This window comes from Mycobacterium sp. BMJ-28, from assembly GCF_054404835.1.
This window is the reverse complement of sequence record NZ_CM136783.1, coordinates 2384408-2441160: the sequence shown is the minus strand read 5'-3', so window position 1 is coordinate 2441160 and position 56753 is coordinate 2384408. Positions and strand designations below refer to the sequence as shown.

Below are 56753 nucleotides of genomic sequence, written 5' to 3'. Positions count from 1 at the left end.
AAGCGCATTCCAGGGAATTCAGCGAGGACGCCTACCAGTTGGCCGCCGAACCCAAGGAGCTGATGGTGGTGCCCGGCGCCGGACACGTCGACCTCTACGACCGGGTCAACCTCATCCCCTTCGACACCTTGACCACGTTCTTCCAGAACAACTTGGCCGGATCCTAGTCGGCCGCTCGCCGGCTGCAGCGACCGTGCGGCGGCCCACATCCGGGGCGCCGCACGGCCAACCCGGGGTCTCATACGCAAATACCAGCCCAGCTGAACCTGAGTTTCCAGTCAGTCAGCGATATCGCGCACCCCCGGCCGGGTGAGATGTCGATGGCTGCTATCGCGACTGCACGCATGCGCCGCGTGTCTGGCTACGTACGAGCCGGACGCCGCAGGAAGTCCACCTGCGGGTCAGCCGACGTGCCAGTAGCCCCCGAGGCTATTGGTCGGGAGTCCGCTCCGCACGTTGTGGACGCCTTTGAGGAAGATCGGCTTCGGTGTTGTTCGGAGTAACCCGGTCGGCGGTCTAGCGTTCTCGACTAAGAAGTGTCGTCAATAGTTGCGTCAGCCAGTTCCGCGCGGCACTGAGGTCACCGTCGAGCAGGAATTGGGCGGCGACGCCGTCGTAGGCGGCGATGACCGCTCGGGCGGCGTCAGGCACGTCGCCGATGCTCGTTGGCAGGTTCAGCTGATCGTTGACGGCTTCAAGCCGTTGCTCTACCGCCTCGCGCAGGCGAGCGCGGTGGGCGGCGAGTCGCTCGGCGGTGTCCGGGTGGCGGGCGGCGTAGAGCAAGAAATCAGTCTTGATCAAGAGCCAGTCGCGGTCGAGAAGCAGTGTCGCAGAGACTCGTTCGATCGCCGACTCAATGTTGGCAGTGGTGTCGAGGAGTACATCGGATACTTGTTCGGCGATGACCTGAGCCCGTTCGTCGTACAACGTGAAGAACAGCTCATCGAGGCTCTGGAACTGGGAGTAGAACGCACCACGGGTGTAGCCCGCGGCTTTGCATACGTCGTCGATGCGTACCATGCCGAATCCCTTGTCGGCGAACACCCGGAACGCGGCATCCATCAACTTGGTGCGAGTCTCCGCACGGCGTTTCGTCACCCGAGGTTGCTTGCCCTCAGCCTGGGTAGGCGTCGCCGACGCCGATGTTGTCATCTTCACCACAATCCGATACCTTTCAGAATCAGATTCATTAGCGTATCGGATGCACGCTAGACCTATTCGTTAAAAGGAGTATCTCCGATGGATGCAGACGTCATCGTCATAGGCGCGGGCCTGGCCGGTCTGGTCGCCACCCATGAACTCACCAAGCGGGGCAAGAAGGTGCTGGTCATCGACCAGGAGAACCGCGCCAACCTGGGTGGTCAGGCGTTTTGGTCCTTCGGCGGCATCTTCCTGGTCGACAGCCCCGAACAGCGCCGCTCCGGGGTGAAGGACTCCTTCGAGCTGGCGTGGAACGACTGGCAGGGCAGCGCAGCCTTCGACCGGCTCGATGACGAGGACTTCTGGGCCGCCAAGTGGGCGAGGGCCTACGTGGAGTTCGCCGCCGGTGACAAACGGGACTACCTGACCAGTCACGGCGTGAAGTTCCTGCCCACCGTCGGCTGGGCTGAGCGCGGGGACCTGCGCGCCGATGGCCACGGCAACTCGGTGCCCCGCTTCCATGTGGCCTGGGGCACGGGGACCGGAGTCGTAGAACCGTTCGTCAACTCCGCCCTTGACGCTGAAAAACGTGGCCTGGTGAAGTTCTGCCACCGCCATCAGGTCGACGATCTCGTCATCACCGACGGCACCGCGTCCGGTGTGCGCGGCACTGTGCTCGCACCAGATGACGCGGTGCGCGGTGCCTCGTCCAACCGTGACGCGGTGGGAGACTTCGAGTTCAGCGCCCAAGCGGTCATCATTGCCACCGGCGGGATCGGCGGCAATCACGATATTGTGCGCCGCAACTGGCCCGCGGCGATGGGAACCGCACCGAAGTCGATGATTACTGGAGTGCCCGCTCACGTCGACGGGCGCATGCTGGGCATCGCCGCGGACTCTGGTGTGCGGCTGGTTAACAGCGATCGCATGTGGCATTACACCGAAGGTATCCAGAATTGGAATCCGATCTGGCCCAAGCACGCGATCCGCGTGTTGCCCGGACCGTCGTCGATGTGGTTCGACGCGCTCGGACGACGGCTACCGGCCCCGTTCCTGCCCGGTTACGACACTCGCGGCACCCTCAAGTATCTGCGCACCACACCCGACATCGAACAATACGACCACTCCTGGTTCATCCTCACCCAGAAGATGATCGGCAAAGAATTCGCCCTTTCGGGCTCCGAACAAAACCCCGACATCACCAACAGGGACAAGAAGGCGCTCCTCAAAGAACGCGTCTTGGGCGGCGGCGCGCCCGCTCCGGTAGAGGCCTTCAAGGAACACGGCGCCGACTTCGTCGTCTCGACCAACCTCGAAGACCTCGTCGCCCGGATGAATATGCTCACCCACGAGCCTCTGTTGGACCCAGCCCGCATTCGCGCTCAGATCGAATCCCGCGACCTGCAGATAGCCAACCCGTTCTCCAAGGATGCCCAAATCCAGGGCATCCGCAATTCCCGACGGTTCATCGGTGACCGGATCGCGCGCTGCGCTGCCCCGCACCGCATCCTCGACCCCGACGCCGGCCCGCTGATCGGCGTCAAGATGCACATCTTGACACGTAAGACGTTGGGTGGCATCCAGACCGACCTGTCCTCGCGGGCTCTCGACCGTCAGGGCAGAGCCCTCGACGGCCTCTACGCCGCCGGTGAAGTCGCCGGATTTGGCGGTGGCGGTGTTCACGGCTACAACGCGCTGGAGGGCACATTCCTAGGCGGTTGCATCTTCAGTGGCCTCACCGCAGGCCGCGCCGTCGCAGCCACGCTCTGACCGTCGGTCCCACCGCCGAGGAGGCCCTAACATGTCCTGGCAGATGAAGGCCGTCAGAATCTATGCCCGCGCCCGTCGCCGACCACGCTTCACGAGCCAGAAGGCAACCACGGCCCTCCTGGCGCTGCCCAAGACGTCCTCGACGCCACCGAAGTGGCTACCCCGCCGCCACGACGTCGACCGACGAAGCGTCGACGGGTTCGACGTCTACACTGTACGGCCAAAAGCACTGGCATCAACGGCTTCTCGACCGACGGGCGGAATCATCTACGTCCACGGCGGCGCATACGTTAGTCAAATCCAGGAGGAACACTGGCGGCTGATCGCCGACCTCGCCGACGCCGCCTCGACGACCGTGACCGTGCCGATCTACGGCCTGGCCCCCGACCACTACGCCGCCGAAGCAATCGCACTGATGCAGTCCGTTCTTGCCGAGGTCAGCACCGACGGGCCTGCCTACCTGATCGGCGACTCCTCTGGCGGCGGCATTGCGTTGGCCTCAGCCATCACCTGGTTGGCCAGCGGCGGACGCACTCCTAGCGGCCTGACGCTGATCTCACCGTGGCTCGACATTGCGCTGCGTAACGCCGACATCGAAACCGTCGCACCCCGCGACCCGTGGCTGGCCCGCGACGGTCTTCGACTCTGCGGCGAGCGTTGGGCCGCGGCGCTGTCCCTCGACGATCCCAAAGTGAGTCCGCTCTTCGGTGACGTCACGGGACTGCCGGTGATCAACCTCTACGTCGGCACCGACGACATCCTCATGCCGGACTGCCGACAATTGCGCGACGCGATGCCTCACGGCCGCATCAGCTATCACGAAGAACCCGGAGCAATCCATGTCTACCCACTGCTACCCGGGCCAGAAGGACGCGCCGCCCGCCGCCGGATCATCGCCGAGATAGCCGCAGTCACGAATTTGGGGGCGAGTGGCCTCCCGGCGGTACCGCTGGACCCTCCGTTCCCGGTCCTGCGGTCGGGGTCGGGGTCCATCACGGGCGCCCAGTCAATCGGGCCGAGGCGAATTCTGCGGCGGCGTCGGTCATTCCGTTGACGAGGTAGGCACTATGCGCGGCGCGATCGCCTCCACCCACCGCGCAGACGGGGTCCCCCGCCGCGCAGAGGTCGATTGTTTTGTCCCCGAACGCCGCGCCGATGGCGATCGGCGGCGCATCCCGGTAGATGACGTTGAGAAACGCCCGGGAGGGTTTTCCGATCAGTGCAACGGCGTCAATATGGGCAGCGGCCTCGGGTGGCAGCGTGTCCGTGATGCCCTGCGGCAGTGCGTAACCGACGGGAAGGGTGTCGGCGGTGAGATACGCGGCGACCGCAGCCCCCTGGGAGTAGCCTCCCACGACGATCTTAGTACGCGGGCACCAGGCGGCGATATCGCGGACGCGGTTGCCGGCGTCGATCACACCGTCAGCCGCTCGCGCAAAATCAAGAGACGCTGGATAGTTCACGGCGTACACCTCGACGCTCTGGGTGCCGCTGCGCGCCTGCAGGGCTTCGGCGAACGCCTGACCGACCGCATCGACGCCTGCCGGCTCGAAGGTTCCCCGCGCGAAGATCACCTCGATGTCGGCACAGCTGGTCGTCGGCTCCGCGGATGGCGATGCGTGCCCAAGACCGGGAGACACCGACGCCATGATCGCGGCGCCGATCGTACCGATGATTGTGGCGCGCACTGCGGAGCGTGCCCGCCGTGGGCTGGGGGCGGGTGCGGTACCGGCAGGCGGTGCGTCCGGAGGCAGGCTCCCCCAAGCTGACGCGGCCACTAGAGGTTCCCGTTCCCGGGTTTGTGGATGTCGATACCGGTGATCTCCGAGATCGCGGTCGCTTCCACGTCCGGATTGTCCAGTGCAACAAATGTTTTCGCGCCGGATACTTCGACGAGGGTCGCGTGGGAGAAGATGGCCGCGACGCGCCGGCCCAGCTCGGGTGTGAAGCTCCGGTCCGCTTGGCCCCACACCACGGTGACCGGCTTGGCGAATCGGGCCAACCGGGCCGCTACCGCGGAGCCATCTGTCCTGCGCAGATGCCCTACCAGCGTGGCCAGGTCACGGCGGATCCGTGGGTCGGTGCGGCACGGCGTGAGCCAGGCCGCAGTCTGCTCGGGGTCGGGGTGGTTCATGGTCAGCGCGAGGGCGGTTTGCCTGAGCGGTCGAAACTTCGTAGGCCACATCAACGCGCCGATGAGCGCGGGGCCGCGCATCAGCGCCAGCGCTGCATTGTAGGGAAAGGGCGGGAATTCATCGAGTGCATCGCAATTGGTCAATACCAGGCGTCCGATCCGTTCGGGATGGGCATCTGCGACGAACTGCACCAATCCCCCGCCCATATCGTTACCCACGAGCGTCACGTCGCGCAGATCGAGGATGGTTCATGAACTCGTCGACCATCGCGGCGAGTCCCGGAACGCTCAGGTCAGCGCCGGCATCGACGGGGATAATGTGTGACCCCAGCGGCCATGTGGGCACGATGCACCGAATCCCCTGTTGTGCAAGGCGTTGCGCAACGCCGGTCCACAGCTGTTCGTTGTTGAGCATCCCGTGGACGAACAAGACGGGAGGAAGCGGCGAATCTAGCGGGCCGCACTGCTGATAACTGATGGTGGCGTGTTCGAGCTTGACGGTGGGCATATACGTAAGCCTTTCCTAGATGAGGTGTCGGCATCCGCCGACGAAGCCAACAGCAAGCGCGTAGCGCGAGAGTGCAATGCGCCCAACGGAAACTCCGATTTGCAGGAGCTTCTCTTCGGGTGTGGTTGCTTACAGCGCGAGGTGGTAGCCGCCGTCCACCCGAAACTGCGATCCGGTGAGGAAGCTCGCGCGCGGCGATGCCAGGAAGGCAATTAGTTCCGCGACATCATCGGGCTCGCCCGCGCGACCCAACGGTCCGAGTTGGTCGGCCAGTCCAGCCTGAATGTCTTCGACGCTGACGCCCTGGCTCTGGGCGGTCGCCTGCAGGAACTCATTGGACCCGTGGGTGGCGATGAATCCGGGCACCACAGTCAGGACGCGCACACCGGCCGGGCCCACCTCGGTGGCCAACTGTCGGCTGTAGACGTTGAGCGCCGCTTTGGCCGCCGCGTACGCGGCTTGCCCGGTTTGGGGTTGTCGGCTCAACACCGAGGACACGTGGATCACCACACCGGAGCCGCGCTGCACCATTCCCGGGACGAGCACCCGGTCCAGCCGGATCGAGCTGAGCAGGTTGAGGTTGAGGGTGCTGATCCAGGTGTCCTCGGGGGTGTCGAGGGTGGCTGCCAGTTCGCTTGCCGCGCCGGCATTGTTGACCAGGACATCGATGCCTTCCACCTCGTCGAGGACGCGGCGGCCCAGCTCGGCGACACCCTGCTCGCTGGACAGGTCGGCGGGGAGGAAGGTGGCGGGAAAGTCTTGGGGCGGGGCGCTGCGGGCGGCGACGAGTACCAGGGCGCCTGCGGCGGCGAAACGTTTGGCGGTTGCTTCGCCCATACCCTTGGTTCCGCCGGTGACCAGGACCCGCAGGTCTTCGAACTCTTGGCGAGGATCGGTCATGATGGTGCTCCTTCTTGTCGACGTGGTAGTAGATGGTGTGCGTGGCGTGATGAGGGATAGGCCGCCCTTGGCGGGATTGTCCCGTGGGGCTTTCGGTTACGGCCTGAAGATGTATTCGGCGTCTTGGCGTGTGGTGTGCAGGTCCCAGTAGGCCGCGGCGATGTCGTCTGCCGGTGCGACGGGGAATCCGGGCAGCACGGATTCGTTGTTGTCCGAGCCGCCGATGACGACATCAATACCGATGTGCGCGGCATAGACACCGGTCCCGGCGAGTTCCTTGTGCAGGTTGATCGCCCAGTTGCGCAACGCAGCAGCTGCGGCGTTGACGTTGCCCACCTGCGGGACGGGATCGACCGACCCGGCGCCAGTGGTGAACAGCAGGGTGCCCGACCCGGCGGCGCGCAGCGCCGGAAGCACTGCTTGGGTGGCCGCGATGGCGCCATACAGCTGGAACTCCACTTCGTACTGGAGATCCTCGGGTGCGGTTTGCGAGGGCAAGGTAAGTGTGGTGGTAGCCGCGGTACCGCCGGGCGAATACTCAAGCACGTCGATCCCGCCGAAGTGGGCGGCGGCGTCGTTGAGCGCCCTGGCTAATGCCGGTCGGTCACGAACGTCGGTAGGGAACGCGGCGGCCGAGATCCCAGCGGCGGACAGCTGGGTGGTCAGGGCGTCGAGTTTGGTCTGGTTGCGGGCGATCAGTGCGACGTTGAACCCGTGGGTGCCGAAGGTGCGCCCGAGAGCCAGTCCCAGACCGGGACCGGCGCCGACGATGGCAATGGTGGACATGGATGTTCCTTTCCTAGGGGTAGCGCGCGGCGGTCAGCCGCGCACTCAAGCGTTGAAAGCGTTCGCGGTCAGCGCCGGCCGTGACGGTCAGACACTCGCGCCAGGTGCTGGGCTTCTTCGGCGGACAGCTTCACCCGCAGCGCGCCGGCGGAGTCTTGTGCGTGACGGGGCTTGGAGGCACCGGCGATCGGAATGACAGTGCCGCCGTAGAAATCGACGAGCCATGCCAACGCGATCTGCCCCACGGTCGCGTCATGGCCGGTCGCGACCTCGGCCATGGCGTCGATCAGAGGCTGCGACGCGTCAAGGCCTTTCGGGGTGAGGCCCATGGCCTTACGGCGCAGCGGGTGCACACCTGCGATAAGACTGCGATCGGCGTGGTACTTGCCGGTCAGGATGCCCTGGCGCTGCGCAGAGAAGGCGAGCAGCGAGACCCCTAGCCGACGGGCGGAGTCGAGCGTTCCATCGGTTTCAATCTTTCGGTGCAGAAGATTGATCTGAACTTCGTTGCTGGCCAGCGGTATTCCGTGCTTGGCGAGCTCGTCGTGCGCAACTTCCATCTGGCGTGTGGTGAAGTTGCTGACCCCCACAGCCCGGATCTTGCCGGCGGCCACCAGTCGTGCCATGGCCCGCATCTGCGCACGCACGGACGAGAAACTGCCCCGGTTGAGGTGAATCTGGTGCAGGTCGATCGGGAAAGGCGCCAGTGCTTCGAGGCGCTTGCCGATGGTGCGTTCGATGTTGGTCGCGGTGCGCCCGATGGGCAACCATTTGGTGGCCACCGTGATCTCACCGGGCGTGACGCCCGCCTCGGTGAGTCCCGCGGCCAAGGCACGTTCGGACGTGCCGCTGCCATACATCTCCGAGGTGTCAAACCATGAAATACCGCCCTCGAGTGCTGTTTTGATGATTGCGCTGATCTGCTCTTGCGGGACCGGCGGTGTCAAAGCTGAGATCCAACCCTTGCCCGCGAACTGCGCTGTACCCAGGCCGATCGGTGAGACGTACAGATCGGATTCTCCAAGCCGCTGCGTGTGCATGAGAAGATAATACACCATTATGAGACATTCTTGTCTCATCATGGTGTATGTGAGTACTTTAAGCTCTGCGCCCCAGGGCGACCAAGGCGTGCGCAGCTCACCTTCGACGTCGACGTCGACGTCGCGTCAGCCGCGTCAGGGGTGTTTAGTCGGGTCAGCATCTGTCGGTGTCGGGTGCGAAGTGTTGGACTGGCACCCACGCTGATGTAACAACCTCACGGGGCGGATCAACTAGACCGCCAGGTCAGAAATGATCGCTCGCCACTGATCGTCTAGCTCGTCTTCGCTGAGCAACGGCTGTTCTACACTCCATGCCACACGGTGCACCACGCCTCGACCGGTTACCGCGCGGCGATCGTTCAACCCAACCGCGGCAGTCAATGTCGGCCACTAAGGTTCATTTCGACACTGTTAGACAATGGATTACATGGTTCGATGAGCCGTGTCGGTGCGCACGTTGGCAAAGGTGACCGCAAGCATCGGAGTTGTCGCCGCGGGCCCGTCAACACCGAACCGCGCACATATCGTCCCCGGCTGGCACGGATCGCTGATGGGGCGATGCATGAGGCCAAACGCGTCGGAGGCAATCGCGTATTGCGCGTGGAGGACGGACCCATAGGAGGGCACGACGACAAATCGTAGGCATCTGCTTCGGGTTTGCTTCCCCAAGTCGTCTCAGCAGCAGCTGCTGGCGGTAACCGGTGATCGCAACGGCCGCCCCTCCGAAAGGTTGCCGTTGACGTCCCGATTCGCTTGTCACGCGGGCAGGCAACCGCTCCCGAGGACTGCGATCCGAACGGGCAGAGTTGGGCTTGGCGTCAACAACTTCGCCGCCAACTTGGGCCAGGCCCGCCGGAGCGCCGGCGCGCGAATGCTCAACGAATCCGCACCGCGGGCTGCACCCAACAAACCGGACTCGAGCCGACATCTTTATCCCGCGCACTGGTCGCCGGGACGATTGTGAAGCTGACCGGACACTGAAAGTCGCTCCGGGGGCAGTTCTTTCACTGTTTGCCCGGAGGCTACAGACTGGGAAGCGCCAGCAATGGTCCGCTGCGGAGGCGGTGGTCGACCACGTGAACGAATCGCCCACACTGGGGTCGCCAGGCAGCGACGCACCGCCTCCGAGATACTCGTCCGCGCGTGAGAGCACCCACGCGAACACAAGTTTCCTGCTACGGCAGATGAGCGATAGCCGAGATGTCGACAAGCGCGCCTGGGTGGATCAGTTTCGGAGCCAGGAAAATTGCACTTGCCGGCGGAGTCTCGGCGTTGATGTAGCGATCGCGGACCGCGCCGTAGTCCAGGGTGTGGTCGAAGAATCCCTCATCGGCCAACACAGTCAGCTTGACGACGTGATGAAACTCCGCGCCCACCACGGCCAGTTGCGTCTCAATGTTCTTGAAGACCTGTTCCAGCTGTGCCCGGTAGTCCCCCGCCCCGACCAGATTTCCGGTCGAATCTATGGCCATCTGCCCGGTGATGAACACCAGACGGCCACCGGTGACCTCTACCACGTTGGAGAAGCCATGCGGCGTCTGCTGCAAAAATCGAGAAGTCCCTGCCTGCACTGTCATTGCCATTCCCGTTCAGTCGTTTGGCTCACTACATGGAGGCTTACCTCCATACGAGACAACATACACCTTCGGCGAGACATACACGTCTCGTTTTGGGATGTGATCGAGACGCGCTTCACCGGAAGGCGCCGCAAAGACTGGGGCGACCTCCGGCCGCTACGCGGCTTACGGACCCTATAGTCGCAATGAGACGTGCATGTCTCGCAGTGAGACGTAGTATGGGTGTCATGGGCCGTGAAGACATGACCGAACGAACCCGGCAGGCAATCCTCGACGCCGCCGGACGCGTACTGGGCAGAAAGCCCGATGCGGCGATGACTGACATCGCCGACGAAGCGCGGGTGGGCAGGGCAACCCTCTACCGGCACTTCCCCACTCGCGAATCACTGGTACAGGGAGTCCAACATGCCGGTGTGACAGAGCTTCTCGACGCGCTGGCTTCTGCCGACCTCGACTCGCTGCCCACCGATCGAGCGATCGCCCGCATCACCCACGTCTTCCTGCGCACCGGAGCCAAGTACGCCGCAGTGGTCAGCCAAGACGACGAGCACACCGACCACCCTCCCCGCGAGCGGGCCATCGCCCCGGTCCGCGACGCCATCGAACGCGGCATCCGCGACGGAAACCTGAGAGCCGACCTTCCCCCCGGAGCGCTCTTCTCCCTCTACGACGCACTGATTGGGCGCGCCCTACTGCTCGCCGTCACCGGACAGATGACACCCGAACAAGCCGCCGACTCCGTCGTCTCAGTGTTTCTCCACGGCGCGTCACCCGCACCAACAACCATATGACCCCTTCCGCGCCATCGCTCGCGCGAAGACTCCGCGCTTGCGATTACCGCGGACCGAGGTTCGGCAGTCCACCTGGACGACACCGACGTACGAGACTGGACCGGAGAACACTTACCCGCATCCAGCTCGGCACCCTGAGTGGTCGAGACGAAAGGCGTGAATCGCGCTGTGTGACAGCCCAATCAGCGATCGCTAGTGCATTGAGCAACTTGTGTCCGCCAGGTCCGGGGGCAACAAGATCTGCGCCTAGAAACATAGACCGGCTACGACCATCGTGAGGGTGCCACTCCACATCTTCGCAGCCTGGGACTGCCCCCAGTTTGGTTGACTCCTGACCTGTGAGGATTCGTCCTTGCTGGAAGGACCAATCTCGTGCCGAAGCCGTTTCCCGCCGAGTTCCGAGCTGATGTCATCGCTGTGGCCCGCAAGGGTGAGGCGCCGTTGCGCCAGATCGCGAAGGACTTCGGGATCTCGGAGGCCTGTCTGCATCGCTGGCTCAAGATCGCCGACCGTGAGGACGGTGCAGGGCGGCCCGCATCTGCGGCGGCCTCTGAGGATGTATCGGCGCAGCTGCGCGAAGCGCACAAGCGGATCAAACTCCTCGAGCAGGAGGCCGAAGTAATGCGCCGCGCGGTCGGCTACCTGTCCCGGGACGCCAACCCAAAATGATGTACCCGCTGGTCCTCGACCTTGCCGACGACGGAGTTCCCGTCACGGTGACCTGCCGGGTCCTGGGATTCTCCACCCAGGCGTTCTACAAATGGCGCAAAGCGCCCCTATCGCAGCGTGATTGGGACGACGCACACCTGATCAACGCTGCCCACGACATCCATGCCGACGAACTCCCCGGGCGCGGGATCACCGCCGGCGAGAACCGGGTTGCACGGCTGTGTTCCCAGGAACGGATCTGGTCGATCTTCGCCAAGAAACGAGGACTGAACCGCCGATCCGGACCACCGGTGCACGACGACCTCGTGCAGCGTCAGTTCAGCGCCCAGGCCGCCAACCAGGTCTGGCTGGCCGACATCACCGAGCAAGGCAAGCTCTACCTCTGCGCCATCAAAGACGTGTACTCCACCCGGATTGTGGGCTACTCGATCGACTCGCGGATGAAGTCTTCGCTGGCGGTGGCGGCGCAGGATCACGCTGTGGCGTTGCCGTTCACCGGTCGCGACGATCGTTCACTCCGACAGGGGTAGCCAGTTTCGATCGCGGAAGTTCGTCCATGCACTGTCGGACAATGGATTACACGGATCGATGGGTCGCGTCGGTGCGTGCGGGGACAATGCCGCCATGGAGTCGTTCTTTGCCCTTCTGCAACGCAACGTCCTGGACCGCAGACGTTGGTCAACTCGAGCTGAACTCCGGCTGGCGATCGTGTCCTGGATCGAGCGGACCTACCACCGCCGCCGGCGCCAACGCGCCCTCGGCCGGCTCACCCCTATAGAGTTCGAACTGCTCCAAGCACCGGTCGCAACCGCGGCCTGAAATTCACACCCCGCGAGTCAACCGAACCCGGGGCAGTCCCCTTGGCACAACGGGGGGCTTTTGCGAAACCGGGCCAAACCCTCTGACCACGAGTCCTAATAGTGGGCGCGGACGGTATCGAACCGCCGACCGCTGGTGTGTAAAACCAGAGCTCTACCACTGAGCTACGCGCCCCGTCGCGAGCACGCTACACGCCCGCGATGGCCAGTACTAAATCCGTAAAGCGGCCAGCGAGTCCCGCCAGACCGCGGCGTCACGCACCTCACCGGGCTGTTTGCATTCGGCGAACCGGATGAGCCCGGACCGGTCGATCGCGAAGGTGCCGCGGTCGGCGAAGCCCGACTTCGCATTGAACACCCCGTACTGCTGGGCCACCGCCCCGTGCGGCCAGAAGTCCGACAGCAGCCCGAAGGTGAACCCACTCTGCGCGGCCCACACCTTGTGCGTCGGCGGCGGCCCCACCGAGATGGCCAGCGTGACGGTGTCGGCGGTGTCGTACACCTCGGGATGGTCCCGGATCTCGCCCAGCTCCCCCGCGCAGATCGGGGTGAAGGCCAGCGGGAAGAACACCAGCAGCACGTTGCGGCCGCGAAACCCCGACAAGGTGACGGGCTGGCCGTGCTGGTTTGTGAGGGTGAAGTCGGGCGCAGGCGCCCCGACACTCAACATCGACTCACCGCGACATTGCAGTTGTGGCGCGGAAGTGCGAGTGGGAGCCGCAATAACTGCGATCTCGGCGACGAGCGAACTATCTGCTCTTCGCCTTGGACTTCGGTTGCACCAGCCGGCTGGCGATCCAGTTGCCCAGGTTCGCCGACGAGGTCTGCATCAACCCCGCGGTCGGCGCCGACTCGGCAATCTCGGCCGGCTGGACGTGACCGGGCTTGCCCGTCTTCGGGGTCACCACCCAGATGACACCGTCGTCGGCCAGCGGTGTGATGGCGTCCATCAACCGGTCCACCAGGTCGCCGTCATCGTCGCGCCACCACAGCAGCACCACGTCAACGACCTCATCGGAGTCCTCATCGAGCAGTTCGCCACCACAGGCATCCTCGATGTCGGCCCGGATATCGTCGTCAGAATCTTCGTCCCACCCCAGTTCCTGGACGACCTGATCCTTCTCGATGCCCAGTTTAAGGGCGTAATTCGGGTCAGAGTCCGTCCCCGCCGCGACCACAGTGAGTCCTCCTTCAGCCATTCTCGAGTGCGCTCGGCCTATATTCGCACGCCGGGGCCTGTCAACCGAGACTTGGTGGCAAGGTTTAACGATATGCCTTATCGCACATGTCCAACGCGGCGGTCTTCGCATCGTTGAGGCGGCCGACCGCATCGTTGAATGCGTCGGGCCCGATATCGCCCGCAATCGCCGTCGCCAGCGCCCGCCCCGCGGTCACCCATTCGGTCAGCGAGCCCCGCAGATCCGGGCCCAGCGGGTCGGACAGGCTTCGCTCCACCACATCGGCGCTGTGGTTGAGCGCATCGATGGCCGGACGCGCCGCGCCCGCGATGTCGCCGTTCTCGTTGTACGCGCCGACGTAGTCGTTCACCGCGCTGATCGCGTCCACGCTGCTGGTACTCAGCGCCTCGCACGAGTCGTGGATGGCGCTGGTGGTGATCGACTCCTGGCGCTCGGACTCCTTGGAGCTTGAACTTTCCGCCGATTCGGCGGCCGAAGCCGACACCGACGCCCGGTACACCGGCGCGTCGGCCTTATCGACTGTGACGGTACCGCTGGTAACGCTTGTGCAGCCGACGGCGAGCATCGCCAACGCCGCCAGGCAACCCACGATCAGGGCCGCGATTCGCAGCCGCATCCACACCGACGACCCCCGCCCACTTTTGCGCATCGTTGCCAGACGTTACCGGTTCCGATCAGCGATCGCCCGATCATCGCGCTAGGCCACCCTGCCTGGTGATCTGCGGCACGATAGGGGCACGATAGTGATGCCACAAGCAACAGCACTACACAGCACCGCCAACCGAGGAGCCCAGTTGACCACCGAGTTCGCGCGCCAAGACCTGGCCCAAAACTCTGGTACCGCAGGCGAACCCGATCGGGTCCGAGTGATCCGAGAAGGAGTTGCGTCCTACCTACCCGATATCGACCCCGATGAGACCGCCGAATGGCTGGAGTCCTTCGACGACATGCTGGACCGGCACGGGTCCGCCCGCGCGCGCTATCTGATGTTGCGCCTGCTGGAACGCTCACGGGAGAAGCACGTCGCCATTCCGGCGCTGACGTCCACCGACTACGTGAACACCATCCCCACCGAACTGGAGCCGTGGTTCCCCGGTGACGAGGACGTGGAGCGCCGCTACCGGGCCTGGATCCGGTGGAACGCCGCCATCATGGTGCACCGCGCGCAGCGGCCGGGAGTCGGTGTCGGCGGCCATATTTCGACTTACGCCTCGTCGGCGTCGCTGTACGAGGTCGGTTTCAACCACTTCTTCCGGGGTAAGTCGCACCCCGGCGGCGGCGATCAGATCTTCGTCCAGGGCCACGCCTCCCCCGGCATGTACGCCCGCGCCTTCCTGGAAGGCCGGTTAACCACCGACCAGTTGGACGGTTTCCGCCAGGAGCACAGTCACGCCGGCGGCGGCCTGCCGTCCTACCCGCACCCGCGCCTGATGCCGGACTTCTGGGAGTTCCCCACGGTGTCGATGGGCCTGGGCCCGATGAACGCCATCTACCAGGCGCGGTTCAACCACTACCTGCACGACCGCGGCCTCAAGGACACCTCGGATCAACACGTGTGGGCGTTCCTGGGCGACGGCGAGATGGACGAGCCGGAAAGCCGCGGCCTGATCCAGGTGGCCGCCAACGAGGCGCTGGACAACCTGACCTTCGTGGTCAACTGCAACCTGCAGCGCCTGGACGGACCGGTGCGCGGCAACGGCAAGATCATCCAGGAACTGGAGTCGTTCTTCCGCGGCGCCGGCTGGAACGTCATCAAGGTGGTGTGGGGCCGCGAATGGGACGCGCTGCTGCACGCCGACCGCGACGGCGCACTGGTGAACCTGATGAACACCACGCCCGACGGTGACTACCAGACCTACAAGGCCAACGACGGCGCCTACGTGCGCGACCACTTCTTCGGTCGCGACCCGCGCACCAAGGCCCTCGTCGATCCGATGACCGACAACGAGATCTGGAACCTCAAGCGCGGCGGGCACGACTACCGCAAGCTCTACGCCGCCTACCGGGCAGCCATGGAGCACAAGGGCCAGCCGACGATCATCCTGGCCAAGACCATCAAGGGCTACACGCTGGGCCATCACTTCGAGGGCCGCAACGCCACCCACCAGATGAAAAAGCTTGCGCTGGAAGACCTCAAAGCCTTCCGCGACGTCACCCGGGTACCGGTTTCCGATGCCGACCTGGAAAAGGACCCATACCTGCCGCCGTACTACCACCCCGGGCCCAACGCCCCGGAGATCCGGTACCTGCTGGACCGCCGGCGCACCCTGGGCGGCTTCCTGCCCGAGCGGCGCACCAAGACCAAGGCGCTGAACCTGCCCGGTCGCGATGCCTACAAACCGTTGAAGAAGGGTTCGGGTACGCAAGCCGTGGCCACCACCATGGCCACCGTGCGCACTCTCAAAGAACTGTTGCGGGACAAAGAAATCGGCCCGCGGGTCGTCCCGATCATCCCGGACGAGGCGCGCACGTTCGGCATGGACTCGTGGTTCCCCAGCCTGAAGATCTACAACCGCAACGGGCAGCTCTACACCGCGGTGGACTCCGAATTGATGTTGGCCTACAAGGAATCCGAAGTCGGCCAGATCCTGCACGAGGGCATCAACGAGGCCGGTTCGACGGCGTCGTTCACCGCGGTCGGCACGTCGTATTCCACCCACAACCTCACGATGATCCCGATCTACATCTTCTATTCGATGTTCGGGTTCCAGCGCACCGGAGACGGCCTGTGGGCGGCAGCCGACCAGATGGCCAAGGGGTTCGTGCTGGGTGCCACCGCCGGCCGCACCACTCTGACCGGCGAAGGACTTCAGCACGCCGACGGGCATTCGCTGCTGCTCGCGTCGACCAATCCGGCCGCGGTGACCTATGACCCGGCCTTCGCCTACGAGATCGCCTACATCATCGAGAACGGTCTGCAGCGGATGTACGGCGAGAATCCGGAGAACATTTTCTACTACATCACCATCTACAACGAGCCGTACGTGCAGCCCGCCGAGCCCGAGAACTTCGACCCCGAAGGTCTGCTCAAGGGCATCTACCGGTATCGGGCGGCGGCCGAGAAACGCACCAGCACCGCGCAGATCCTGACTTCCGGCGTGACCATGCCGGAAGCGCTGCGGGCGGCCGACCTGCTCGCGGCCGACTGGGATGTGGCCGCGGACGTCTGGTCGGTGACCAGCTGGGGTGAACTCAACCGCGACGGAGTGGCGGTGGAGAAGCACCGGCTGCGCCATCCCGACGAGCCGGCCAAGACCGCCTACGTCACGCAGGCGCTGAGCGCGACCTCCGGTCCGGTGGTAGCGGTCTCGGACTGGATGCGGGCGGTACCCGAGCAGATCCGGCCATGGGTGCCTAACACCTACGTCACGCTGGGCACCGACGGGTTCGGCTTCTCCGACACCCGCCCGGCCGCGCGGCGCTACTTCAACACCGACGCCGAGTCGGTGGTGGTGGCCGTGCTGGAAGCACTCGCCCGTGACGGCGAGATCGACCCGTCGGTGGCCGTCGCGGCCGCCAAGGAATACCGCATCGACGACGTCTTGGCCGCCGGCGTGTCCTACGCCGACACCGGCAGCGCTTAACGATCTGTGGAGCGTCAGCCGTAACCCTTACGGCTGACGCTCCACAAATCCCACAAAAAGAGGGCGTAGATTTTATAGATGCCCGACAAGCGCACCGTTCCGCCTGCTTCGACGCTCGACGTTCTGCAGAGCGTGCCGGAGTCCGCGCTGCGCCGGCTCAAGCAGTACTCGGGCCGGCTGGCCACCGAGGCCGTGCACGCACTGGAAGAACGGCTGCCGTTCTTCGCCTCCATGGAAGCCTCCCAACGCGCCAGCGTGCAGCTGGTGGTGCAGACCGCCGTCATCAACTTCGTCGAGTGGATGCGCGATCCCAGCAGCGACGTCAGCTACACCGCCCAGGCCTTCGAGGTCGTCCCGCAGGACCTGCGCAGACGTGTCGCGCTGCGCCAATCCGTCGAGATGGTGCGTGTCACCATGGAGTTCTTCGAGGAAGTCGTGCCGCTGCTGGCCCGCACCGACGAGCAGCTCACCGCGCTGACCGCGGGCATCCTGCGTTACAGCCGTGACCTGGCGTTCGCCGCCGCCACCGCCTACGCCGACCAGGCCGAGGCGCGCGGCGCCTGGGACAGCCGGATGGAGGCCAACATCGTCGACGCGGTGGTGCGCGGGGACACCGGCCCGGCCCTGCAGTCCCAGGCGGCCGCCCTGAACTGGGACGCCACCGCACCCGCGACGGTCATCGTGGGCTATCCCAAACCGGACCGGCTCGACCTCGCCAGCGGCGATGTGCACGATGTGGCGTTGCGCAGCGGCCGCACCGCATTGTCGGATGTGCACGGCACCTGGCTGGTCACCATCGTTTCGGGCTCGCTGTCTCCGACCGAGCGTTTCCTGGCCGAACTGATGAAGGTGTTCGGCGACGGCCCGGTGGTGATCGGCCCCACCGCGCCGAGCCTGACGACGCTGTACCGCAGCGCCACCGAGGCCATCTCCGGGATGCGTGCCGTCACCGGCTGGGGCGGGGCGCCGCGACCGGTGCATGCCCGCGAACTATTGCCCGAACGGGCCCTGTTGGGTGACGCGATGGCGTTGGCCGCGCTGGAGACCGAGGTGATGCGCCCACTCGGGGACGCCGATCCCGCGTTGACGCTCACCCTGGACGCCTACCTGGATTCCGGCGGCGCCATCGAGGCCTGCGCCCGCAGATTGACGGTTCATCCAAACACCGTCCGCTACCGATTGAAGCGGATCACCGACTTCACCGGTCGCGATCCCACGGTGCCGCGGGACGCGTACGTGCTGAGGGTGGCCACCACAGTGGGCCGCCTGCGGCGCGACACAGGCCACTTCATCGCGCCAAACGGCGGTCCGAACGGGGCGCAGATCATCCAATCGGCGAAGTCTGGCAGCCAGTTTCCGATGTGACGGATCGCAAGTTGGTCTCGACCAGGTCGCGTCACGTGCCCTTTTGTGGAAACTCCACAAAAGAATAAGACAAGGTTCATAATCTCTTACACGGCGCGGAGGGCGCTTCACAGTGTTCTCTTAGAGCCGTGCTTGCAATGCTTGCTCCCGGACAGGGATCCCAGACCCCCGGAATGCTCACCCCTTGGCTGGAACTGCCCGGGGCCGATGAGCGTGTCGCGACGTGGTCGAAGATCAGCGGACTGGACCTGGCCCGGCTCGGCACCACCGCCGGCGCCGAGGAGATCACCGATACCGCGGTGACCCAGCCGCTGGTGGTGGCCGCGACGCTGCTGGCCCACGAAGAACTCACCCGCCGCGGCCTGATCGACGACGATCTGGTCGTCGCCGGTCACTCGGTCGGCGAGATTGCCGCCTACGCCATCGCCGGCGTCATCTCCGCCGACGACGCGGTGGCCCTGGCCGCCACCCGCGGCGCCGAGATGGCCAAGGCCTGCGCCCTGGAGCCCACCGGCATGGCCGCCGTGCTCGGCGGCGACGAGGCCGCTGTACTTGAAGCCCTGGCTCGTTTTGACCTCGTCCCCGCCAACCGCAACGCCGCCGGCCAAATCGTGGCCGCCGGCGCGATCGCCGCGCTGGAGAAGCTCGCCGAGGATCCACCGGCCAAGGCCCGGGTCCGGGTGCTGGCCACCGCGGGCGCCTTCCATACCCACTACATGGCGCCTGCCGCCGAGGGCTACGCCGCCGCGGCCGTGAAGGTCGCCGCCGCCGAGCCGACCGCCACCCTGCTGTCCAACGCCGACGGTCAGCCCGTGGCCGACGCCGCCGACGCGATGGCCAAGCTGGTCGCCCAGATGACCCGGCCCGTGCGCTGGGACCTGTGCAACGAGACCCTGCGGGGCCTGCAGGTGAAGGCGATCGTCGAGTTCCCGCCCGCGGGCACGCTCGTCGGCATCGCCAAGCGCGAACTGAAGGGCACGCCGACACACGCCGTGAAGGCGCCCGCTGACTTGGACGGGCTCGCCGAGCTCTGACCCGGAAACGAACAACCTGAAGTCGTTCTACCCACACTCCGACAGCCGGAGTGAGTAACCGAAATAGAAGGAGCCATTGTGGCCGCCAGTCAAGAAGAAATCATCGCCGGTCTCGCCGAGATCATCGAAGAGGTCACCGGTATCGAGCCTTCCGAGGTGACCCTGGAGAAGAGCTTCGTCGACGACCTGGACATCGACTCGCTGTCGATGGTGGAGATCGCCGTGCAGACCGAGGACAAGTACGGCGTGAAGATCCCGGACGAGGACCTGGCCGGCCTGCGCACCGTCGGCGACGTCGTCGGCTACATCCAGAAGCTCGAGGAAGAGAACCCCGAGGCCGCTGCCGCGCTGCGCGATAAGTTCACGAAGTGACCAGGCCTTCCACTGCTAACGGCGGTTTCCCCAGCGTTGTGGTGACCGCCGTTACGGCGACTACTTCCATCGCGGCGGACATCGAGAGCACGTGGAAGGGCCTGCTGGCCGGCGAGAGCGGTATCCGCGTCCTCGAGGACGATTTCGTCACCAAGTGGGACCTTCCCGTTCGCATCGGCGGCCACCTCGTCGAGAACCTCGACGAAAAGATGACCCGGCTGGAGATGCGGCGTATGTCGTATGTCCAGCGGATGGCCAAGTACATCGGTAACCAGTTGTGGGACACCGCCGGCCGGCCGGAGGTCGATCCCGACCGTTTCTCGGTCGTGATCGGCACCGGCCTCGGCGGCGGCGAGAAGATCGTCGAGACCTACGACGCGATGAACGAAGGCGGCCCCCGCAAGGTGTCGCCGCTGGCAGTCCAGATGATCATGCCCAACGGCGCCGCCGCCGTCATCGGCCTCGAACTCGGGGCCCGTGCCGGCGTCATCACTCCGGTCTCGGCGTGTTCGTCGGGCTCGGAGGCCATCGCCCACGCATGGCGTCAGCTCGTCATGGGTGACGCCGACATCGCCGTCTGCGGTGGTGTCGAGGGCGGTATCGAGGCGCTGCCGATCGCGGCGTTCTCGATGATGCGCGCCATGTCCACCCGCAACGACGATCCGACCGGGGCCTCGCGTCCGTTCGACAAGGACCGCGACGGGTTCGTGTTCGGCGAGGCCGGCGCGGTGCTGATCCTCGAAACCGAGGAACACGCCAAGGCTCGTGGCGCCAAGCCGCTGGCCCGCGTGCTCGGCGCGGGTATCACCTCCGATGCGTTCCACATGGTCGCTCCGGCACCGGATGGCCTGCGGGCCGGTGCCGCGATCAAGCGCGCACTGGAGACCGCCGGTCTGTCCGCCAAGGACATCGACCACGTCAACGCGCACGCCACGGCCACTCCGATCGGTGACACCGCGGAGGCCAACGCGCTGCGGGTCGCCGGGGTGGAGCATGCCGCGGTGTACGCACCCAAGGGCGCACTGGGTCACTCCATCGGTGCCGTCGGCGCCCTGGAATCCATCCTGACGGTGCTGGCACTGCGCGACGGCGTCATCCCCCCGACGCTCAACTACGAGACGCCTGACCCCGAGATCGATCTCGATGTCGTCGCAGGTGAGCCTCGATACGGCGAATATCAGTACGCCATCAACAACTCGTTCGGGTTCGGTGGCCACAATGTGGCACTGGCCTTCGGGCGGTATTAAGGCAGGAAAGGAACGACTCGGCAATGGCGGGATTCACCGGTATCTCCACGGGGAACGGTCTGCCCAACGTCGTCGTCACCGGCATCGCGATGTCGACGGCGCTGGCAACCGATGCTGAAGACACCTGGAAGAAGCTGCTCGACGGACAGAGCGGCATCCGAAAGCTCGATGATCCGTTCATCGAGCAGTACGACCTTCCGGTCCGCATCGGTGGACATCTCCATGAGGATTTCGAGGAAGATCTGACCCGCGTCGAGAAGAGGCGCCTGTCATACCTACAAAAGATGGCGACGGTCTTGGGCCGTCGCGTCTGGGACAACGCAGGTGCACCCGAGGTGGACGCCCGCCGGCTGATGGTCTCCGTCGGTACCGGTATGGGCTCCACCGAGGAGCTGCTGTTCGCCTACGACGGGATGCGGGAGCGCGGCCTCAAGGCCGTCTCCCCTCTCGTCGTGCAGATGTACATGCCCAACGGCGCCGCCGCGGCCATCGGGCTCGAGCGCAAGGCCAAGGCCGGGGTCAGCACCCTGATCTCGGCGTGCGCCTCGGGTTCGGAGGCGATCGCCAACGCGTGGCGCAACATCGTGCTCGGTGAGGCCGACATCGCCATCTGCGGCGGCGTCGAAACGCAGATCGAGGCGGTGCCGATCGCCGGTTTCGCCCAGATGCGCATCGTCTTGTCGACCACCAACGACGATCCCGCGGGGGCATGTCGCCCGTTCGACAAGGACCGCAACGGGTTCGTGTTCGGCGAGGCCGGCGCCCTGCTGGTCATCGAGACGGAGGAACACGCGAAGGCTCGCGGCGCCAATATCCTGGCCCGCATCATGGGCGCGAGCGTCACCTCCGACGGCTATCACATCGTCGCGCCGGACCCCAACGGTGAACAAGCCGGTTACGCCATGACCCGTGCCGTCCAGCTGGCCGGACTGCAGCCCACCGACATCGACCACATCAACGCCCATGCCACCGGCACCAATGTCGGCGACGTCGCCGAGGGCCGGGCCATCAACAACGCGATGGCCGGGCACCGCCCGGCGATATACGCACCCAAGTCGGCGCTGGGGCACTCGGTCGGTGCCGTCGGCGCCGTCGAGTCGATCCTCACCGTGCTCGCCTTGCGTGACGGCGTCGTACCGCCCACTCTGAATCTGAAGAACCTGGATCCGGAGATCGACCTCGATGTGGTGGCCGGCGAACCGCGGTACGGCGATTACCAATACGCAATCAACAATTCGTTCGGATTCGGCGGGCACAACGTCGCTCTCGCCTTCGGCAAGTACTGACATCGCGCTCACCGCGAGATCAAGGAGAACATCACAGATGACGACCATGGCCCCCGAGGCAGCAGCCGAATCCCTTGATCCTCGCGACCCGCTGTTGCGGTTGTCGGCGTTCTTCGACGACGGCACCGTGGAATTGCTGCACGAACGCGACAAGTCCGGTGTGCTGGGCGCCGCGGGCACCGTCAACGGTGTGCGCACCATCGCGTTCTGCACCGACGGCACCGTGATGGGCGGTGCGATGGGCATCGAGGGCTGCGCGCACATCGTGAACGCCTACGACGTCGCCATCGAGGAGCAGTCGCCGATCGTGGGCATCTGGCATTCCGGCGGCGCGCGACTGGCCGAGGGCGTCAAAGCCCTGCACGCTGTGGGACTGGTGTTCGAGGCCATGATCCGGGCGTCGGGCTACATCCCGCAGATCTCGGTGGTCGTCGGCTTCGCGGCCGGCGGCGCCGCCTACGGCCCCGCCCTGACCGACGTCATCGTGATGGCGCCGGACAGCAAGGTCTTCGTCACCGGTCCGGACGTGGTCCGCAGTGTCACCGGCGAGGACGTCGACATGGTGTCCCTGGGCGGCCCGGAGGCCCACCACAAGAAGTCCGGGGTGTGCCACATCGTCGCCGATGACGAGCTGGACGCTTACGAGCGCGGTCGCCGCCTGGTCGGATTGTTCTGCCAGCAAGGCCATTTCGACCGCAGCAAGGCCGAGGCCGGCGACACCGACCTCAAAGCCCTGATGCCCGAATCCGCACGGCGTGCCTACGACGTGCACCCCATCGTCGAGGCGCTGCTCGATGAGGGTGTCCCGTTCGAGGAGTTCCAGTCCCGCTGGGCCCCGTCCATCGTGGTCGGCCTGGGCCGGCTGGCCGGCCGCAGCGTCGGCGTCATCGCCAACAATCCGCTGCGCCTCGGCGGCTGCCTGAACTCCGAAAGTGCCGAGAAGTCAGCACGTTTCGTGCGGTTGTGCGACGCGTTCGGCATCCCTCTGGTCGTCATCGTGGACGTGCCCGGCTACCTGCCCGGTGTGGACCAGGAATGGGGCGGTGTGGTGCGCCGCGGCGCCAAGCTGCTGCACGCGTTCGGTGAGGCCACCGTCCCGCGCGTCACCCTGGTCACCCGCAAGATCTACGGCGGCGCCTACATCGCGATGAACTCCCGTTCGCTGAACGCCACCAAGGTGTTCGCCTGGCCGGACGCCGAGGTCGCCGTGATGGGCGCCAAGGCCGCCGTCGGCATCCTGCACAAGCGCAAGCTGGCCGCCGCACCGGATGCCGAGCGCGAGGCCCTGCACGAGGAGTTGGCTGCCGAGCACGAGCGCATCGCCGGTGGCGTCGACAGTGCCATCGAAATCGGTGTGGTGGATGCCAAGATCGATCCCGCCCACACCCGCAGCGTGCTCACCCAGGCACTGGCCGAGGCCCCGCAGCGACGCGGCCGGCACAAGAACATCCCGCTGTAAACCTCCACCGCGATAACTGGCCTTTCGGCGTACTCGAATTCAGCCGGAAACGAACTCCTCGGCCACCGCCGCGGCGCGTTCGCGGTCGGCGGCCACCAGCCCGATCCGGGTCCGGCGATCCAGGATGTCGTCCGCGGTCAGTGCGCCCTCGTGGGTGACCGCGAACTCGAACTCCGCCCGCAGCACATCGATGCCGTCGGCCACTGGTTCGGCGGGCTGGGCGCAGTTCGCCCCCGCGAGCACCTCGGTCGCTTCTGCACCGAACCGGGCGACCAGCGAAAATGGCAGTCCCGCAACGGTTGCCGAGGTGGCGCCGACCAGCGGCAGATTCCGGGTGCGGCATGGCGCCGCCGCGATGCCGCGCGCCGCGACCGCCCGGTCCAGTACGTCCTCGGCCATGTAGCGGTATTCGGTGAGCTTGCCGCCGATCACGCTGAACACGCCGGACGGCGACTCGGTGACCGCATGCTCGCGGGAGACGTCGGCGGTGCGGCCCTCGCCGGTGTCGATCAGTGGCCGCAGACCCGCGTACGACCCGAGCACGTCCTTGGCACCCAACGCGGTCTGTAAGGCGGTGTTGACGGTATCCAGCAGAAAAGTCACCTCCGCGTCGGTGGCCTGCGGTACATCGGGAATCGGTCCTGGCGCCTCTTCGTCGGTCAGCCCGAGGTACACCCGGCCGAGCTGTTCGGGCATCGCGAACACGAACCGGTTCAGCTCACCGGGGATCGGAATGGTCAGTGCCGCAGCGGGATTGCCAAAGGCCGCCGCGTCGAACACCAGATGGGCGCCCCGACTGGGCCGCAGCTTGATGGATGAGTCCACTTCGCCGGCCCAGACGCCGGCGGCGTTGATGACGGCGCGGGCGCCCAGTTCGAACGATTCGCCGGTCAGCTCATCGGTCAGGGTGACCGAGGTTCCGGTGGCCGCGGAGGCGCGGACCCGGGTGAGGATGACCGCCCCGTGCCCGGCCGCGGTGCGCGCGACGGCGGTGACCAAACGGGCGTCGTCGATCAGCTGCCCGTCATAGGCCAGCAGTCCGCCGTCGAGGCCGTCCCGGCGCACGGCCGGCGCGAGCTCGATCGCCCGGGTGGCATCGACCCGGGCCGACCGGGGCAGGATCGAGGCGGGGGTGCCGGCCAACTTGCGCAGGCCGTCACCCGCGGCGAAACCGGCGCGCACCAACGCCCGCGACGCCCGGCCCATCGACGGCAGCAACGGCACCAGCTGCGGCATCGCCTTCACCAGATGAGGAGCGTTGCGCGACATCAAGATTCCGCGTTCCACGGCGCTGCGCCGGGCGATGCCGACATTGCCGGTAGCCAGATAGCGCAAGCCGCCGTGCACCAGCTTGGAGCTCCACCGGCTGGTGCCGAACGCCAGATCGTGTTTCTCCAGCAGCACGACGGACAGGCCGCGGCTGGCCGCATCGAGTGCGATACCGGCACCGGTGATGCCGCCGCCGATCACGACGACGTCGATCAGTGCGGTGTCGGCGAGCGCGGCGAGTTCGGCCCGACGACGGGCGGCGTTGAGGGCGGTCGTCATGGTTTCAGGTATCCGTTCAGCGAGTGTTCGAGTTCGACGGCCAGCGCGCCGGAATCCAGGATCGGTGCCACCATCTGCGCGGACTGCACCGCCGACTGGGTGATCAGCAGGCACATCGCGGCCAGTTGCCGGGGATCGCCGGCCCGCACACTGCCGTGCTCCTGAGCCAGCTTGAGCTGGCCGGCGAGCGCGTCGATCAGGATCTGCTGGCTGGTGCCCAGGCGCTCGGCGATGTACACCATGGCCAGGTCGGGCGCGGAGTGCAGCACCGACATCACGATGTCGTCATGGCGCAGGCGCTGGGCCACCGCCACCATGCGCGCCACCAGCGCCTCCCGGCCCTCGCCGGTGTCCCCCACGTCCACCAGGACACGGGTGATCCGCGCGGTCAGCAGCGCGGCCAGGATCGACTTGGTATCGGGCCAGCGCCGGTAGACGGTCGGCCGGCTCACCCCGGCCCGGCGGGCGATCTCGGCCAGTGTCACCCGGTCAATCCCGTAGGCCAGCACGCAGCTGGCGGCGGCATCGAGGATCCGCTCGGCCAGCGACTCCCCGCTGTCATCGTTACTGATTGACATCATATGTAATACTGTAACGCATGACGCACTCGTTGTTGCCCCCGATGAAATGGAACGCCTGGGGTGACCCCGCGGCCGCCAAGCCGTTGTCCGACGGCATCCGGGCCCTCCTCAAGCAGGCGTTGGGCATCGAAGAATCGACCGCGGCCCCGCTCACCGCCGAGCAGGTGACGCTGCGCCCGTCCCGGCTGACGGACGCCGACCGCGACGCACTGGCGGCCATCGTCGGCGCCGCACACTGCCGCCTCGACGATCAGGACCGGTTACTGCGGGCCGGCGGCAAGTCCACCCTGGATCTGTTGCGGCGCAACGACAACCGCGAGCAGGATGCGCCCGATGCGGTATTGCTGCCCGGCACCGACGAGGAGATCGCGGCAATCCTGACCTTCTGCGTCGAGCACCGCATCGCCGTCGTCCCGTTCGGCGGCGGCACCAGCGTGGTCGGTGGGCTGGACCCGGACCGCGGTGAGTTCGCCGCGGTGGTGTCGCTGGACCTGCGCCGACTGGACGCGTTACTCGGCCTCGACGAGGTGTCGGGTGAGGCGGTGTTGCAGGCCGGGGTGACCGGACCGGACGCCGAACGCCTACTCGGCGAGCACGGCTTCTCCCTCGGACACTTCCCGCAGAGCTTCCAATTCGCCACCATCGGCGGGTTCGCCGCCACCCGATCGTCGGGGCAGGACTCCGCCGGCTACGGCCGCTTCGACGACATGGTCCGCGGATTGCGCGCCGTCACCCCGGCCGGCGTCCTGGATCTGGGCCGGGCGCCCGCCTCGGCGGCCGGGCCCGATCTACGCCAGCTCTTGATGGGATCGGAAGGCGTCTTCGGGGTGATCACCGCCGTGCGGGTGCGAGTACACCCGGTGCCCGAGACCACCCGCTACGAAGCATGGTCGTTCCCGGATTTCGGCACCGGCGCCGCCGCGTTGCGCGCGGTCACCCAGACCGGCACCGGCCCCACCGTGATCCGGCTGTCCGACGAGGTGGAGACCGGCGTCAATCTGGCCACCACCGAACGCATCGGCGAGCAGAGCCTCACCGGCGGGTGCCTGGCCATCACGGTGTTCGAGGGATCGGCGGCGCATACCGAGAGCAGGCACGCCGAGACCCGCGCGGTGCTGGCAGCCCGGGGCGGCACCTCGCTGGGCGAAGCACCCGCCAAAGCCTGGGAACACGGCCGGTTCGGCGCGCCCTATCTGCGGGACTCGCTGCTGGCGGCGGGGGCACTGTGCGAGACGCTGGAGACCGCGACGTCGTGGTCGAACGTGGCGGCAGTCAAGGCCGCCGTCACCGAGGCACTGACCGCTTCGCTGGCCGAATCGGGTACACCGGCGCTGGTGATGTGTCACATTTCGCACGTGTACCCCACCGGCGCCTCGCTCTACTTCACCGTCGTCGCCGCCCAGCGGGGAAATCCGATCGAACAGTGGAGCACGGCCAAAGCGGCCGCCTCGGCGGCCATGGTCCGCACCGGGGCCACCATCACCCACCACCACGCCGTCGGCGCCGACCACCGCCCGTGGATGCGCGATGAGATCGGTGACCTGGGCGTCGAGGTGCTGCGCGCAGTGAAGGCAGTGCTCGATCCCGCGGGAATTCTCAATCCCGGCAAGCTGATTCCGTGATTCTCAGCAGAGTCACCGTCCTGACCAATCCGGCGTCGGGACACGGCAATGCACCACACGCCGCCGAGCGCGCCATCGCGCGGTTCCAACAACGCGGTATCGACGTATGCGAGGTGGTCGGCACCGATGCCGCGCACGCCCGCCGGCTGGTCGACGACGAACTCGCCCGCGGCACCGACGCACTGGTCGTGGTCGGCGGTGACGGCATCATCTCGGTGGCACTGCAAGCGCTGGCACTCGGTGACGTGCCGCTGGGAATCATCCCGGCGGGCACCGGCAACGACCACGCCCGCGAATTCGGCATTCCCACAAACGATCCCGCGACCGCGGCGGATGTGGTGGCCGACGGCCGGGCCGAGACCATCGATCTGGGCCGCATCGTCGACGCGGCCGGAACGGTCAAGTGGTTCGGCACGGTGATGGCGGCCGGGTTCGACTCCCTGGTCAGCGACCGGACCAATCGGATGACCTGGCCGCACGGGCGGATGCGCTACAACGTCGCGATGGTCGCCGAACTGTCCAGGCTGCGGTTGTTGCCATTCCGGCTCACGTTCGACGACGGACCCGAAATCACCACCGACCTCACCCTGGCCGCCTTCGGCAATACGCGCAGTTACGGCGGCGGCATGCTGATCTGCCCTGGCGCGGATCCCACCGACGGCCTGCTCGACATCACCATGGCGCACTCCGACTCCCGTACCAAGCTGATTCGGCTGTTCCCGACGGTGTTCAAGGGAACCCACGTCAACCTGCCCGAGGTGACCACCAAGCGGGCGAGGAACGTGAACGTCGACTCCCCCGGGATCAACGCCTATGCCGACGGTGATTTCGCCTGCCCACTTCCGGTGACCGTCTCGGCGGTACCCGCCGCACTGAAGCTGCTGCGCGGGTAGCTCACGCTTCGGCGGGCGAAGTTCCGATCGAACCGAGCATGTTCAACAGATAGCGGATGGCCTCGGTAGCCGGCCGGGCGGGCACGGCGGGATCGACGGCGCGCTGGATGCCCAGTCCGATGCCCACACTGAGCAACAGGTTACCCAGATCATCGAAACTTGTTGTCAATGCACTGGATTCGTCGATGCCCAGATCGGTCGACAGGGACCGGAGCACACCGACCACCGATTCCGCGGCTTCGGCACGCAGCGCGGTGATCATCTCGGTCAGCTCGGGATTGTTGCGGGACAGCACCACGAATTCGAGTTCCAGCATGGTCCAGCCGACGTCGCCGACGGTCCCGTCGAACCACGCATTGACCGCGGCGATCCTGCGGTCCAAGTCGGCGTCCGCCGTCGCCAACTCGGCGATCTCACCGAACTTCTCGCGATGGATGAGCTCGAGGACGGCGCGGCAGACGTTCTGCTTGCTGCCGAAATTGGAGTAGACCGCGCCTTTCGAGTAGCCGGCGTCCTCGGCGATGTCGTCGAGGCTGGTGGCGGCGTAACCGTGGGTCAGGAAGCGCCGCTTGGCGGCCTCGAGCAATTCGGCACGGGTCTGTTCCTGGCGTTGCGCCCTGGTCAGCCGCGGCATGCGCAGATCATAAACCGGAGGTATTGATTTAACTCTGAGTATTCAGATACCGTCAGTATTTAGATACGAGAGGCGATGATGCACTTTTCCAGAAGTCCCAGGCCGGGCGGCGCGGAGCCGGCGCGGTGAGCCGTACGGTCCGCATCGTCATCATCGGCGCCGGGATGGCCGGTATCGCCGCCGCACACACCTTCCGGCAGGCCGGTTTCACCGATTTCACCATCGTGGAGAAGGGCTCCGACGTCGGCGGCGTCTGGCACTGGAACCGCTATCCCGGGCTCACTTGCGATGTCCCCTCGCAGATCTACCAGTTCGGCTTCGCACCCAATCCGCAGTGGAGCCATCTGTGGGCCACCGGCACCGATATCCAGCGCTACCACCGAGATACCGTCGACAACTGCGGGCTGAGACCGCATCTGCGGCTGAACACCGAAGTCACCGCCGCGCACTACGCCGCCGGCAGTTGGACGCTCACCACCGCCGACGGCGACACCCTGATCGCCGATTTCGTAGTGTGCGCCACCGGAGTACTGCACCACCCGCACGTGCCCGCCATACCGGGCATGGAGCGCTTCGGCGGTCCGGTGGTGCACACCGCACAGTGGGACCCGGGCCTGCAGACGGCCGGTCGGCGCATCGCCGTGATCGGGACGGGTTCCACAGGTGTGCAAGTGGTTTCGGCGTTGCAACCGCAAGCCGGTGCGGTGCTGCACTTCGCCCGGTCACCACAGTGGATTCTGTGGGCCCCGATGTGGCTGCGCCAGCCGCGTGCACTCACGGCGGCGCTGCGGCGCTGGCCGGCGTTGCACGCCTCGGCGTTCGATGCGCTGCAGTGGATGTCGAACATCCTCGCCGATGTCGTCACCACCCCGTCGTGGCGGCGCAGCCTGGTGCAGGCCTATGCCCGGCTGAGCCTGCGTGCCCAGATCCGCGATCGGCAGTTGCGCGCCAAATTGACCCCCGACTATCAGCCGCTGTGCAAGCGCCAGGTGGTGTCGGGCAGTTACTACCGGGCCATCACCCGGCCGAACGCCCAGCTCGTCACCGAGCGGATCACCGAGATGACCTCGACCGGTGTGCGCACCGCCGACGGTGCGCACCACGACGTGGATGTCGTCGTGCTGGCGACCGGTTTTCACGCGCACAACTACATGCGGCCGATGTCGATCGTGGGCCGAGACGGCATCACCCTGGATGAGGCATGGGTGAAAGGACCGCGGGCTTACCGGATGACCGCCATTCCCGGATTTCCGAACTTGTTCACCGTCCTCGGCCCGAACTCACCGACCGGATCGATTCCGCTGCAGTACTCCGCCGAAGCCACCGCACGCTATATCGTCGCCTGGCTCAAGCGATTCCGTGATGGCGATATCACCGAGGTGGAAGTCACCGAAGAGGCCACCGAGGAGTTCAACGCCGCGGTCGCCGACGCCATCGGCCCGACCGTCTGGAACACCGGCTGCAATTCCTGGTATTTCACCGACGCCGGCACCATCGACCTGTGGCCGTTCGATCGCGCCACACTCACCCGGATGCTGGCCGAACCGGAGCCCGCACACTTCCGGCTCGGCTAGACACACTCATGTGGTGAGTAGCACCTTCACGGCCCGCCGCTCGTCCGCGGTGCGGTGGCCGGCGTATCGGCCCACGACGCGAGCAGATCCAGCGCTTGCGCCGATGCCGACGCGGGCTCGGCGACATAGACGGTCAGCGTGAGTCCCGGATCGGAGATCATGTCCACGCTCTCGTACGCCAGCTCCAGGTTGCCGACCACCGGGTGATGGAAGTGCTTCACGCCGGCGCCGTGCAGGCGCACATCGTGTGAACTCCAGCGTCGACGGAATTCCGCACTGCGCGTGGACAATTCTCCGACCAGATCATGCAGCTCCTTGTCATGCGGGTCCCGCCCCGCCTCGGTCCGCAGGATGGACACGGCGGTGTCGGCGGCGATGCCCCAATCGGGATAGAAGCGCTGCGAGTCGCTGTCGAGAAAGGTGTAGCGGGCGAAGTTCGGTGCCTCACCCGAGACGGTGTCATACATCGACGAATGCATGGCGCGGCCCAGATGGTTGGTCGCCAGCAGGTCCATCCGCCCGTTGCGGATGATCGCCGGCGGCCCGATACCGTCGAGCACCCACTGCAGCGCCGGTCGCGGAGTCCAGCGTGCGGCAGGGCGCCGGCGCGGCCGCATACCGGCACTCGTTCCGTCCGCGGCATGGGCGAGGTGGAACAGGTGCGCCCGTTCGGCATCGTCGAGCCGCAGCGCCCGGGCCAGCGCATCGAGGACCGACGCCGAGACGCCGCCCAGCGTTCCGCGCTCGAGCTTGGAGTAGTACTCGATGCTGACACCGGCGAGCGCGGCGACTTCGCTGCGGCGCAGTCCGGGCACCCTGCGCCGGCCACTCACCGGGAGCCCCGCTTGCTCCGGCGTGATCTTGGCGCGCCGCGAGGTCAGGAACTCGCGCACCTCGGCTCGGTTGTCCATCCTTCCGACGGTACGACGGCCCGCCCATTCCAGGGATGCCCTGTCAGTGCACCTCTGCAGAGAGACTCCCTCATCCGGGCCGCGCCGCGTTGGCTGGTCAGCATGCAACAGACGACACAACCGACACGGCTGCCCAGGCTGGTGTACGTGGTGGCCGCCGGGGTGTTCCTGATGGGTACGACGGAGTTCATGCTCGCCGGCCTGCTCCCGGACGTGGCCGCCGATCTGGGCGTCGACGTGACCAAGGCCGGCCTGCTGATCACCGCTTTCGCGGTCGGCATGATCATCGGGCCGCCGGTGATGGCGCTGGCCACCTTGCGGCTACCGGCACGCGCGACACTCGTCGGCGCGCTGCTGGTGTTCGCCGGGGGGCACGTCGTCGCCGCGCTCAGCGACTCGTTCACCGTGGTGACCGTTTCGCGGGTGATCACGGCGCTGGCCACCGGAACGTTCTGGGCGGTCGGCGCGGCGGTCGCCACTGCGGTCGCTGGGCCGGGGGCCGGCGCGCGGGCACTCGCGGTGATGTCGGGCGGGCTGAGCCTGGCCGTCGTTGCGGGTGTGCCGCTGGGTACCTTCGCGAGCCTGTTCACCGGGTGGCGCGGACCGTTCTGGATGCTCGCCGCGCTGTCACTGGTCATCGGTGTGGCCGTCCTGCGTCTGATGCCGGCGACGGTCGGCGAACCGTCCGCGGTGGTATCGGTGCGCAGTGAGGTCGCTGCGCTGGGCACCTGGCGCATGTGGGTGGTCCTCGCCGTGATCGTGCTCGCCCAGGCGGGTTTTCTGGGGATGTACAGCTTCATCAGCCCGCTGTTGACCGACCGTTCCGGTATCCCCGCCGCGCTGGTGCCGGTGGTGCTGGTCGCGTTCGGGGTCGGCGCGCTCCTCGGCACCGCTGTGGGTGGTCACTTCGGTGATCGTCATCCACTGGCCACGATCGCGGTGGCGGTGACCGCTTCGGCCGCCGGCATGTTGGTGCTGGCCGGCACGGCGGAACACACCGCGGTGACGGTGGTCGTGGTGGTGCTGCTGGGCGCGTGCGGGCTGGGTGCCAATCCGGTGCTGATCGCCCAGACGTTGCAGCACGCCCGCGGTTCGACGTTGGCGTCCGCCCTGGCCACCGCCGCGTTCAATCTGGGTACCGCGGGCGGATCGGCGCTGGCCGCGGCCACCCTGTCCACCTCATTGGGCCTGACCGGGCCCGCCGTGCTGGGTGCGGCCCTCACCGGCTCCGCGCTGATGCCGCTGACCGCGCTGATCGCACTGCGACCCCGACCTCGTGCGGCGTCGCACACCGCACAAGCCACCCCGGTGGCATACCAACCCTCGTCTTAGGAGCACCGAAATGACCATCATCGGAACAACTTCCGCCCAACATGGCCTGCTGAAACTCGCCGGCGCCGGTCTTTCGCTGGTCACCGTGCTGACCGCGTCGGCATGCGCGTCGTCACCCACCACAACCCAGTCCCCGTCGGCCGCGGCCGCAACGGTCAACCCGGAACCCGGGGATACCTCCCGCGGTGCCGACAATTTCTACGTGAGCGACCGCGTCGACGTACAGAAGGTCACCTTCGAAAATCAGTATCGAATGAATGTGACCGGGAACCTGTTCATACCAAAGGATCTGAACCGCAGCGGTAAGGCATCGGCCATCGTGGTCGGGCACCCGATGGGTGCGGTCAAGGAGCAAAGCGCCAACCTGTATGCGACGAAGATGGCCGAACAAGGTTTCGTCACCATGTCGCTGGACCTGTCGTTCTGGGGCGCCAGCGAGGGGCAACCTCGCAACGCCGTGTCACCGGACATCTATGCCGAAGACTTCAGCGCCGCGGTCGATTACCTACGCACCCAGCCGTTCGTCGACCGTGAGCGCATCGGCGCGCTGGGCATCTGCGGCAGCGGTAGCTTCGTGATCAGCGCCGCCAAGATCGACCCGCGCATCAAGGCCGTCGCCACCGTCAGCATGTACGACATGGGTGCGGCCAACCGTGATGGCCTGCGCAACGGCCTGAGTCTGGATCAGCGTCGGCAGATCCTCGAACAGGCCGCCGGTCAGCGTGATGTCGAATTCGGCGGTGGTCCAACCGAATACACCGGCGGCACCGTGCACGACCTGAATGAGAATTCGACCGCCATCGAGCGGGAGTTCTACGACTTCTACCGGACACGGCGCGGCGAGTTCACCGCCGATGGGCAGTCACCGGAGTCCACCACTCAGCCCACCCTCACCAGCAACGTGAAGTTCATGAACTTCTACCCGTTCAACGACATCGAGACCATCTCACCGCGCCCGATGCTGTTCGTCACCGGTGACCAGGCACATTCCCGGGAATTCAGCGAGGACGCCTACCGGTTGGCCGCCGAACCCAAGCGACTGGTCACCATTCCCGGTGCCGGCCACGTGGATCTCTACGACCGCACCGACCTGATTCCGTTCGACACCTTGTCCACGTTCTTCCGGTCGAACCTGGGCTGACCGGTGTCGATGACCGATGGCCCGAATCACGGGAAGATGAACCGCCGTACGTTCGTCGCCGCGTCGGCGGCGGTGGGCGGCGGCGTCGCGGCGCTGAGTCTGGTCCAGGGATGCGCCGGGGACAGCGGCGATGAGGCTGTTCCCGCCAGCACTGTGCAGTTGCGGATCAACGGCGAGCCACACGAGCTGACCGTCGACAACCGCACCTCGTTGTTGGACTTGTTGCGCGAACATGCCGGACTGACCGGTACCAAGAAAGGCTGCGACCAAGGTGCCTGTGGGGCCTGCACCGTACTGGTCGACGGTCAGCGCAGGCTGTCATGTTTGACGCTGGCCGTGATGACGCACGGCGCCGAGGTCGTCACCATCGAGGGTCTCGAGCGGGATGGCCGACTGCACCCATTGCAGCAGGCGTTCATCGACGAAGACGGTTTCCAATGCGGTTACTGCACGGCCGGCCAGATCATGTCCGGGATCGGGTGTATCCGTGAAGGGCGGGCCACCACACCCGAGAAGATCCGGGAAGCGATGAGCGGCAACATCTGCCGCTGCGGCGCTTACACCAACATCGTCACCGCAATCGCGCGAACCGCCGAACACGGAGACCACTGATGTATCCGTTCACGTTCACCACCGCGGCCGACGAGTCCGCCGCACTCACCGCCGGGCAGTCGGGTGCCCGCTACATCGCCGGTGGCACCACCCTGGTCGATCTGATGCGCCAGACGGTGGAACGCCCCGACCGGGTGATCGACATCAACGCGCTGCCCTATCGCGATATCGACCTCGATCAACACCGGCTCCGGGTCGGTGCGCTGGTGCGGATGGCGGAGTTGGCCGACCATCCCGCTGTGCGCGCGCTGTTCCCGGTGATCGCCGAGGCGTTGGAGCTCAGTGCATCCGGTCAACTGCGGAACATGGCCTCCATCGGCGGCAACCTCATGCAACGGCCACGCTGCCTGTATTTTCGGGACGTCTCGGCGCCGTGTAACCGCCGTTCGCCCGGTACCGGATGCGCCGCCATCACGGGCCGTAACCGCACGCTGGCCATTCTCGGCACCAGCGACCACTGTGTGGCGACACACCCGTCCGACCTCGCCGTGGCACTCGTCGCCCTGGACGCTGTCGTGATCACCCGGACTGCCTCGGGCGAGCAGCGCATCGGCATCGGCGACTTCTTCCGCCAGCCGGCCGACACCCCCGACCGTGAACACAACATGGTGCCAGGACAATTGATCGCCGCCGTGGAGATTCCCACCCGACCCGATACCCGGCGTTCGGGATACCTGAAGGTCCGTGACCGCAGCTCATACGAATTCGCCTTGTGTTCGGCCGCCGTGGCCGTCGATCTGTCCGGGGGTGTGGTGCGCTCTGCCCGGGTCGCCGTCGGAGGCGTGGGCACGGTGCCGTGGCGTCTGCCCGCTGTCGAACGTCTGCTGGTGAACCGGCCCGCCGGTCCGGATCTGTGGCGCACGGCCGCGGCCGTCGCCGCCGATGGCGCGAAACCTCTGACCGAGAACGGGTTCAAGGTCGAACTGCTCAAACGCACCGTACAACGTCAGCTCGCCACCGTGGCGGCCCTGCGATGACCTCACTGGCCGGCCAGCCCATCGCTCGCGTCGACGGGCGACTCAAGGTGACAGGCAAAGCCCGCTACGCGGCCGACAACCCGGTACCCGACCACGTCCATGCGGTGCTGGTGTGCGCCACGGTTTCCCGTGCCACCGTGGACGGTATCGATATCGACGCCGCCCGACGTCACCCCGGGGTGCTGCGGGTGATCACCGACTTCGACGGCGTCGCCTTGCCTTTCGACATCACCCGGGTGGCTTTCTTCGGCCAACCCCTGGCCGTCGTCGTCGCCGACACCGTGGAAGCCGGCATGCACGGCGCCGGCCTGGTCGTGGTGCGTTATCGCGGGGAACCACACAACACCGATTTCGATGCGCCGTCCGCGCAACGCAATCCGAGCACGAGGGGACCCGACTACTCTCGCGGAGACGCCGACGCCGCGCTGCGCGGTGCGCTGATAGCGGTGGACAACAACTATTCCATTGCCCGCAATTACCACAACCCTATGGAGATTCCGGCCACCGTCGCCGCCTGGGAGGGCGACCGTCTGACGGTGTGGGACAAGGTACAGGGCGTGCATTACTCGCGCGACGCCTACAGCGCCGCGCTGGGAGTAGCCGCCGACCACATCCGGGTCATCTCGCCATTCGTCGGCGGCGCGTTCGGCAGTGCCGGCGAGACGTGGCCGCACCAGTTCCTGGCAGCACACGTCGCCAGGAAACTGCGGCGGCCGGTCAAGTTGTCCTTGACCCGTCCGCAGATGTACGCCGCGATCGGTTACCGCCCCGCGAGTCGTCAACGGATGGCGATCGGCGCCGACCGCAGCGGCCGGTTCACCGCGATCGTGCACGAAAGCCAGGTCGAGATCTCCCGGTACGAGGGTTTCGAGGACCCGATCACCGAGGGAACACCGTTGCTGTACAGCTCACCGGCCCTGCGGGCGGCGGCCCGGATCGTGCCCTTGGATGTCAGTTCGCCGACGTACATGCGTGGACCCGGCGCCGTCACCGGCGCCTTCGCGCTGGAATGCGCCATCGACGAACTCGCGGCGCGGCTGTCGATGGATCCGATCGAGCTGCGGCTGCGCAATGAACCCGACCACGACGAGAGCGCGAACGTCCCGTTCTCGACTCGCCGGGTCACCGAGTGCTTCCGGCAAGGTGCCCAGAACTTCGGGTGGTCGCGCCGCAACCCGGCACCGCGGGCAACGCGGCAGGGCGATCTGCTCATCGGGATGGGGACCGCGGCCGCGCTCTACCACGTGGTGCGTAACGAGTCGTCGGCCTCGGCGCGGGTCAATGCCGATGGGACCGTCGAGTTATTCGCCGCCGCAAGCGATATCGGCCCCGGAACGTATACCTCCATGACGCAGGTGGCCGCGGATGCCCTTGGGCTCCCGCTGGACCGGGTGCGCTTCTCCCTGGGGGACACGCAATTCCCGCGGGCGGCCGTGCAGTACGGTTCCCAGACGATGCTGAGCGTCGGGTCCAGCGTCGCCCTGACCGCCGATATGTTGCGCGACCGCATCATCCGGACCGCCGTCCTGGATCCCGGCTCTCCGCTGAACGGCGTCCGCCCCGAGGAGGTGACCGTCACCGCCGGACGCATGCACCTGCGCGCTGATCCCGTGCGCGGTGAGACGTATCAGGAGTTGTTGCGCCGCAGAAACTTGCGGTCCTTGGATTCGAATCAGACGTATTCGCCGGATGACGCCGACGAACGCTACTCGATGCACTCTTACGGTGCCGTGTTCGCCGAGGTCGCCGTGGACGAAATGCTGGGCACCGTCCGGATCCGCCGGATGTACGCCGTCTATGACGCCGGCCGCATCATCAATCCCAAACTGGCCCGCAGCCAGGCACTCAGCGGCATGACGCAGGGCATCGGGATGGCGCTGCTGGAGAACGGCGAAACCGACCATCGCGACGGTCGCATCGTCAACGCCAACCTGTCGGACTACCTCGTGCCCGTCAACGCCGACGTGCCTGCCCTGGATGCGGACTTTGTGGCGACCCGTGACGACATCGCCGACCCGATCGGGGTCAAAGGGCTGGGTGAGGTGGCCATGGTCGGCGTCCCCGGTGCCATCGCCAATGCCGTCTACAACGCCACGGGCAAGCGCATCCGTGACCTACCCATCACCATCGAGAAACTACTGTGAGGGCAGCCGACCCGCTTCGGACTATCCGACCCCTCGGTTGAGCCAGGACACCTCGCCGGCGTCCCCGCCGCCACGGTAGGGCTCCAGGGATTCGTCCCACGCGGTGCCCAGCACGGTGTCCAGTTCGGCGGCCAGGGTGTCGGCGCCCGACGCCATCAGATTGCGCAGCCGGAGTTCGCCCACCATGACGTCGCCGTTGGCGCTCATCGCCCCGCTCCACAAGCCCAGCTGGGGGGTGTGGCACCAGCGGTGCCCGTCGACGCCTTCGCTCGGATCCTCGGTCACCTCGAAGCGCAGCACGGACCATGAGCGCAGGGCGTTGGCCAGCTGCGCACCGGTGCCGACCGGGCCAACCCAGTTCGTGACGGCACGAAGCTGCCCCGGCATGGCCGGTTGGGGCGTCCATTTCAGGTTCGCCCGCGCCGACAGGGTCGACGAAAGTGCCCACTCCACGTGTGGGCATACCGCCGCGGGCGAGGCGTGAACGTAAACCACGCCAGTCGTCGCATCGGCGAACTGGTTCGACGCACGCATCATCTGCTCCTTCGGCTTCCACTAGGGACGTCTTCCCCAACGACCTGGTGTTACCAAAGCGTGCAGTTGTTTCGTGCGTGTCTATTGTGCCTTGTGGGGCCACAGTTGCGCTAGTGTGCTCCGAATTCTCTCAGGACCTCATCAGAGATTGCGGGCCACCGAGCCAGGGTCCAGTCACCGAAATCGCGGTCGGTCAGCACCACCAGTGCCAGATCGGCGACTGGATCGACCCAGATGAACGTCCCTGACTGGCCGAAATGCCCGAAGGTGCCCGCCGAGTTCAGCGTGCCGGTCCAGTGCGGTGACTTGCCGTCCCGGATCTCGAACCCCAGACCCCAGTCGTTGGGCCGCTGTGACCCGAAGCCCGGCAGCACTCCGGCAAGGCCGGGGAACTGCACCGATACCGCCTCGGCGTGCAACTGCGGCGAGACCAGGGCCGGCCTCAGCAGCTCGCCGGCGAACCGCCCCAGATCCTCGACCGAGGACTGGCCGCCGTAGCCGGCCGCTGCCGCGCCGCCGGCCAGCGTCGACGCCGCCATCCCGAGCGGTTCGAAGACGGCCTCGGACAGGTAGGTCTGCACCGGGATGTCCGTAGCCTCTTCGAGCGCCTCGGCGAGCAGGGTGAATCCGTAATTGGAGTAGATGCGCCGGGTACCAGGGGCCGCCAGCACGTCCATTCCCCCGTCACTTCGCTCGCCCCTGGCGCCGGACTGCATCGCCACGCCGGACGCGTGCGCGAGCAGATGCCGCACCGTCGCACCGGGCGGACCCGCCGGGCTGTCGAGTTCCACGGCGCCCTCCTCCACGGCGACCTGGGCGGCACGCGCGACCAGGGGCTTGGTCACCGACGCCAGCCGGTACGGACGGGTGGTGTCACCGTAAGTGGCGACGACGGAAACACCCCCGTCGCTTCGCTCGCCCCGGGAGGACGGCGCAATGACCGCGGCGGCAGCCGTCGGGACCGGCCAGTCGGCCAAGATGTCGAGTGCGATCATAGCCGCCCGAGCCTACTTGCCAGGGCGTTTACCAGAAACTGGACACCTGTCCGACGGAGCGCGGGGGCGCGTATTAGGTTATAGGCATGAGTCGGGCCAGCCCGGCGACCCTAAGGTAGGTTCACTACCGAGCAACTCGAACCACTGATAGTAAACATGCGGGTGACGCGTCAGCACGCCCGGATCCCCTCCACACGAAAGGTCCAGCTAGGCATGAGTCAGACGGTGCGCGGCGTCATCTCCCGGTCCAAAGGTCAGCCCGTCGAATTGGTCGACATCGTCATCCCGGATCCGGGTCCCGGTGAGGTCGTGGTCGCGATCCAGGCCTGCGGTGTGTGCCACACCGATCTGACCTACCGCGAGGGCGGCATCAACGACGAGTACCCGTTCCTGCTGGGCCACGAGGCCGCCGGCATCGTGGAGACCATCGGCGACGGTGTCACCCACGTCGAGGTCGGCGACTTCGTCATCCTGAACTGGCGCGCGGTGTGCGGTGAGTGCCGGGCCTGCAAGCGCGGCCGCCCGCACCTGTGCTTCGACACCTTCAACGCCACCCAGAAGATGACGCTGACCGACGGCACCGAGCTGTCCCCCGCACTCGGCATCGGCGCCTTCGCCGACAAGACCCTGGTGCACGAGGGCCAGTGCACCAAGGTCGACTCCGCGGCCGACCCGGCGGTGGCCGGCCTGTTGGGCTGCGGTGTGATGGCCGGCCTCGGTGCGGCGGTCAACACCGGTGCCATCAACCGCGATGACACCGTCGCGGTGATCGGCTGCGGTGGCGTCGGGAACGCCGCCATCGCCGGTGCCGCCCTGGTCGGCGCGCGGCGCATCATCGCCGTCGACGTCGATGACCGCAAGCTGCACGTGGCCCGCGAATTCGGCGCCACCCACACCATCAACGCCAAAGACCTCGACCCCGTGGAAACCATCCAGGACCTCACCGACGACTTCGGCGCGGACGTCGTGATCGACGCCGTCGGACGCCCCGAGACCTGGAAGCAGGCGTTCTACGCCCGCGACCTGGCAGGCACCGTGGTCCTGGTCGGGGTGCCGACCCCGGACATGACGCTGGAGATGCCGCTGGTCGACTTCTTCTCCCGAGGCGGCTCGCTGAAGTCCTCCTGGTACGGCGACTGCCTGCCCGAACGCGACTTCCCCACCCTGATCAGCCTTTACCTGCAGGGCCGGTTGCCGTTGGAGAAGTTCGTCTCCGAACGCATCGCTCTGGACCAGGTCGAGGAGGCGTTCCACAAGATGCACGCCGGCGAGGTGCTGCGCTCGGTCGTGGTGCTCTGATGAGCAACGTGCAGCGCGTCATCACCAGCGGAACGTTCGAACTCGACGGCGGCAGCTGGGACGTCGACAACAACATCTGGCTCATCGGTGATGACTCCGACGTGATCGTCTTCGACGCCGCCCACACCGCTGCCCCGATCATCGACGCGGTGGCGGGGCGCAACGTCGTCGCGGTGATCTGCACGCACGGGCACAACGACCACATCACCGTCGCCCCCGAACTTGCCAAGGCCCTCGACGCCCCGGTGTTCCTGCACCCGGCCGACGAGATGCTCTGGCGAGTCGTACACCCCGAAGCCGAATTCCGCAGCGTGCAGGACGGTCTGGTGCTCACCGCCGGCGGCATCGAACTGCACGCCCTGCACACCCCCGGGCACTCCCCGGGCTCGGTGTGCTGGTCAGCACCCGCCCTCAACGCCGTGGTCTCCGGGGACACCCTGTTCCAGGGTGGGCCCGGGGCCACCGGACGCTCCTTCTCGGACTTCCCCACCATCCTGGAATCCATCTCCAAGAAGTTGGGCACCCTTGCGGACGAGACCGTCGTCTACACCGGTCACGGCGACACCACCACCATCGGCGGCGAACTGGTGCACTACGACGAATGGGTGGCGCGGGGCCACTAGCGATGCACACCGTCGACGCCGTCGCGACGATCCTGTTGTTCGTCGTCCTGCTGGGCTGGGTGGGCCTGTCGGTGTATGCGGGCGCCATGAGCGTCACACTCAGCGACAGCGGGGCGCCCGGCGTCGCGGCGCTCGGCGTGGTCCTGGCCGTCATCGGGATACCGGCGTCGGTGATCGGCGCCTATCTGGTGGCGATCGTATATGCCTGGCGGGCAGAGGGTTACACATTCCACTACCCGCTGATCGCCCTCGCCGGTGGCACCGCACTGGCCGCGTCGGTGGCCGCCGCGGCCTTCGGGCTGGTGCGGCTGGGGCTGCGCAGACACGGCATCGATGCGGACAACCGCCCGGCCGTGATGACCGCACCCGCGGTCTACACCTTCGCGCCGGTGCGTGAATACCGGGACGGCAATCTGGTCATCGAACTCGGCGTCGAACGCTCGACCGGCCGCCGCTACCTGAGAACCCCGATGCCGCAACGGGATGGCGAGTACCGCGAATACCACGGCATCGACCTCGCGATGAACGAGTTGTTCTGCGATGACCGCGAGTCGGCACTCGCCTTCGCCGCACAGTGCCGCGCGGGGCGCCACGAGGATCGCTGGCTGCCACCGCCCGGGGCGCCGGCGGCCGCGCCACCGTCCGCCGACCGCAAACATCTGGCCGGGAAACGGGCGGTTCTGCTGACCGATCACCCCACCGACGCGTCGGGTGTCCCGGTACTCGGCCTGCCGGTGGGTACCGCATTCGTCCGGATCGTCGGGAACCGCATCGACCCGGACGGCAGCCTCGCGGTCCGGCTCCCGGAAGAGGGCTCCACGGTCGTCTCCGTCGACGCCGGCCAGCTGGGTCTGCACTGATCCTTTGCGATCACGCTGAGCCAGTTTCTACCAACGCGCGGCGGGCACGCCGATAGTCATGCCATGACGACATCGAGTGGACGCTCCGCGGCGATCATCGGCGCCGGGCAGACCGGCGTGAGCGCGGCGCTGGGATTGGTGGACAAGGGCTTTGACGTCACCGTGTACAGCAACCTGGACCAGCAACAGTTGCGCGACGGCATCCCGGCCAGCGGCACCGCGCTGATCCTCGGCGCGGCCCAGCGCGCCGAGGAGAGCCTGGGCCTGAACACCTATCTGGCCACCGCGCCTTTGTCGACCGGTGAAAGTGTGCGGGTGGTCGACGCGGGCGCCGAGGCGATCGCCTTCGACGGCTGGTTCGACGGCTTTCGCGGGATCGCCGTGGACACCCGCCTCAAGGCCGACGACCGGCTCACCCTGTTCCGACAGCGCGGTGGCCGGTTCGTGGTGCAGGCGGTGGACCCCGAGGGCGTGGACGCGATCGCCGCCAAGGCCGACCTGACCTTGGTGGCCACCGGGCGCGGCGGATTGTCGGCACTGTTTCCCATCGACCCCGTCCGCACCTGGTACGACAAGCCCCAACGCAGTCTGCTGGCGTTCACGGTCACCGGGTTGCCGCACGGCCCGGAGGTCTTCGCGCATCGCAGCACGGCGGGCGGAGCACACAACGCACTCACCGTGGTCGCCGATCAGGGCGAGGTGTTCTGGGGTCCGTATCTGCACAAGGACGCCGGACCGACATGGGCGTTTCTCGGCTGGGCCCGCCCAGGAAGCGACTGGGAACGCCGGTTCGCCACGGTGACCAGCGCCGAATCCGCGCTGACCGTCGCCACCGATCTACACCGCGACTACATCGACTGGGATCTGCCGGAGGTGACCGAGTTTCGGGTCATCGAGGAGGATCCGTATTCCTGGCTGACCGGTGCCGTCACCCAGGTGGTGCGCGCCGGGGTGGGCCACACGGCGGGCGGACATCCCGTCGCCGCGCTCGGGGACACCGCGGTGGCGTTCGACCCGATCGCGGGGCAAGGCGCCCAGGGCGGCCTGATCCAGGCGGCCGGGCTGGTGCACCGGGCCGGCACGCACGACGGTCCCTTCGACACCGCCTGGCTGACAGCGGCTTTCGAGGAGTTCTACGACCACCGCGCCCGAGCCGCCCAGCAGGTCACCCGGCTGTTCCTGTCCGACCCGGAGCTGGCCGCCTACGGCGGTTTGTTCTTCGCCGCCGCCAGTGGGAGCAGCCGATTCGCCTCAGGCCTGCTCGGCCTGCTCGACGATCCCCGCCGGTTCGAGGTGGTGACCTCCGAAACCGCGGCCAAGCAGTTGATCACCGATCTCGCCGGTGAACCTGCCGACGAACTGCTGGCCCGGTTCGTTCCGGCGGGGTCGTTCCAGCGGTCCGGCTTGGCGGTGCCTGCGGCCTAGCTGTCCAGCAGCCGGCGTTTCTCGGCGTCGAACTCGGCCTGCGGCAGGGCGCCGGAATCACGCAGGGCGGCAAGTGTTTTGAGTTGCTGGATGCGGATGCCGTCATCGGTGGGGGTAAAGCTGGGGCTCGCGTCGATGGTGAAGGACGGCGCCGGGCCGCCCGGTACCGGGCGGCGGCGGACTTTGGCCGCCCACACCCGTGCGATGACCAAATCCACGACGGCGAGACCGAAAACCGCGGCGCACCACCAGGGCAGGTTGGGTACCGGGCTGCCGTGGCCGAAGGCGAGGCGGGGACTGATGAATGCCGTGACGTTGCCGTCGGTCGAGATGCGGTAGTCGCCCTCCCGGGCGATCCGGGCCACCCACACCCGCACCCGCGCATCGTTGTTGACGGTGGTGGTGCTGCCGATGTTCTCGGTGATCTCGGGTTCGGGCGCACCCGCCGGCGGGTCGGCGCTGAACTTCAGGTTCGGGATCGGCAGGCCGCCGCCGTTGGTGCTGCCGATGATCTGGGTGTGGAAGCTGATGGTGACCTCGCCGGCGGGCAGGTGCAGGGTGCGCCGGCCCGGGATCGGGACTTCGCCGTAGGCGTCGTACCTGTCGAGCACGAACGCGTTGAGCACCAGGGCGACGACGAATCCGATACCCGCCACGATCATGGTCACCACCGCGATGGCGGTGAGGAGCCTGGGCACAGTCGAGGCGCTCATGGGGCGAAGTCTGTCATGTCCGGCGTCCGGACGGTGCGTACCGCGACAGAGGACTACCGTCGTCGCTGTGTCCAGTCCGAGCCGCGAGTCCAGTGTGGTGGTGCGACCGATCCCACCGGGCAGTTCGTTCTATACCGCCGGTTCCCGGCTGCAGGCCGCAGGCCTGAAACAGGCCATCGCCATGTTCGAGGAGGCGGCCCGCGCCGTGCCGGTTCCGTCCACCCGCCGGCCGATCGTATTGGCCGACTACGGTGCGGCCAACGGGCACAACTCGCTGCTACCCATCTCCGCCGCCATCGCGGTGCTGCGCAAGCGCACCCGGCCCGAGCACTCGATCATGGTGACGCACACCGACGTCCCCGACAACGACTTCAGTGCGCTGTTCCGCATCCTCGCCGAGGACCCGGACAGTTACCTGAAGAAGGATCACGCCGCCTATGCCTCGGCGGTCGGCCGGTCGTTCTACACCCAGATCATTCCATCCAACAGCGTGAACCTGGGCTGGTCGGCGTGGGCGGTGCTGTGGCTGGGCCGCATGCCCGCCGCGGTGCCGGACCATATCCATGCGTCGTTCAGCGCCGACGCGGATGTGCGTGCGGCACACGACAAGCAGGCGGCATTCGACTGGCACGAGTTCGTCGCGTTCCGTGGCCGCGAGCTGTGCCCGGACGGCCGCACGGTGGTGGCCACCATGGCCTTGTCCGAGGACGGCGAGTTCGGCTACCGCCCGGTGCTGCAGGCGCTGATGGCCGAGCTGACCGAACTGGTGGCCCGCGGGCTGATCACCGACACCGAGCTGGGCCGGATGAACATCCCGATCGCGGGCCGGCGGGCCGGTGATTTTCACGCACCGTTTGCGCCGTCCGGGCGCCTCGAGCAGCTCGAGATCGAGCATCTCGAGGTGTTCGACGCCGAGGACCGGTTCTGGAATCAGTATCGGATCGACGGTGATGCACAGCATTTCGGTTCGGAGTGGGCGGCTTTCATGCGCGCCGCGGTGTTCCCGGCACTGGCCGGCGTGCTACCGGAGGACCGGCGGCAGGTGTTCTGCGAGGTGCTGCAGAGCGGCGTCGCGGCCCGGCTGGCCGCCGCCCCGGAGCAGACTCAGATTCCGCTGGCACTGGTGGTGCTGCACAAGCGGCCCAAACTGCACTAGCCCCAGGCGGGAATGGCCGCGTCGATGAGGTGCGGTCCGGGTTGGGACACCGCGGCCCGGAACTGTTCGGCCAGTTCCTCGGCGGTGCCGGCGCGGGTCGCGGGCACGCCGAATCCGGTTGCGATTGCGACGAAGTCGATATCCGGATTGCCCAGGTCCAGTAACGAGCGCGACTGCGGGCCGGTGGGAGCCGAACCGACCCGGGCCAGTTCCAGCTGCAGAATGGCGTAGGCGTGGTTGTTCAGGATCACCACGGTGATGTCGAGTCGCTCGCGCGCCATCGTCCACAGCGCCGAGATCGTATACAGCGCACTGCCGTCGGCCTGCAGTGCGATGACGGGACGGTCCGGAGCGGCGATCGCGGCCCCGACCGCCACGGGCAGCCCTTGTCCGATCGCACCGCCGGTCAGCGTCAGCACCTCGTGGCGCGCGGAAGCCGCCGTCGCGGCGGGTAGCAGCACACCACTGGTGTTGGCCTCGTCGACGACGACGGCGCGTTCGGGCAGCAGTGCCCCGATCACCTCCACCCAGTTGCCCACGTTCAGTGGGCCGGCCGGCAGTGCCGGCGGACTTTGGTCGGCCAACGCCAACTCCGGCGCTGCCAGCGCATCGGCAAGACGGTCCAGATCGTCGGGTTCCAGCGTGTGGACCTGGGTGCCCGCCGGCACCAGGCCGCTGGCCTTGCCCGGATAGGCGAAGAAGGCGACCGGTGACCGGGCCCCCACCAGGACCAGGTGGGCGATCCCGGCCAGCTGTTGCTCGGCTTGTTCGGCGAGGTAGGCCAACCGCTCGATCGGCGGGACCCCCGCCCCGCGCGCCAGCTTCGCCGGGAACGTCTCCACCAGAGCCTTACCGCCGACGGCGTCCGAAATACGCGCTGCCGCAGTGAGTCCGGCCTCGGTGGTGGCCGCTCCGCCGAGGAACAGCATCGTGGCGGTGCCGTGTGCGCGCAGCAGATCGGCGATCGCCTCGATATCGGTCGGTGGCTGGTCGGCGGGGGCAACCTCGGGCGGGGCGGGCTCCGCGGCCTCGGCCGTGGCCCAGGAGTAGTCGGCGGGCAGGATCACGGTGGCCACCCGGCCGGGCGGGCCCACGGCGGCGGCGACGGCGTCGTCCACCGCGGCGGTCAATGCCTCCGCGACGGCGGGCCGGAAGACCAGCCCTTCCGGCCAGCGGGCCAGCGCTTCGATATCGGATTCCAGCGGGGCGTCGAACTCGGTGTGATGCGTCGCGTGATCGCCGACGATGTTCACCACCGGACTGTGCGCGCGCCGCGCGTTGTGCAGATTCGCCAGGCCGTTGGCCAGGCCGGGACCCAGGTGCAGCAGGGTGGCCGCGGGTGCGCCGGTGATCCGGGCGTACCCGTCGGCGGCACCGGTCGCGACGCCCTCGAACAGGCACAGCACGGCACGCATCGCCGGGGTGTGGTCGAGGGCGGCCACGAAGTGCATCTCGGAGGTGCCCGGGTTGGCAAAGCACACGTCGATCCCGCCGGCCAGCAGCCGGCCGATCACCACATCGGCGCCGGTGTTCATTGGCTCCACCCTAGTGCGGAAGCCCTTGTCCCGGTTGCGGGATGAACGGTGGCAGGCCGGGGATGGTAGGGATCGGCGGGATGGTGGGGATCGTCGGGATGAACGGTGGTGGCGGCTGCTGCGTCGCGGGTGTCTCGGTGCTGGGCTCGGGCGACGGTGCCGGCGGCGGCGGCGCCTCACTGGTGGGCGCCGGCGTCTCGGTATTGGGCGGCGGTGCTTGCGTGACGGGCGCCTGACGGGTGACGGTGCGGGTCTGGGCCGGGGCCTCGGTCGCCGGGGCGGGCGCCTCGGCGGGTGACGGCTGCTGGGGCGCCGGCGAGGGTGTGACCGGGTTGGCGGTCGCGGTGGCCGTCGTCGTCTGCGGGGTGGGTGTCGGTGTCTGGTCGGTGCGCAGCACGAACACCGCCGCGGCAACGCACACCACGAGCACGACGGCCGCCCCGGCGCCCAGCAGCATCGCCGGTCGTCGATACCACGGGACCGGTTCGGGCTCGGGTTCTTCGGGATCCGCGAAGCGGACCTCGGGCCGTTCGGGTTCGGCAACGGAACGGGACAGGCCGGGGTCCATCTCGGGTACCTCATCGGTGTCCTGTGACCAGGCCAGGGCCCGGAAGGTGCTCGACATCGCCGGGTCACCCACCGGTACCGGTGGCGGCACCGGGGCCGCCACGGACATCGCGGTGGCCACCTCGTCGGCGATACCGCGGGCGGCCCGGAGCCCGGCGCCGATCGCCGCCGTCAGTTCCGGTTGCGGCATGGTGACCACCGGTACCCGGAAACGCTCGGACAGCGCCGTCGTCACGGCGGGAATGCGCGCACCACCGCCCACCGAGGCCACGGCCACCAGATCCGCCGGCCGGATCCCGCTGCGCCGCAACGTGTCCTGCAGGACATCGAGGAAATCGACCAGTGGTCCCCGCAACGCGGCATCCAGCTCGTCGCGGGTGATGCGCACCTCGGTGCGCTGCCCGGGGAGGTCCACCGCAACCGCGGTCGCCGTCGCGCCGGACAACCGCTCCTTGGCGGTCCGGCATTCGGCCCGCAGCCGGGTCAGTGAGCCGATCGCGGAAGTGCCTGTGGCGTCGACCGCCCCAGTCACCCCGCCGAGCACCTGGGTGAGCAAAGCCTGGTCGATCAGGGCCCCGGACAGCTCGGGGTGACGGACCGTCGGCGAGATCGGCTGGTATCCGATGGCCGCGTCGGCCACCGTGATGCTGGTACCGGTCCCGCCGAAGTCGCACAGCGCGATGACGCCCCGGGCCGGCAGCCCGGGGTTGTCGGCCAGCGCCACCAGTGCGGTGAGGGCGTCGGAAAACAGCGTCGCCGAACGCAACTCGGTGTCGGCGGCCAGGGCCGCGCGGACCGCGTCGACCTGGCGAGGATGCCAGTGCGCGGGATGACTGATGCCGGCGTGTCCGCCGCGCGGCCCGGTGACCGGGATGGCCCGCAGTGCCTCGACCAGTAACGCCTCCGCCCGGTGGGTGGACCCGTCGGCGGCGACCAGTCCGACCGGGTCGCCGACACGGTCGACGAAGTCGGTGAACACCATCCCCGACCCGCTCGTCAGCACGGCAGGCCGGGTCACCGCCGCCCGGCCCACCGTTACCGCCGCCAGATTGGTGGCACCAATCGACAGCCCTACCGCATCCGTCATCACACCGCCTTCAGCGAACCCTATCCGGTTATCCATCGGATTTGCCGGAGCGGTGTTACTCGGTACTGGTCAGCGGATGGTGCCGGCGCCTGGGATCAACGGAAGATCCAGCGCAGTGACCCAACCCGGGCCCAGCGCATTCACCGCGGGGACGGCATTCAGCGCCCGCAGCCCCGTTGCCAGGCACCCCGCGGCCGCCGCGTCCCGACCCGAACCGTCGGTGAACCGGAAGGCGGTCTCCTGCGAGATGCTGGGCGTGCCCTCGATGTCCACGCGATAGACGTCGTTGTCGTTGCCGGTCGGCCAGTCCGGCGCCGCGTCCAGGCCGATCCGGTTGACGTGCTCGAGTTGGATGCGGGTCTGGCCGCCGTAGCGGCCGTTGATGGTGAACCGGACCGCAGCGACATTGCCGGCCTCGATGACACCCTTGGCGGACTTGCGGTCCTCCGGCGTCACCCATTTCTCCCAGGTGGTGGTGATCTCGTCCAGGGTGATCCCGGCGGCATGCGCGATCATCGGCACCGTGGCGCCCCATGACATCACCAGGATGTCGCGGTGTTCCAGCAGCGGCGTGTACTCGGGCGGCTTGCCGATGCCCATCTCGAACTCGTAGTCACCGGTGTAGTTGGTGTAGTCGAGCAGTTCGGAGGCCCGCACCGTCCGGACCTCCGAGCACAGGCCCATCAGCGTCAACGGGAACAGGTCGTTGGCGAAACCCGGGTCGATCCCGGTGGTGAAACAGGACGCTCCCCCGGCAGCGCACGCTTCCTCGATGGGGGTGATCCAGGACGGCGGGTTGAGCGACATGTGCGGCCACACCCACGGCGTCATCGCGGTGGAGCAGACGTCGATACCGGCACGCAGGAAGCGGGTGATGAGCTCGATGTTGGCGTCGGCCTGCGCGGCGGTGGGCCCGTAGTGCACCAGTGCGTCAGGCGCCAGCGCGATCAGTACGTCGATATCGTCGGTGGCGGTCAGCCCGATCGGCGCGTCCAGACCGCAGATCTCACCAACGTCACGGCCCACCTTCTGGGGGTTGCTGACGCCGACCCCGACGAGTTCGAACCGGGGGTGCTTGACGATCTCGGCGATCACCATGGTGCCGACGAAACCGGTACCCCACACCACTATTCGCTTGGTCATTCCGGCATCGCTTCCTGTCAGTCCGCGCTGCGCATCCGGCGGATTTCCTCGCGGAGTTCCTCTATCTGGGCGGCCGTGGCGGCCTGGTTGGCAGTGTCCTCCTCGGCCACCCGCTCGACGATCCACGAGGCAAGCGTGGCGGTGACGATGCCGAGCAGGCTGATCCCGGCGATCATCAGCGCCACCGCGATCAGGCGGCCGCCGGCTGTCACCGGAGCCAGGTCGCCGTAGCCGACCGTCGTCACGGTACTGATGGCCCACCACACCGCGTCGCCGAATGAGGTGATCTGGGCGTGGGGCGCGTCGCGTTCGACGTCCAGGACGGCCAGCGACGCGGCGTAGACGATGGTGACCACACCACCGGCGGTGTAGGTGGCGACCCGGCCGCGGATGCTGTGCCCGACGACGCGCTGCAGCACCTCCAGCACCACCGCCAGGCTGAGCAGACGCATCGGCCGCAGCATCGGGAGCACGACGATGGCCAGGTCGAGCAGATTGCGCAGGAACCACTTTCCGCGGGGATCGGCAAGGTAGAAGCGCGCCAGATAGTCCGCGACGAACACCAGGTACAGCGCCACCAACGCGATGTGCAGCACCGCACTGCCGGCACCGCGCGGCTGTGCCAGAACCCGGATCGAATAACAGGCCAGGAACAACAGCGCAACGGCGGCCAGCAGCCATTCGGTCCGCCGTTCGAAGCGCTCGAGCCGGGTTTGATCAGTCATCAAGCGGAGCGTAATCCCGGGTTCAGAAGCAGCGGCGCAGACCGCCCGGCTCGCAGATGAGTGGGTACTGCTCGATCGGAATCGGCAGCTCCCCCTGGTAGGTCAGGGTGAACGGCTTCTTCTCCAATGTGGAGGGCAGACCGCACACCTGGTCGTGCGAGATGATGCGGGTGCCGGTCATCGTCTGGCTGTCGAACCGGAACGTCTCCATCAGCGGCTTGAGACTGCCGTCCGGGCAGGTCAATCCGTCCACCGAGCTGATGTTGTAGGCCCACAGCCCATCGGTGAGGACCGCGTCGCCGCCCTTGGCGACCTGATTCGGCGTCGAGCTGACGTGCAGACGGCACGCCACCGGGTCGTGGATCTCGGCCCGCAGATCCCCCACCACGGGCACGCAGGACGGGTAGATCGACCAGGTCGCGTCCGGCAGCCCCTCCTGGTGAAAGGTGTAGACGCCTTGCAACACCTGCTGATCCGCCCGCGCCGGGCCGGCAAATCCCACCAGCGCTGCGCCGAGCAGAACCGCACCGACGAATCCGGAAATGTACTTCCTCACCGTCGCAGTATTACAGGGCGCTTCTGGCACGTCCCGGGTTTGTCCCGTGAGAGAGTGCCGGGCATGAGCAAGCTGGACGGCAAAGTGGCGTTGGTGACGGGGGCATCGTCGGGGTTGGGCGCGGCGACGGCGAAACTGTTCGCCGAGCGCGGGGCGACGGTCTTCGGTATCGCTCGCGATACCGAACGGCTGGCGGAGGTGTTCGCCGAGGTGCCCGGCGGCCGGTACGCCTCGGTGGACATCGGGTCGGCGCAGGCCTGCCGGGACGCCGTCGCCGAATGTGTGGCCGAATTCGGGCGGCTGGACGTGCTGGCCAACGTGGCCGGCTTCCATCAGATGCGCCGGACCATCACGCTGACCGATGCCGAGTGGGATCAGGATCTGGCGGTCAATCTCAACGGCCCCTTCTACCTGTGCCGGGCCGCGCTGCCCCACCTGCTGGAGACCGGCGGCAACATCGTCAACGTCGCCTCGGTGGCCGGGGTGGAGGGTGAGGTGTACTCGGCCGCCTACTGCGCGGCCAAGCACGGACTGGTCGGGCTGACCCGGGCGCTGGCGGTGGAGTTCACCAAGGAGAAGGTGCGCATCAATGTGGTGTGCCCCGGTGGGATGCTCACCCCGCAGGTCACCGATTTCGCCGCCCCGGACGACGCGGACTGGGATCTGATCATGCGGATCGCCGCACCGCGCGGTTTCATGGATCCGGTCGATGTCGCCAAAACCATCGCCTTCCTGGCAAGTGACGATGCGGCGGCCATCCACGGCGCGGTGTACCGCGTCGACAACGGAAAGGGTGCGGACTGATGAGCAGCTCACCGGCAATACCGGATCCGGAGTCCGTGGGCACCGTCGGCAGCGTCGCGGTGCAGGGCTCCATCGCCACCGTCGGCAGCGCAGCGGTGGCCGGGTCCATCGCGACGGTCGGCAGCGCAGCGGTCGCGGGGTCCATCGCCACGGTGAACAGCGCGGGCGTGGCCGGGTCCATCGCCACCGGCGGAAGTGCCGGTGTGGCAGGCGGTTTCGCCGTGGTAGGCAGCGCCTTCTCGGTGCTGTGCGCGGCCATCGTCGGATGCGTGGCCTGTGTCGGTTGCGTGGCCTGCCGCACATGCCGGGCCTGCGTGGGATGCGTGGCCTGCACCGACTGTGTCGGGTGCATCGGTTGCGTGAACTGCTCGGGCCTGCGCGGCGCGGTCGGGCTGCGCGACGTGCACGCCTGACCGGTTACAGCCCGCGCCGGCGCCCCATCAGGACCACCAGGCCCACCGCGCCGAGGCTGAGCACCGAGCACGCCACCGCCGCCGCGATCAGGTACACCTGGTTGCGGTCCAACCCGGTATCGGTGGCGCTGTCCGAAACCAGCTGCAACTGGTAGTCGCCGGGCAGCGGTGCCTCCCGCGGTTCGTCGAGTCCGGGGAACTGCTGGGTCCGGTGTACCTCGAATTGCCGTTCACCGGAGCCTGATTGGGTCCACACACCCCAGGCCGGGGTGACGCCGTCGAGCAGCACCCTGCGCTCGCCGTAGCGGGCGTCGTCGCCGACGTCGACGATGCGCTGCACCCGGAACGGCTGGTAGACCGCTCGTGAGTACCGCACCTGCACGGGCACGTTGTCGTAACGCAGCACCGGCGGCGGGGGCAGCGGCGCCATCCCGACCGCGGGGATGAACCCGCCGCCGAAGAAGCTGCCGACCGCGACGTTGACCGCGGTGTTCAGCGCGTTCACCACCACGGCGGTGAAGCTGTAAGCGGCGAGTTCGGCCGCATACATGACGACCCGCTGCAACGGGTTGATCGTCACGATGCGCGGCGAGTTCTGGTAGACGTACACCACGCGCACCGGGTCCCGGTACGGGTTGAAGATCATCGGGCGGTAGTGCTCGTCGTACTGCACCCAGTCCGGCCGCCACTGCCGCACCTTGCGATCCCAGTCCAGGCCGTTGTTCCCGCGGCGGTCGAAGTCGGGCCGGTTCCAGTCCCGGCTGTCGGTGCGGTCGTCGAAGCGGTCGTCGTGCCGGTCGGACACCTTCAGCGACACGGCCAGTGCGGCGACGTCCTGCTGCGGTGCGGGTTCCGGCTTCTCCTCGATCGGTTTGGCGTTGCGCGCCAACTCGACGTCGGACTCGGGGGCGTCCAGCGTCTGCGGGCGCAGGGTTTCGATGGGCTTGGCCGCCTTGGCGACCGACGACGACGTCTCCGTCCTGGACGGAGTACCGGTCGGCGTGGCGGTCGTTTCCACCTCGGCGGAGGACGATGTCGACGGTGCGGGGGTCTGGTCGGACGGCGTCGGGACGGGCGGTGTCACGCTGGCCGCCGCGGACGTCTCCGTTGCCGGCTGAGCCGGTGCGGGCGGCGCCTCGGGTGAACTCGACGGTGCCGGCCGCTCATCGGTGCGCGCCACCCGGGGTGCGGGAGTGGGTTCGGCCGACGTCTCGGTCGGAGTGGCCTTCGAGGTGGGGGCCGGCGTGGTCGGGTCGACGACCTTGGTGGTCGTGTGGGTCGGCGCCGGCGTGGTCGTGGCGGCGGGCTTGGGTGCGACCGTGGTCTGCGGCGTCGACGGGGCCACCACCTCGGGGCTGGGCTCGGCGGCCGGTGTCACGGCGGGCTTGGGCGCCACCGTCGGCGACGGGGCCTGCACCGGGGCCTGCACCGGTGCTTGCACTGGTGTTTGCACGATGGGCGCGTCTACGACTGGGGCAGGTTCCTGCGTCGGTTTGGGCACCGGTTGCGTTGGGGCCGTGGGCGCTTCGACGTCACGGGTGGGTTCCTGCGCCTTCGGGGCCCGCGCTTCGGGCGTCTGCACGACGGTCGTGGTCGGCGAGGACGGGTCTGCGACTGCGGGTGCCAGCCCCGTTGTCAACGCGGCCATCGAGATGACCACGGTCGAAGCCACGCCGGCGACCACATGTCGCCGGGGGAACAGTTCACGCGTTGCACCCACCGTGCATCCACCCCTCTGAAGGTCCAGGGAGCGTGGCATCCCAGCCACAGCTGCCATGTTGCAGCCATCTCCCCCGACACTGGCCCGGGGCCAGCAGCTGTCTCGCATGGTTCATCGCCGCCCCGGCGGATGCGTTACAGGGACTACGTCACATTTTTCGGGCGGACATGGCGGGAACAAATCCGTGATCACCGCGGCGCGCAGTAAACTCACCCGGTGCGGACGGGCAGAATCCTTGCGGCACTGACCATTTGCGCCGCGGCGTGGTCGGCCGGCTGCGGCGGCCGGCCGACTTCACCATCAGCTATCTCATCGACTCCAATCAGGATCGCACCGCCGCCAATCCGCTGCCGAGCACCGTGATCTGCCTGCTGCAGGCCGCGGGCGGTGCACCGCTGAGCACATCGGCCCGCAGCGGCTGACCAGCACCCTTTAAGGTCGAACCGTGAATCGGCTGGACCGCTTTTTCGACATCAGCGCCCGGGGCTCCACCATCGCGGCCGAAATGCGCGGCGGCGTCGTGACCTTCATCGCGATGGCCTACATCATCGTGTTGAACCCCATCATCTTGTCCGGCGGCGCCGACGTCGCCGGCAACAAGCTGGACTTCACCCAGGTGTCGGCGGTCACCTCGCTCGCCGCCGGCGTGATGACCATCCTGTTCGGCGTGATCGCCCGGCTGCCGTTCGCCTTCGCGGCCGGCCTGGGCATCAACTCGTTCCTGGCGTCATCGGTGGTGGGATCGCTGACCTGGCCCGAGGCGATGGGCCTGGTGATGATCAACGGCCTGATCATCGTGCTGCTGGCGGCCACCGGGCTGCGCAGGTTGATCTTCGACGCGGTGCCCATGCAACTCAAACTGGCGATCACCGCGGGTATCGGGTTGTTCATCCTGTTCATCGGGCTCGTCGACGCCGGGTTTGTGGCGTCCACCGGCGGTCCGTCACCGCCGGTCGGTCTCGGTGGGCACGGCGCCGGTTCGATCACCAGCGTCCCGACGGTGGTGTTCGTGTTCACCCTGCTGCTCACCGGCGTCTTGGTGGCCCGCAAGGTGCGCGGCGGGATTCTGCTCGGACTGATCGTCGGCACCGTGGTAGCCGTCGTCATCGAGGCCATCTGGCACCTCGGGTCTGCCGCCGAGCGGGCCGGCGGCTGGGGCCTGTCGGTTCCCACCCTGCAGGGTGCGCCGTTTTCGATCCCCGACCTGTCCCTGGTCGGCGACTTCAGCTTGGACAGCTTCGGCCGGATCGGCGTCCTGGCCGCCGTGATGTTGGTGTTCACCTTGGTGTTCACCAACTTCTTCGACGCCATGGGCACCTTCACCGGGTTGTCGCGGCAGGCCGGTGTGGCCGACCGGCAGGGCAATTTCCCGCGGCTGCAGTCCGCGCTGGTCGTCGAGGGCGCCGGCGCGGTCGTCGGCGGTGCGGTGTCGGCGTCGTCGAACACCGTCTTCATCGAATCCGGCGCGGGTATCGGTGAGGGTGCGCGTACCGGTCTGGCCAGCCTGGTGACCGGCGGCCTGTTCCTGGCCGCGATGTTCTTGACGCCGCTGGCGGCGATCGTCCCGACGGAGGTGGCCGCAGCGGCCCTGGTCATCGTCGGCGCCATGATGGCCTCGCACCTGCGCGAGATCGATCTCGCCGACTTCTCGGTGGCCCTACCGGTGGTGCTCACCGTCGCGGTCATGCCGCTGAGCTATTCGATCGCCAACGGAATCGGCGTCGGGTTCATCTCATGGGCCATCGTGCGCACCGCCGCGGGCAAGGGCCGCGAGGTCAGCCCGCTGCTGTGGGTGGTGGCAGCGGGATTCCTGCTGTACTTCGCCCGCGGCTGGATCGACACATTGATCGGGGTATGACCCCCGGGTCTTGAGGTACAGCCCCACCGTCGCCGCGCCGGCCTCGACGAGCGCGAGCCCGGTGGCCCAGGCCATCACGACAGGCAGCGGGGTGGCGGTGCCGCCGGAGTGGTGATGCCCGGCGGATGCGGGCAGGTGCATGCCGATCATGGCGAGGTTCATCACCGCGACGGTCAGCCAGGCGCGGATCGTGTCGTGCCGCCACAGATCCCAGGCACACGACAGGCAACCGCCGATCATCAACACCGACAGCATCGCGGCCACCGGCCGCTCCGAGGCGCCGAGCGAGAAGGTGTGCAACACCGCTGATGCCAGCGCGGTCGCCGAGCAGCTGCGCCGGCCGACGGTCGTCAGGGTTGCGGTCCACACAATGAGTCAGACTCCTGCGTCGCCCGGAATTCATCCCCGCCGCGAAAATCACCCGACCGAGTGCGGCAGCCGGGTCGCCAGCGCCCCGAGTTCGGCCAGCTCTACCGGTGTCGGGGCGCGCCGTCCGGTGCCGATCAGCAGGGCGGCTTGATCGGCCAGAGTGGCCGGCAGCACCGTCCCGGTGAGTTTCTCGAAGAGTCCCCGCGAATGGCGCAGGGCCGCCACCGACGGTCCGCTTGCACTGCCCAGGTGTGCCGTCAGATCGAGGTGGTGCAGTGTCCATTCGAAGACATACGCGGACAGGAAGTCCTCGACGATCAGCACTTCACCGCGGGTACAGACCCGCCCGGCGGGATCGGCGAGTTCGGCGGCCCGGCCCGCGGCCGCACCGACGTCGTCGAGATGGAAGAGCAACAGCCCGGGGTCCTGGTAGGCCGCGGCAAGGCGCACGGTGAGCGCGTCGAGCGGGTCCTGGCCGTCCGGCGGCGCCGGACTGACCGTCCAATACGTCACCGCATCGCGGGTCGGCGACGCCCGAGTGGGGGTGGCCAGTGTGATCAGCACATCCTGGGCGTCGATGATCAAGTGACACAACAGGTCCCGGATCAGCCAACCCGCACATCCGGAGGGTTTCGCGAAGTCTTGGTGGTCCAGCGCGCTGACCGCGGTGCGCAACCGGTCCCATGATTCGCCGAACAGCTGCACCTGCGCCATGTCAGCGGC

Annotated in this window: 53 protein-coding genes, 1 tRNA gene and 1 pseudogene (1 of these 55 cut by a window edge); 29 read left to right on the top strand and 26 right to left on the bottom strand. The window is 67.3% G+C overall.

The genetic code is table 11. The features are described from left to right. A protein-coding gene (locus ACXPWS_RS12000) for an alpha/beta hydrolase (protein ID WP_458712641.1) crosses the window boundary here: on the top strand, positions 1 to 167 show its 3' portion. Its footprint begins 70 nt before the window's first position; 167 of the gene's 237 nt are visible here — the last part of the coding sequence; the start codon falls outside the window, past its left edge; it ends in the stop codon at positions 165 to 167. Positions 168 to 516: 349 nt separating this feature from the next. On the opposite strand, the gene ACXPWS_RS11995 is transcribed toward ACXPWS_RS12000, so the two are convergent. Continuing rightward, a complete protein-coding gene (locus ACXPWS_RS11995; RefSeq protein WP_458713503.1) occupies positions 517 to 1152 on the bottom strand; it encodes a TetR/AcrR family transcriptional regulator in 636 nt (211 codons plus the stop codon). An 87-nt stretch (positions 1153 to 1239) separates the two neighbouring features. Here ACXPWS_RS11995 and ACXPWS_RS11990 point away from each other — a divergent pair, with 87 nt between their 5' ends. Both ACXPWS_RS11990 and ACXPWS_RS11985 read left to right on the top strand, forming a co-directional pair. Then, positions 1240 to 2910 (top strand): FAD-binding dehydrogenase, encoded by a 1671-nt coding sequence (locus ACXPWS_RS11990; protein WP_458712640.1) that lies wholly within the window; start codon positions 1240 to 1242, stop codon positions 2908 to 2910. Between the two features lie 31 nt (positions 2911 to 2941). After that, entirely contained in the window at positions 2942 to 3964 is a 1023-nt protein-coding gene (locus ACXPWS_RS11985) for an alpha/beta hydrolase fold domain-containing protein (RefSeq protein ID WP_458712639.1), read from the top strand. Here the strand turns inward: ACXPWS_RS11985 and ACXPWS_RS11980 are convergent. The 7 genes from ACXPWS_RS11980 to ACXPWS_RS11950 all read right to left on the bottom strand — a co-directional run bounded on the left by ACXPWS_RS11980 (position 3903) and on the right by ACXPWS_RS11950 (position 9855). Then, positions 3903 to 4598 carry a cutinase family protein gene (locus tag ACXPWS_RS11980; RefSeq protein ID WP_458712638.1) on the bottom strand — a complete coding sequence of 232 codons (696 nt, stop codon included), beginning with the start codon at positions 4596 to 4598 and terminating at the stop codon, positions 3903 to 3905. The two genes, ACXPWS_RS11985 and ACXPWS_RS11980, sit on opposite strands and share 62 nt — an antisense overlap. A gap of 89 nt (positions 4599 to 4687) precedes the next feature. After that, positions 4688 to 5263, bottom strand: coding sequence for an alpha/beta fold hydrolase (locus tag ACXPWS_RS11975; RefSeq protein WP_458712637.1), 576 nt, complete (start codon positions 5261 to 5263; stop codon positions 4688 to 4690). Next, positions 5256 to 5552, bottom strand: a complete 297-nt coding sequence (locus ACXPWS_RS11970) for a hypothetical protein (protein WP_458712636.1) — start codon at positions 5550 to 5552, stop codon at positions 5256 to 5258. The genes ACXPWS_RS11975 and ACXPWS_RS11970 overlap by 8 nt, the downstream gene beginning before the upstream one ends. Before the next feature lie 129 nt (positions 5553 to 5681). Beyond that, positions 5682 to 6452 (bottom strand): oxidoreductase, encoded by a 771-nt coding sequence (locus ACXPWS_RS11965; RefSeq protein WP_458712635.1) that lies wholly within the window; start codon positions 6450 to 6452, stop codon positions 5682 to 5684. Between the two features lie 96 nt (positions 6453 to 6548). Beyond that, positions 6549 to 7238, bottom strand: a complete 690-nt coding sequence (locus tag ACXPWS_RS11960; protein ID WP_458712634.1) for an SDR family oxidoreductase — start codon at positions 7236 to 7238, stop codon at positions 6549 to 6551. A 68-nt stretch (positions 7239 to 7306) separates the two neighbouring features. Next, positions 7307 to 8278 carry an aldo/keto reductase gene (locus ACXPWS_RS11955; RefSeq protein WP_458712633.1) on the bottom strand — a complete coding sequence of 324 codons (972 nt, stop codon included), beginning with the start codon at positions 8276 to 8278 and terminating at the stop codon, positions 7307 to 7309. A gap of 1175 nt (positions 8279 to 9453) precedes the next feature. Then, complete coding sequence (locus ACXPWS_RS11950) at positions 9454 to 9855, bottom strand: RidA family protein (RefSeq protein ID WP_458712632.1); 402 nt, start codon at positions 9853 to 9855, stop codon at positions 9454 to 9456. Positions 9856 to 10082: 227 nt separating this feature from the next. Between ACXPWS_RS11950 and ACXPWS_RS11945 the strand changes: the two genes are divergently transcribed. Both ACXPWS_RS11945 and ACXPWS_RS11940 read left to right on the top strand, forming a co-directional pair. Further along, positions 10083 to 10646: a TetR/AcrR family transcriptional regulator gene (locus tag ACXPWS_RS11945; protein ID WP_458712631.1), complete on the top strand. Its 564-nt coding sequence runs from the start codon at positions 10083 to 10085 to the stop codon at positions 10644 to 10646. Between the two features lie 372 nt (positions 10647 to 11018). Then, positions 11019 to 12134, top strand: a pseudogene (locus ACXPWS_RS11940) (IS3 family transposase). Positions 12135 to 12236: 102 nt separating this feature from the next. On the opposite strand, the gene ACXPWS_RS11935 reads toward ACXPWS_RS11940, so the two are convergent. The 4 genes from ACXPWS_RS11935 to ACXPWS_RS11920 all read right to left on the bottom strand — a co-directional run bounded on the left by ACXPWS_RS11935 (position 12237) and on the right by ACXPWS_RS11920 (position 13981). Then, positions 12237 to 12308 (bottom strand) — tRNA-Val (locus tag ACXPWS_RS11935). A gap of 36 nt (positions 12309 to 12344) precedes the next feature. Continuing rightward, entirely contained in the window at positions 12345 to 12803 is a 459-nt protein-coding gene (locus ACXPWS_RS11930) for a peroxiredoxin (RefSeq protein WP_458712630.1), read from the bottom strand. A gap of 79 nt (positions 12804 to 12882) precedes the next feature. Then, the gene (locus ACXPWS_RS11925) at positions 12883 to 13332 is read right to left on the bottom strand and encodes a DUF3052 domain-containing protein (RefSeq protein ID WP_458712629.1); all 450 of its coding nucleotides are present in this window, start codon (positions 13330 to 13332) and stop codon (positions 12883 to 12885) included. Between the two features lie 64 nt (positions 13333 to 13396). Then, a complete protein-coding gene (locus tag ACXPWS_RS11920) occupies positions 13397 to 13981 on the bottom strand; it encodes a hypothetical protein (RefSeq protein WP_458712628.1) in 585 nt (194 codons plus the stop codon). 145 nt (positions 13982 to 14126) lie between these two features. Between ACXPWS_RS11920 and aceE the strand changes: the two genes are divergently transcribed. The 7 genes from aceE to ACXPWS_RS11885 all read left to right on the top strand — a co-directional run bounded on the left by aceE (position 14127) and on the right by ACXPWS_RS11885 (position 23679). Continuing rightward, a complete protein-coding gene (gene aceE, locus ACXPWS_RS11915) occupies positions 14127 to 16916 on the top strand; it encodes a pyruvate dehydrogenase (acetyl-transferring), homodimeric type (RefSeq protein ID WP_458712627.1) in 2790 nt (929 codons plus the stop codon). A 78-nt stretch (positions 16917 to 16994) separates the two neighbouring features. After that, positions 16995 to 18281: a PucR family transcriptional regulator gene (locus ACXPWS_RS11910; RefSeq protein WP_458712626.1), complete on the top strand. Its 1287-nt coding sequence runs from the start codon at positions 16995 to 16997 to the stop codon at positions 18279 to 18281. 128 nt (positions 18282 to 18409) lie between these two features. After that, a complete protein-coding gene (locus ACXPWS_RS11905) occupies positions 18410 to 19315 on the top strand; it encodes an ACP S-malonyltransferase (RefSeq protein WP_458712625.1) in 906 nt (301 codons plus the stop codon). A 78-nt stretch (positions 19316 to 19393) separates the two neighbouring features. After that, complete coding sequence (gene acpM, locus ACXPWS_RS11900) at positions 19394 to 19687, top strand: meromycolate extension acyl carrier protein AcpM (RefSeq protein ID WP_458712624.1); 294 nt, start codon at positions 19394 to 19396, stop codon at positions 19685 to 19687. Further along, a complete protein-coding gene (gene kasA, locus ACXPWS_RS11895; protein WP_458712623.1) occupies positions 19684 to 20934 on the top strand; it encodes a 3-oxoacyl-ACP synthase KasA in 1251 nt (416 codons plus the stop codon). Before acpM ends, kasA begins: the two co-directional genes overlap by 4 nt. Positions 20935 to 20957: 23 nt before the next feature. Next, a complete protein-coding gene (kasB, locus tag ACXPWS_RS11890) occupies positions 20958 to 22220 on the top strand; it encodes a 3-oxoacyl-ACP synthase KasB (protein ID WP_458712622.1) in 1263 nt (420 codons plus the stop codon). A gap of 37 nt (positions 22221 to 22257) precedes the next feature. Continuing rightward, a complete protein-coding gene (locus ACXPWS_RS11885) occupies positions 22258 to 23679 on the top strand; it encodes an acyl-CoA carboxylase subunit beta (protein WP_458712621.1) in 1422 nt (473 codons plus the stop codon). 39 nt (positions 23680 to 23718) lie between these two features. Here ACXPWS_RS11885 and ACXPWS_RS11880 read toward each other — a convergent pair whose 3' ends face one another. Continuing rightward, the gene (locus ACXPWS_RS11880) at positions 23719 to 25227 is read right to left on the bottom strand and encodes a glycerol-3-phosphate dehydrogenase/oxidase (protein WP_458712620.1); all 1509 of its coding nucleotides are present in this window, start codon (positions 25225 to 25227) and stop codon (positions 23719 to 23721) included. Beyond that, the gene (locus ACXPWS_RS11875; RefSeq protein WP_458712619.1) at positions 25224 to 25808 is read right to left on the bottom strand and encodes a TetR/AcrR family transcriptional regulator; all 585 of its coding nucleotides are present in this window, start codon (positions 25806 to 25808) and stop codon (positions 25224 to 25226) included. The genes ACXPWS_RS11880 and ACXPWS_RS11875 overlap by 4 nt, the downstream gene beginning before the upstream one ends. A gap of 41 nt (positions 25809 to 25849) precedes the next feature. Here ACXPWS_RS11875 and ACXPWS_RS11870 point away from each other — a divergent pair, with 41 nt between their 5' ends. Both ACXPWS_RS11870 and ACXPWS_RS11865 read left to right on the top strand, forming a co-directional pair. Then, a complete protein-coding gene (locus ACXPWS_RS11870; RefSeq protein ID WP_458713502.1) occupies positions 25850 to 27430 on the top strand; it encodes an FAD-binding oxidoreductase in 1581 nt (526 codons plus the stop codon). Beyond that, on the top strand, positions 27427 to 28323 hold the full coding sequence (locus ACXPWS_RS11865; protein ID WP_458712618.1) for a diacylglycerol kinase: 897 nt from the start codon (positions 27427 to 27429) through the stop codon (positions 28321 to 28323). Before ACXPWS_RS11870 ends, ACXPWS_RS11865 begins: the two co-directional genes overlap by 4 nt. Position 28324: 1 nt before the next feature. Here the strand turns inward: ACXPWS_RS11865 and ACXPWS_RS11860 are convergent, their stop codons facing one another. After that, a complete protein-coding gene (locus ACXPWS_RS11860; protein WP_458712617.1) occupies positions 28325 to 28957 on the bottom strand; it encodes a TetR/AcrR family transcriptional regulator in 633 nt (210 codons plus the stop codon). A gap of 164 nt (positions 28958 to 29121) precedes the next feature. On the opposite strand from ACXPWS_RS11860, the gene ACXPWS_RS11855 reads away from it, so the two are divergent. After that, a complete protein-coding gene (locus ACXPWS_RS11855; protein WP_458713501.1) occupies positions 29122 to 30531 on the top strand; it encodes a flavin-containing monooxygenase in 1410 nt (469 codons plus the stop codon). A 26-nt stretch (positions 30532 to 30557) separates the two neighbouring features. Here the strand turns inward: ACXPWS_RS11855 and ACXPWS_RS11850 are convergent, their stop codons facing one another. After that, on the bottom strand, positions 30558 to 31442 hold the full coding sequence (locus ACXPWS_RS11850; protein WP_458712616.1) for a helix-turn-helix transcriptional regulator: 885 nt from the start codon (positions 31440 to 31442) through the stop codon (positions 30558 to 30560). A gap of 102 nt (positions 31443 to 31544) precedes the next feature. On the opposite strand from ACXPWS_RS11850, the gene ACXPWS_RS11845 reads away from it, so the two are divergent. Genes ACXPWS_RS11845 through ACXPWS_RS11825 form a run of 5 tightly spaced genes read left to right on the top strand, consistent with a single transcriptional unit; the run spans position 31545 to position 37648 of the window. After that, on the top strand, positions 31545 to 32774 hold the full coding sequence (locus ACXPWS_RS11845; protein ID WP_458712615.1) for an MFS transporter: 1230 nt from the start codon (positions 31545 to 31547) through the stop codon (positions 32772 to 32774). A gap of 10 nt (positions 32775 to 32784) precedes the next feature. After that, complete coding sequence (locus tag ACXPWS_RS11840) at positions 32785 to 33915, top strand: alpha/beta hydrolase (RefSeq protein ID WP_458712614.1); 1131 nt, start codon at positions 32785 to 32787, stop codon at positions 33913 to 33915. 36 nt (positions 33916 to 33951) lie between these two features. Further along, positions 33952 to 34527 (top strand): (2Fe-2S)-binding protein, encoded by a 576-nt coding sequence (locus ACXPWS_RS11835; RefSeq protein WP_458712613.1) that lies wholly within the window; start codon positions 33952 to 33954, stop codon positions 34525 to 34527. Then, entirely contained in the window at positions 34527 to 35504 is a 978-nt protein-coding gene (locus tag ACXPWS_RS11830; RefSeq protein WP_458712612.1) for an FAD binding domain-containing protein, read from the top strand. Before ACXPWS_RS11835 ends, ACXPWS_RS11830 begins: the two co-directional genes overlap by 1 nt. Next, positions 35501 to 37648 (top strand): xanthine dehydrogenase family protein molybdopterin-binding subunit, encoded by a 2148-nt coding sequence (locus ACXPWS_RS11825; protein WP_458712611.1) that lies wholly within the window; start codon positions 35501 to 35503, stop codon positions 37646 to 37648. The genes ACXPWS_RS11830 and ACXPWS_RS11825 overlap by 4 nt, the downstream gene beginning before the upstream one ends. 21 nt (positions 37649 to 37669) lie before the next feature. Here ACXPWS_RS11825 and ACXPWS_RS11820 read toward each other — a convergent pair whose 3' ends face one another. Then, the gene (locus ACXPWS_RS11820) at positions 37670 to 38182 is read right to left on the bottom strand and encodes a DUF3145 domain-containing protein (protein ID WP_458712610.1); all 513 of its coding nucleotides are present in this window, start codon (positions 38180 to 38182) and stop codon (positions 37670 to 37672) included. Between the two features lie 110 nt (positions 38183 to 38292). After that, the gene (locus tag ACXPWS_RS11815; RefSeq protein WP_458712609.1) at positions 38293 to 39177 is read right to left on the bottom strand and encodes a serine hydrolase domain-containing protein; all 885 of its coding nucleotides are present in this window, start codon (positions 39175 to 39177) and stop codon (positions 38293 to 38295) included. Positions 39178 to 39390: 213 nt separating this feature from the next. On the opposite strand from ACXPWS_RS11815, the gene ACXPWS_RS11810 reads away from it, so the two are divergent. The 4 genes from ACXPWS_RS11810 to ACXPWS_RS11795 all read left to right on the top strand — a co-directional run bounded on the left by ACXPWS_RS11810 (position 39391) and on the right by ACXPWS_RS11795 (position 43384). After that, entirely contained in the window at positions 39391 to 40476 is a 1086-nt protein-coding gene (locus ACXPWS_RS11810) for an S-(hydroxymethyl)mycothiol dehydrogenase (protein WP_458712608.1), read from the top strand. Then, on the top strand, positions 40476 to 41099 hold the full coding sequence (locus ACXPWS_RS11805) for an MBL fold metallo-hydrolase (RefSeq protein ID WP_458712607.1): 624 nt from the start codon (positions 40476 to 40478) through the stop codon (positions 41097 to 41099). The genes ACXPWS_RS11810 and ACXPWS_RS11805 overlap by 1 nt, the downstream gene beginning before the upstream one ends. A 2-nt stretch (positions 41100 to 41101) precedes the next feature. Then, the gene (locus tag ACXPWS_RS11800; protein ID WP_458712606.1) at positions 41102 to 41959 is read left to right on the top strand and encodes a DUF7161 family protein; all 858 of its coding nucleotides are present in this window, start codon (positions 41102 to 41104) and stop codon (positions 41957 to 41959) included. 63 nt (positions 41960 to 42022) lie between these two features. Continuing rightward, a complete protein-coding gene (locus ACXPWS_RS11795) occupies positions 42023 to 43384 on the top strand; it encodes a styrene monooxygenase/indole monooxygenase family protein (RefSeq protein ID WP_458712605.1) in 1362 nt (453 codons plus the stop codon). On the opposite strand, the gene ACXPWS_RS11790 is transcribed toward ACXPWS_RS11795, so the two are convergent. After that, positions 43381 to 44097 carry an SHOCT domain-containing protein gene (locus ACXPWS_RS11790; RefSeq protein WP_458712604.1) on the bottom strand — a complete coding sequence of 239 codons (717 nt, stop codon included), beginning with the start codon at positions 44095 to 44097 and terminating at the stop codon, positions 43381 to 43383. The genes ACXPWS_RS11795 and ACXPWS_RS11790 overlap by 4 nt on opposite strands. A gap of 67 nt (positions 44098 to 44164) precedes the next feature. On the opposite strand from ACXPWS_RS11790, the gene ACXPWS_RS11785 reads away from it, so the two are divergent. Further along, positions 44165 to 45253, top strand: coding sequence for a class I SAM-dependent methyltransferase (locus tag ACXPWS_RS11785; RefSeq protein WP_458712603.1), 1089 nt, complete (start codon positions 44165 to 44167; stop codon positions 45251 to 45253). Here the strand turns inward: ACXPWS_RS11785 and ACXPWS_RS11780 are convergent. The 5 genes from ACXPWS_RS11780 to ACXPWS_RS11760 form a co-directional block, all read right to left on the bottom strand. Then, the gene (locus ACXPWS_RS11780) at positions 45250 to 46788 is read right to left on the bottom strand and encodes an acetolactate synthase large subunit (protein ID WP_458712602.1); all 1539 of its coding nucleotides are present in this window, start codon (positions 46786 to 46788) and stop codon (positions 45250 to 45252) included. The genes ACXPWS_RS11785 and ACXPWS_RS11780 overlap by 4 nt on opposite strands. Positions 46789 to 46798: 10 nt before the next feature. After that, entirely contained in the window at positions 46799 to 48442 is a 1644-nt protein-coding gene (locus ACXPWS_RS11775) for an Hsp70 family protein (protein ID WP_458712601.1), read from the bottom strand. 69 nt (positions 48443 to 48511) lie between these two features. Then, entirely contained in the window at positions 48512 to 49585 is a 1074-nt protein-coding gene (locus ACXPWS_RS11770; RefSeq protein ID WP_458712600.1) for an NAD(P)H-dependent amine dehydrogenase family protein, read from the bottom strand. Between the two features lie 17 nt (positions 49586 to 49602). Continuing rightward, positions 49603 to 50310, bottom strand: coding sequence for a potassium channel family protein (locus ACXPWS_RS11765; protein ID WP_458712599.1), 708 nt, complete (start codon positions 50308 to 50310; stop codon positions 49603 to 49605). 22 nt (positions 50311 to 50332) lie between these two features. Next, positions 50333 to 50866 carry a hypothetical protein gene (locus ACXPWS_RS11760; RefSeq protein WP_458712598.1) on the bottom strand — a complete coding sequence of 178 codons (534 nt, stop codon included), beginning with the start codon at positions 50864 to 50866 and terminating at the stop codon, positions 50333 to 50335. Positions 50867 to 50929: 63 nt separating this feature from the next. Between ACXPWS_RS11760 and ACXPWS_RS11755 the strand changes: the two genes are divergently transcribed. Together ACXPWS_RS11755 and ACXPWS_RS11750 are read left to right on the top strand one after the other, a co-directional pair. After that, positions 50930 to 51670: an SDR family NAD(P)-dependent oxidoreductase gene (locus ACXPWS_RS11755; protein WP_458712597.1), complete on the top strand. Its 741-nt coding sequence runs from the start codon at positions 50930 to 50932 to the stop codon at positions 51668 to 51670. Further along, complete coding sequence (locus ACXPWS_RS11750; protein WP_458712596.1) at positions 51670 to 52083, top strand: hypothetical protein; 414 nt, start codon at positions 51670 to 51672, stop codon at positions 52081 to 52083. The genes ACXPWS_RS11755 and ACXPWS_RS11750 overlap by 1 nt, the downstream gene beginning before the upstream one ends. Positions 52084 to 52087: 4 nt before the next feature. Here ACXPWS_RS11750 and ACXPWS_RS11745 read toward each other — a convergent pair whose 3' ends face one another. After that, the gene (locus tag ACXPWS_RS11745) at positions 52088 to 53755 is read right to left on the bottom strand and encodes a hypothetical protein (RefSeq protein WP_458712595.1); all 1668 of its coding nucleotides are present in this window, start codon (positions 53753 to 53755) and stop codon (positions 52088 to 52090) included. A 311-nt stretch (positions 53756 to 54066) separates the two neighbouring features. Between ACXPWS_RS11745 and ACXPWS_RS11740 the strand changes: the two genes are divergently transcribed. Next, positions 54067 to 54225 carry a hypothetical protein gene (locus ACXPWS_RS11740; RefSeq protein ID WP_458713794.1) on the top strand — a complete coding sequence of 53 codons (159 nt, stop codon included), beginning with the start codon at positions 54067 to 54069 and terminating at the stop codon, positions 54223 to 54225. A 23-nt stretch (positions 54226 to 54248) separates the two neighbouring features. Beyond that, entirely contained in the window at positions 54249 to 55661 is a 1413-nt protein-coding gene (locus ACXPWS_RS11735; RefSeq protein ID WP_458712594.1) for an NCS2 family permease, read from the top strand. A gap of 417 nt (positions 55662 to 56078) precedes the next feature. Here the strand turns inward: ACXPWS_RS11735 and ACXPWS_RS11730 are convergent, their stop codons facing one another. Further along, on the bottom strand, positions 56079 to 56735 hold the full coding sequence (locus ACXPWS_RS11730) for a maleylpyruvate isomerase N-terminal domain-containing protein (RefSeq protein ID WP_458713500.1): 657 nt from the start codon (positions 56733 to 56735) through the stop codon (positions 56079 to 56081). Positions 56736 to 56753: the final 18 nt, after the last annotated feature.

Coding starts and splice junctions, on each gene's coding strand:
- ACXPWS_RS11850 (WP_458712616.1), bottom strand. CDS start 31,442: ATGGACAACCGAGCCGAGGTGCGCGAGTTCCTGACCTCGCGGCGCGCC.
- ACXPWS_RS11800 (WP_458712606.1), top strand. CDS start 41,102: ATGCACACCGTCGACGCCGTCGCGACGATCCTGTTGTTCGTCGTCCTG.
- ACXPWS_RS11770 (WP_458712600.1), bottom strand. CDS start 49,585: ATGACCAAGCGAATAGTGGTGTGGGGTACCGGTTTCGTCGGCACCATG.
- ACXPWS_RS11955 (WP_458712633.1), bottom strand. CDS start 8,278: ATGCACACGCAGCGGCTTGGAGAATCCGATCTGTACGTCTCACCGATC.
- ACXPWS_RS11885 (WP_458712621.1), top strand. CDS start 22,258: ATGACGACCATGGCCCCCGAGGCAGCAGCCGAATCCCTTGATCCTCGC.
- ACXPWS_RS11815 (WP_458712609.1), bottom strand. CDS start 39,177: ATGATCGCACTCGACATCTTGGCCGACTGGCCGGTCCCGACGGCTGCC.
- ACXPWS_RS11860 (WP_458712617.1), bottom strand. CDS start 28,957: ATGCCGCGGCTGACCAGGGCGCAACGCCAGGAACAGACCCGTGCCGAA.
- ACXPWS_RS11780 (WP_458712602.1), bottom strand. CDS start 46,788: ATGAACACCGGCGCCGATGTGGTGATCGGCCGGCTGCTGGCCGGCGGG.
- ACXPWS_RS11925 (WP_458712629.1), bottom strand. CDS start 13,332: ATGGCTGAAGGAGGACTCACTGTGGTCGCGGCGGGGACGGACTCTGAC.
- ACXPWS_RS11775 (WP_458712601.1), bottom strand. CDS start 48,442: ATGACGGATGCGGTAGGGCTGTCGATTGGTGCCACCAATCTGGCGGCG.
- ACXPWS_RS11985 (WP_458712639.1), top strand. CDS start 2,942: ATGTCCTGGCAGATGAAGGCCGTCAGAATCTATGCCCGCGCCCGTCGC.
- ACXPWS_RS11755 (WP_458712597.1), top strand. CDS start 50,930: ATGAGCAAGCTGGACGGCAAAGTGGCGTTGGTGACGGGGGCATCGTCG.
- ACXPWS_RS11790 (WP_458712604.1), bottom strand. CDS start 44,097: ATGAGCGCCTCGACTGTGCCCAGGCTCCTCACCGCCATCGCGGTGGTG.
- ACXPWS_RS11855 (WP_458713501.1), top strand. CDS start 29,122: ATGGCCGGTATCGCCGCCGCACACACCTTCCGGCAGGCCGGTTTCACC.
- ACXPWS_RS11970 (WP_458712636.1), bottom strand. CDS start 5,552: ATGCCCACCGTCAAGCTCGAACACGCCACCATCAGTTATCAGCAGTGC.
- ACXPWS_RS11920 (WP_458712628.1), bottom strand. CDS start 13,981: ATGCGCAAAAGTGGGCGGGGGTCGTCGGTGTGGATGCGGCTGCGAATC.
- ACXPWS_RS11880 (WP_458712620.1), bottom strand. CDS start 25,227: ATGACGACCGCCCTCAACGCCGCCCGTCGTCGGGCCGAACTCGCCGCG.
- ACXPWS_RS11960 (WP_458712634.1), bottom strand. CDS start 7,238: ATGTCCACCATTGCCATCGTCGGCGCCGGTCCCGGTCTGGGACTGGCT.
- ACXPWS_RS11910 (WP_458712626.1), top strand. CDS start 16,995: ATGCCCGACAAGCGCACCGTTCCGCCTGCTTCGACGCTCGACGTTCTG.
- ACXPWS_RS11795 (WP_458712605.1), top strand. CDS start 42,023: ATGACGACATCGAGTGGACGCTCCGCGGCGATCATCGGCGCCGGGCAG.
- ACXPWS_RS11995 (WP_458713503.1), bottom strand. CDS start 1,152: ATGACAACATCGGCGTCGGCGACGCCTACCCAGGCTGAGGGCAAGCAA.
- ACXPWS_RS11820 (WP_458712610.1), bottom strand. CDS start 38,182: ATGCGTGCGTCGAACCAGTTCGCCGATGCGACGACTGGCGTGGTTTAC.
- ACXPWS_RS11825 (WP_458712611.1), top strand. CDS start 35,501: ATGACCTCACTGGCCGGCCAGCCCATCGCTCGCGTCGACGGGCGACTC.
- ACXPWS_RS11810 (WP_458712608.1), top strand. CDS start 39,391: ATGAGTCAGACGGTGCGCGGCGTCATCTCCCGGTCCAAAGGTCAGCCC.
- ACXPWS_RS11870 (WP_458713502.1), top strand. CDS start 25,850: ATGAAATGGAACGCCTGGGGTGACCCCGCGGCCGCCAAGCCGTTGTCC.
- ACXPWS_RS11945 (WP_458712631.1), top strand. CDS start 10,083: ATGGGCCGTGAAGACATGACCGAACGAACCCGGCAGGCAATCCTCGAC.
- ACXPWS_RS11835 (WP_458712613.1), top strand. CDS start 33,952: ATGAACCGCCGTACGTTCGTCGCCGCGTCGGCGGCGGTGGGCGGCGGC.
- ACXPWS_RS11805 (WP_458712607.1), top strand. CDS start 40,476: ATGAGCAACGTGCAGCGCGTCATCACCAGCGGAACGTTCGAACTCGAC.
- ACXPWS_RS11830 (WP_458712612.1), top strand. CDS start 34,527: ATGTATCCGTTCACGTTCACCACCGCGGCCGACGAGTCCGCCGCACTC.
- ACXPWS_RS11990 (WP_458712640.1), top strand. CDS start 1,240: ATGGATGCAGACGTCATCGTCATAGGCGCGGGCCTGGCCGGTCTGGTC.
- ACXPWS_RS11765 (WP_458712599.1), bottom strand. CDS start 50,310: ATGACTGATCAAACCCGGCTCGAGCGCTTCGAACGGCGGACCGAATGG.
- ACXPWS_RS11930 (WP_458712630.1), bottom strand. CDS start 12,803: ATGTTGAGTGTCGGGGCGCCTGCGCCCGACTTCACCCTCACAAACCAG.
- ACXPWS_RS11840 (WP_458712614.1), top strand. CDS start 32,785: ATGACCATCATCGGAACAACTTCCGCCCAACATGGCCTGCTGAAACTC.
- kasB (WP_458712622.1), top strand. CDS start 20,958: ATGGCGGGATTCACCGGTATCTCCACGGGGAACGGTCTGCCCAACGTC.
- ACXPWS_RS11750 (WP_458712596.1), top strand. CDS start 51,670: ATGAGCAGCTCACCGGCAATACCGGATCCGGAGTCCGTGGGCACCGTC.
- ACXPWS_RS11965 (WP_458712635.1), bottom strand. CDS start 6,452: ATGACCGATCCTCGCCAAGAGTTCGAAGACCTGCGGGTCCTGGTCACC.
- ACXPWS_RS11875 (WP_458712619.1), bottom strand. CDS start 25,808: ATGATGTCAATCAGTAACGATGACAGCGGGGAGTCGCTGGCCGAGCGG.
- ACXPWS_RS11845 (WP_458712615.1), top strand. CDS start 31,545: ATGCAACAGACGACACAACCGACACGGCTGCCCAGGCTGGTGTACGTG.
- ACXPWS_RS11950 (WP_458712632.1), bottom strand. CDS start 9,855: ATGACAGTGCAGGCAGGGACTTCTCGATTTTTGCAGCAGACGCCGCAT.